This is a genomic window from Streptomyces sp. NPDC004610 (genome assembly GCF_040609715.1).
GTDB lineage: Bacteria > Actinomycetota > Actinomycetes > Streptomycetales > Streptomycetaceae > Streptomyces.
Genome location: NZ_JBEXLA010000038.1, coordinates 42,586 through 97,674, shown reverse-complemented (window position 1 = coordinate 97,674; position 55,089 = coordinate 42,586). Strand labels below are relative to the sequence as shown.

Annotated in this window: 56 protein-coding genes (1 of these 56 only partly in view); 28 read left to right on the top strand and 28 right to left on the bottom strand. The window is 72.7% G+C overall.

All coding sequences use genetic code 11. The features are described 5' to 3' along the window. Nucleotides 1-143, bottom strand: partial view of a dioxygenase gene (locus ABZX40_RS33375; protein ID WP_355742741.1) — the 5' portion only. The gene continues 772 nt to the left of window position 1, outside the view; 143 of the gene's 915 nt are visible here — the first part of the coding sequence; the start codon lies at nt 141-143; its stop codon lies off the left edge, out of view. A gap of 161 nt (nt 144-304) precedes the next feature. Between ABZX40_RS33375 and ABZX40_RS33370 the strand changes: the two genes are divergently transcribed. Together ABZX40_RS33370 and ABZX40_RS33365 are read left to right on the top strand one after the other, a co-directional pair. Continuing rightward, nucleotides 305-787, top strand: a complete 483-nt coding sequence (locus tag ABZX40_RS33370; RefSeq protein ID WP_355742744.1) for a MarR family transcriptional regulator — start codon at nt 305-307, stop codon at nt 785-787. Nucleotides 788-891: 104 nt separating this feature from the next. Further along, nucleotides 892-1,977: a maleylacetate reductase gene (locus ABZX40_RS33365; RefSeq protein WP_355742747.1), complete on the top strand. Its 1,086-nt coding sequence runs from the start codon at nt 892-894 to the stop codon at nt 1,975-1,977. A 40-nt stretch (nt 1,978-2,017) separates the two neighbouring features. Here the strand turns inward: ABZX40_RS33365 and ABZX40_RS33360 are convergent, their stop codons facing one another. The 3 genes from ABZX40_RS33360 to ABZX40_RS33350 all read right to left on the bottom strand — a co-directional run bounded on the left by ABZX40_RS33360 (nt 2,018) and on the right by ABZX40_RS33350 (nt 6,084). Further along, nucleotides 2,018-3,037: a Gfo/Idh/MocA family oxidoreductase gene (locus ABZX40_RS33360; protein ID WP_355742750.1), complete on the bottom strand. Its 1,020-nt coding sequence runs from the start codon at nt 3,035-3,037 to the stop codon at nt 2,018-2,020. Between the two features lie 66 nt (nt 3,038-3,103). Further along, nucleotides 3,104-4,198, bottom strand: coding sequence for a chemotaxis protein (locus tag ABZX40_RS33355; protein ID WP_355742753.1), 1,095 nt, complete (start codon nt 4,196-4,198; stop codon nt 3,104-3,106). Nucleotides 4,199-4,254: 56 nt separating this feature from the next. Beyond that, on the bottom strand, nt 4,255-6,084 hold the full coding sequence (locus tag ABZX40_RS33350) for an alpha/beta hydrolase (protein ID WP_355742756.1): 1,830 nt from the start codon (nt 6,082-6,084) through the stop codon (nt 4,255-4,257). Between the two features lie 319 nt (nt 6,085-6,403). Here ABZX40_RS33350 and ABZX40_RS33345 point away from each other — a divergent pair, with 319 nt between their 5' ends. Continuing rightward, entirely contained in the window at nt 6,404-7,159 is a 756-nt protein-coding gene (locus ABZX40_RS33345) for a chaplin (RefSeq protein WP_355742759.1), read from the top strand. Between the two features lie 484 nt (nt 7,160-7,643). Here the strand turns inward: ABZX40_RS33345 and ABZX40_RS33340 are convergent, their stop codons facing one another. After that, nucleotides 7,644-8,126, bottom strand: a complete 483-nt coding sequence (locus ABZX40_RS33340; RefSeq protein ID WP_355742762.1) for a nucleoside deaminase — start codon at nt 8,124-8,126, stop codon at nt 7,644-7,646. Nucleotides 8,127-8,336: 210 nt separating this feature from the next. On the opposite strand from ABZX40_RS33340, the gene ABZX40_RS33335 reads away from it, so the two are divergent. Then, the gene (locus tag ABZX40_RS33335; RefSeq protein WP_355742765.1) at nt 8,337-9,140 is read left to right on the top strand and encodes a GNAT family N-acetyltransferase; all 804 of its coding nucleotides are present in this window, start codon (nt 8,337-8,339) and stop codon (nt 9,138-9,140) included. 64 nt (nt 9,141-9,204) lie between these two features. On the opposite strand, the gene ABZX40_RS33330 is transcribed toward ABZX40_RS33335, so the two are convergent. Next, nucleotides 9,205-10,389 (bottom strand): Cmx/CmrA family chloramphenicol efflux MFS transporter, encoded by a 1,185-nt coding sequence (locus tag ABZX40_RS33330; protein WP_355742768.1) that lies wholly within the window; start codon nt 10,387-10,389, stop codon nt 9,205-9,207. A gap of 458 nt (nt 10,390-10,847) precedes the next feature. Continuing rightward, a complete protein-coding gene (locus ABZX40_RS33325; protein ID WP_355742771.1) occupies nt 10,848-11,405 on the bottom strand; it encodes a hypothetical protein in 558 nt (185 codons plus the stop codon). Nucleotides 11,406-11,470: 65 nt separating this feature from the next. On the opposite strand from ABZX40_RS33325, the gene ABZX40_RS33320 reads away from it, so the two are divergent. Next, on the top strand, nt 11,471-12,265 hold the full coding sequence (locus tag ABZX40_RS33320; protein WP_355742774.1) for a metalloregulator ArsR/SmtB family transcription factor: 795 nt from the start codon (nt 11,471-11,473) through the stop codon (nt 12,263-12,265). Nucleotides 12,266-12,398: 133 nt separating this feature from the next. On the opposite strand, the gene ABZX40_RS33315 is transcribed toward ABZX40_RS33320, so the two are convergent. Continuing rightward, the gene (locus tag ABZX40_RS33315; protein WP_355742777.1) at nt 12,399-12,845 is read right to left on the bottom strand and encodes an SPW repeat protein; all 447 of its coding nucleotides are present in this window, start codon (nt 12,843-12,845) and stop codon (nt 12,399-12,401) included. A gap of 1,087 nt (nt 12,846-13,932) precedes the next feature. Between ABZX40_RS33315 and ssuE the strand changes: the two genes are divergently transcribed. The 3 genes from ssuE (at nt 13,933) to ABZX40_RS33300 (ending at nt 16,123) form a co-directional block, all read left to right on the top strand. Further along, nucleotides 13,933-14,487 carry an NADPH-dependent FMN reductase gene (gene ssuE / locus ABZX40_RS33310; RefSeq protein WP_355742780.1) on the top strand — a complete coding sequence of 185 codons (555 nt, stop codon included), beginning with the start codon at nt 13,933-13,935 and terminating at the stop codon, nt 14,485-14,487. Nucleotides 14,488-14,634: 147 nt separating this feature from the next. Further along, nucleotides 14,635-15,777 carry an LLM class flavin-dependent oxidoreductase gene (locus ABZX40_RS33305; protein WP_355742783.1) on the top strand — a complete coding sequence of 381 codons (1,143 nt, stop codon included), beginning with the start codon at nt 14,635-14,637 and terminating at the stop codon, nt 15,775-15,777. A gap of 115 nt (nt 15,778-15,892) precedes the next feature. Next, entirely contained in the window at nt 15,893-16,123 is a 231-nt protein-coding gene (locus ABZX40_RS33300) for a hypothetical protein (protein ID WP_355742786.1), read from the top strand. A gap of 42 nt (nt 16,124-16,165) precedes the next feature. Here the strand turns inward: ABZX40_RS33300 and ABZX40_RS33295 are convergent, their stop codons facing one another. After that, nucleotides 16,166-17,239 carry an acyl-CoA dehydrogenase family protein gene (locus ABZX40_RS33295; RefSeq protein ID WP_355742789.1) on the bottom strand — a complete coding sequence of 358 codons (1,074 nt, stop codon included), beginning with the start codon at nt 17,237-17,239 and terminating at the stop codon, nt 16,166-16,168. A 116-nt stretch (nt 17,240-17,355) separates the two neighbouring features. Between ABZX40_RS33295 and ABZX40_RS33290 the strand changes: the two genes are divergently transcribed. After that, nucleotides 17,356-18,159, top strand: coding sequence for an SDR family NAD(P)-dependent oxidoreductase (locus tag ABZX40_RS33290; protein WP_355742792.1), 804 nt, complete (start codon nt 17,356-17,358; stop codon nt 18,157-18,159). 41 nt (nt 18,160-18,200) lie between these two features. Here the strand turns inward: ABZX40_RS33290 and ABZX40_RS33285 are convergent, their stop codons facing one another. Continuing rightward, nucleotides 18,201-18,572 (bottom strand): hypothetical protein, encoded by a 372-nt coding sequence (locus ABZX40_RS33285; protein ID WP_355742795.1) that lies wholly within the window; start codon nt 18,570-18,572, stop codon nt 18,201-18,203. A 501-nt stretch (nt 18,573-19,073) separates the two neighbouring features. On the opposite strand from ABZX40_RS33285, the gene ABZX40_RS33280 reads away from it, so the two are divergent. Together ABZX40_RS33280 and ABZX40_RS33275 are read left to right on the top strand one after the other, a co-directional pair. Beyond that, the gene (locus ABZX40_RS33280) at nt 19,074-20,060 is read left to right on the top strand and encodes an aminoglycoside phosphotransferase family protein (protein ID WP_355742798.1); all 987 of its coding nucleotides are present in this window, start codon (nt 19,074-19,076) and stop codon (nt 20,058-20,060) included. Beyond that, a complete protein-coding gene (locus tag ABZX40_RS33275) occupies nt 20,057-21,421 on the top strand; it encodes an MATE family efflux transporter (protein ID WP_355742801.1) in 1,365 nt (454 codons plus the stop codon). The genes ABZX40_RS33280 and ABZX40_RS33275 overlap by 4 nt, the downstream gene beginning before the upstream one ends. On the opposite strand, the gene ABZX40_RS33270 is transcribed toward ABZX40_RS33275, so the two are convergent. Further along, nucleotides 21,411-22,055: a hypothetical protein gene (locus tag ABZX40_RS33270; RefSeq protein ID WP_355742803.1), complete on the bottom strand. Its 645-nt coding sequence runs from the start codon at nt 22,053-22,055 to the stop codon at nt 21,411-21,413. The two genes, ABZX40_RS33275 and ABZX40_RS33270, sit on opposite strands and share 11 nt — an antisense overlap. Nucleotides 22,056-22,102: 47 nt before the next feature. After that, the gene (locus ABZX40_RS33265) at nt 22,103-23,038 is read right to left on the bottom strand and encodes a condensation domain-containing protein (protein ID WP_355742806.1); all 936 of its coding nucleotides are present in this window, start codon (nt 23,036-23,038) and stop codon (nt 22,103-22,105) included. A 251-nt stretch (nt 23,039-23,289) separates the two neighbouring features. Between ABZX40_RS33265 and ABZX40_RS33260 the strand changes: the two genes are divergently transcribed. Together ABZX40_RS33260 and ABZX40_RS33255 are read left to right on the top strand one after the other, a co-directional pair. After that, the gene (locus tag ABZX40_RS33260) at nt 23,290-24,174 is read left to right on the top strand and encodes a glycoside hydrolase family 19 protein (RefSeq protein WP_355742809.1); all 885 of its coding nucleotides are present in this window, start codon (nt 23,290-23,292) and stop codon (nt 24,172-24,174) included. A gap of 79 nt (nt 24,175-24,253) precedes the next feature. Next, complete coding sequence (locus tag ABZX40_RS33255) at nt 24,254-25,636, top strand: phospholipase (protein ID WP_355742812.1); 1,383 nt, start codon at nt 24,254-24,256, stop codon at nt 25,634-25,636. 39 nt (nt 25,637-25,675) lie between these two features. On the opposite strand, the gene ABZX40_RS33250 is transcribed toward ABZX40_RS33255, so the two are convergent. Continuing rightward, nucleotides 25,676-26,191 (bottom strand): quercetin 2,3-dioxygenase, encoded by a 516-nt coding sequence (locus ABZX40_RS33250; protein ID WP_355742815.1) that lies wholly within the window; start codon nt 26,189-26,191, stop codon nt 25,676-25,678. A 171-nt stretch (nt 26,192-26,362) separates the two neighbouring features. Between ABZX40_RS33250 and ABZX40_RS33245 the strand changes: the two genes are divergently transcribed. From ABZX40_RS33245 to ABZX40_RS33235, 3 genes are all read left to right on the top strand, one after another. Further along, nucleotides 26,363-26,959: a TetR/AcrR family transcriptional regulator gene (locus ABZX40_RS33245; protein ID WP_355742818.1), complete on the top strand. Its 597-nt coding sequence runs from the start codon at nt 26,363-26,365 to the stop codon at nt 26,957-26,959. A gap of 72 nt (nt 26,960-27,031) precedes the next feature. After that, the gene (locus ABZX40_RS33240) at nt 27,032-27,739 is read left to right on the top strand and encodes an RNA polymerase sigma factor (protein ID WP_355742821.1); all 708 of its coding nucleotides are present in this window, start codon (nt 27,032-27,034) and stop codon (nt 27,737-27,739) included. Continuing rightward, complete coding sequence (locus ABZX40_RS33235; protein WP_355742824.1) at nt 27,736-28,845, top strand: CU044_5270 family protein; 1,110 nt, start codon at nt 27,736-27,738, stop codon at nt 28,843-28,845. The genes ABZX40_RS33240 and ABZX40_RS33235 overlap by 4 nt, the downstream gene beginning before the upstream one ends. Before the next feature lie 337 nt (nt 28,846-29,182). Here the strand turns inward: ABZX40_RS33235 and ABZX40_RS33230 are convergent, their stop codons facing one another. Beyond that, nucleotides 29,183-29,644, bottom strand: a complete 462-nt coding sequence (locus ABZX40_RS33230) for a pyridoxamine 5'-phosphate oxidase family protein (RefSeq protein ID WP_355742827.1) — start codon at nt 29,642-29,644, stop codon at nt 29,183-29,185. 165 nt (nt 29,645-29,809) lie between these two features. On the opposite strand from ABZX40_RS33230, the gene ABZX40_RS33225 reads away from it, so the two are divergent. Then, a complete protein-coding gene (locus tag ABZX40_RS33225; RefSeq protein ID WP_355742830.1) occupies nt 29,810-30,214 on the top strand; it encodes a VOC family protein in 405 nt (134 codons plus the stop codon). A 108-nt stretch (nt 30,215-30,322) separates the two neighbouring features. Continuing rightward, complete coding sequence (locus tag ABZX40_RS33220; protein WP_355742833.1) at nt 30,323-31,396, top strand: adenosine deaminase; 1,074 nt, start codon at nt 30,323-30,325, stop codon at nt 31,394-31,396. Here the strand turns inward: ABZX40_RS33220 and ABZX40_RS33215 are convergent. Continuing rightward, nucleotides 31,384-31,893 (bottom strand): DinB family protein, encoded by a 510-nt coding sequence (locus ABZX40_RS33215; RefSeq protein ID WP_355742836.1) that lies wholly within the window; start codon nt 31,891-31,893, stop codon nt 31,384-31,386. The genes ABZX40_RS33220 and ABZX40_RS33215 overlap by 13 nt on opposite strands. A gap of 105 nt (nt 31,894-31,998) precedes the next feature. Beyond that, nucleotides 31,999-32,895, bottom strand: a complete 897-nt coding sequence (locus ABZX40_RS33210; RefSeq protein ID WP_355742839.1) for a LysR substrate-binding domain-containing protein — start codon at nt 32,893-32,895, stop codon at nt 31,999-32,001. 193 nt (nt 32,896-33,088) lie between these two features. On the opposite strand from ABZX40_RS33210, the gene mgrA reads away from it, so the two are divergent. Further along, nucleotides 33,089-34,081 carry an L-glyceraldehyde 3-phosphate reductase gene (mgrA, locus tag ABZX40_RS33205; RefSeq protein ID WP_355742842.1) on the top strand — a complete coding sequence of 331 codons (993 nt, stop codon included), beginning with the start codon at nt 33,089-33,091 and terminating at the stop codon, nt 34,079-34,081. 550 nt (nt 34,082-34,631) lie between these two features. After that, entirely contained in the window at nt 34,632-35,042 is a 411-nt protein-coding gene (locus ABZX40_RS33200) for a hypothetical protein (protein ID WP_355742845.1), read from the top strand. Nucleotides 35,043-35,085: 43 nt separating this feature from the next. Here ABZX40_RS33200 and ABZX40_RS33195 read toward each other — a convergent pair whose 3' ends face one another. Next, complete coding sequence (locus ABZX40_RS33195; protein WP_355742848.1) at nt 35,086-36,375, bottom strand: streptophobe family protein; 1,290 nt, start codon at nt 36,373-36,375, stop codon at nt 35,086-35,088. 256 nt (nt 36,376-36,631) lie between these two features. Here ABZX40_RS33195 and ABZX40_RS33190 point away from each other — a divergent pair, with 256 nt between their 5' ends. Next, entirely contained in the window at nt 36,632-37,087 is a 456-nt protein-coding gene (locus tag ABZX40_RS33190) for an ATP-binding protein (RefSeq protein WP_355742851.1), read from the top strand. Nucleotides 37,088-37,214: 127 nt separating this feature from the next. Here the strand turns inward: ABZX40_RS33190 and ABZX40_RS33185 are convergent, their stop codons facing one another. Continuing rightward, on the bottom strand, nt 37,215-38,102 hold the full coding sequence (locus ABZX40_RS33185; protein WP_355743083.1) for an RNA polymerase sigma factor SigF: 888 nt from the start codon (nt 38,100-38,102) through the stop codon (nt 37,215-37,217). A gap of 276 nt (nt 38,103-38,378) precedes the next feature. On the opposite strand from ABZX40_RS33185, the gene ABZX40_RS33180 reads away from it, so the two are divergent. Beyond that, a complete protein-coding gene (locus ABZX40_RS33180; protein ID WP_355742854.1) occupies nt 38,379-38,867 on the top strand; it encodes a helix-turn-helix transcriptional regulator in 489 nt (162 codons plus the stop codon). A 34-nt stretch (nt 38,868-38,901) separates the two neighbouring features. Here the strand turns inward: ABZX40_RS33180 and ABZX40_RS33175 are convergent, their stop codons facing one another. Further along, the gene (locus ABZX40_RS33175) at nt 38,902-39,504 is read right to left on the bottom strand and encodes an ATP-dependent Clp protease proteolytic subunit (protein ID WP_355743086.1); all 603 of its coding nucleotides are present in this window, start codon (nt 39,502-39,504) and stop codon (nt 38,902-38,904) included. A 5-nt stretch (nt 39,505-39,509) separates the two neighbouring features. Further along, entirely contained in the window at nt 39,510-40,163 is a 654-nt protein-coding gene (locus ABZX40_RS33170) for an ATP-dependent Clp protease proteolytic subunit (protein ID WP_355743089.1), read from the bottom strand. Between the two features lie 244 nt (nt 40,164-40,407). Between ABZX40_RS33170 and ABZX40_RS33165 the strand changes: the two genes are divergently transcribed. Beyond that, on the top strand, nt 40,408-40,890 hold the full coding sequence (locus ABZX40_RS33165) for a VOC family protein (RefSeq protein ID WP_355742857.1): 483 nt from the start codon (nt 40,408-40,410) through the stop codon (nt 40,888-40,890). A 26-nt stretch (nt 40,891-40,916) separates the two neighbouring features. Here ABZX40_RS33165 and ABZX40_RS33160 read toward each other — a convergent pair whose 3' ends face one another. Next, entirely contained in the window at nt 40,917-41,882 is a 966-nt protein-coding gene (locus tag ABZX40_RS33160; RefSeq protein ID WP_355742860.1) for an SGNH/GDSL hydrolase family protein, read from the bottom strand. Between the two features lie 202 nt (nt 41,883-42,084). On the opposite strand from ABZX40_RS33160, the gene ABZX40_RS33155 reads away from it, so the two are divergent. Next, complete coding sequence (locus ABZX40_RS33155; RefSeq protein WP_355742863.1) at nt 42,085-43,284, top strand: esterase-like activity of phytase family protein; 1,200 nt, start codon at nt 42,085-42,087, stop codon at nt 43,282-43,284. A gap of 10 nt (nt 43,285-43,294) precedes the next feature. Here the strand turns inward: ABZX40_RS33155 and ABZX40_RS33150 are convergent, their stop codons facing one another. Continuing rightward, complete coding sequence (locus ABZX40_RS33150) at nt 43,295-44,296, bottom strand: zinc-binding alcohol dehydrogenase family protein (protein ID WP_355743092.1); 1,002 nt, start codon at nt 44,294-44,296, stop codon at nt 43,295-43,297. Between the two features lie 157 nt (nt 44,297-44,453). Between ABZX40_RS33150 and ABZX40_RS33145 the strand changes: the two genes are divergently transcribed. From ABZX40_RS33145 to ABZX40_RS33135, 3 genes are all read left to right on the top strand, one after another. After that, nucleotides 44,454-45,254, top strand: a complete 801-nt coding sequence (locus tag ABZX40_RS33145) for a VOC family protein (protein WP_355742866.1) — start codon at nt 44,454-44,456, stop codon at nt 45,252-45,254. Between the two features lie 51 nt (nt 45,255-45,305). Next, nucleotides 45,306-45,992: a ribonuclease H gene (locus tag ABZX40_RS33140; protein WP_355742869.1), complete on the top strand. Its 687-nt coding sequence runs from the start codon at nt 45,306-45,308 to the stop codon at nt 45,990-45,992. A 121-nt stretch (nt 45,993-46,113) separates the two neighbouring features. Then, nucleotides 46,114-47,328: an FAD-dependent monooxygenase gene (locus ABZX40_RS33135; protein WP_355742871.1), complete on the top strand. Its 1,215-nt coding sequence runs from the start codon at nt 46,114-46,116 to the stop codon at nt 47,326-47,328. Between the two features lie 7 nt (nt 47,329-47,335). On the opposite strand, the gene ABZX40_RS33130 is transcribed toward ABZX40_RS33135, so the two are convergent. The 3 genes from ABZX40_RS33130 to ABZX40_RS33120 form a co-directional block, all read right to left on the bottom strand. Further along, nucleotides 47,336-47,995 (bottom strand): DUF2238 domain-containing protein, encoded by a 660-nt coding sequence (locus ABZX40_RS33130; protein WP_355742873.1) that lies wholly within the window; start codon nt 47,993-47,995, stop codon nt 47,336-47,338. Between the two features lie 75 nt (nt 47,996-48,070). Beyond that, nucleotides 48,071-49,210 (bottom strand): hypothetical protein, encoded by a 1,140-nt coding sequence (locus tag ABZX40_RS33125; RefSeq protein ID WP_355742875.1) that lies wholly within the window; start codon nt 49,208-49,210, stop codon nt 48,071-48,073. Between the two features lie 127 nt (nt 49,211-49,337). Then, nucleotides 49,338-50,924, bottom strand: coding sequence for a serine/threonine-protein kinase (locus tag ABZX40_RS33120; protein ID WP_355742878.1), 1,587 nt, complete (start codon nt 50,922-50,924; stop codon nt 49,338-49,340). A 367-nt stretch (nt 50,925-51,291) separates the two neighbouring features. Between ABZX40_RS33120 and ABZX40_RS33115 the strand changes: the two genes are divergently transcribed. Continuing rightward, nucleotides 51,292-51,699 (top strand): hypothetical protein, encoded by a 408-nt coding sequence (locus ABZX40_RS33115; RefSeq protein ID WP_355742881.1) that lies wholly within the window; start codon nt 51,292-51,294, stop codon nt 51,697-51,699. A gap of 48 nt (nt 51,700-51,747) precedes the next feature. On the opposite strand, the gene ABZX40_RS33110 is transcribed toward ABZX40_RS33115, so the two are convergent. From ABZX40_RS33110 to ABZX40_RS33100, 3 genes are read right to left on the bottom strand one after another with little or no spacing between them, the layout of a single operon-like run. Then, complete coding sequence (locus ABZX40_RS33110; protein ID WP_355743095.1) at nt 51,748-52,707, bottom strand: threonine/serine dehydratase; 960 nt, start codon at nt 52,705-52,707, stop codon at nt 51,748-51,750. 32 nt (nt 52,708-52,739) lie between these two features. After that, the gene (locus tag ABZX40_RS33105) at nt 52,740-53,420 is read right to left on the bottom strand and encodes an AIM24 family protein (protein WP_355742884.1); all 681 of its coding nucleotides are present in this window, start codon (nt 53,418-53,420) and stop codon (nt 52,740-52,742) included. A 60-nt stretch (nt 53,421-53,480) separates the two neighbouring features. Continuing rightward, nucleotides 53,481-54,818 carry a CAP domain-containing protein gene (locus ABZX40_RS33100; RefSeq protein ID WP_355742887.1) on the bottom strand — a complete coding sequence of 446 codons (1,338 nt, stop codon included), beginning with the start codon at nt 54,816-54,818 and terminating at the stop codon, nt 53,481-53,483. Nucleotides 54,819-55,089 lie beyond the last annotated feature (271 nt).

Below are 55,089 nucleotides of genomic sequence, written 5' to 3'. Positions count from 1 at the left end.
TGGTGGACCAGCCGCTCCAGGAGCAGCCGCAGCCGGGGCTGCGGACAGCCGCCGAAGCTCGCGACGACGGCCGCGGTGATCTCCTCGGGGGAGGTGACGTCCGCGGCGGGGCCGTCATGGGTGGGGGTCGAGTCCGGGGTCATCCCGCTCTCGCCTTCTCTCGTTCGCTCGTTCGCTCGTTCTTCTGTCTCCCGCCCGGTTCTTCCCCGGGTCGGTCCGTCCCGTTGTCTCTTCCCCCTCCGCGCCGCTTCCGCCCGCCGTCCTGTCATCGGATTCCTGACAACTTCTTGTTACCGTGCCTGATATGACGAGCAGTGATCCGGCTCCCCCCGGCACCCGGCGGAGCGTCCGGCGGCAGCAGCCCCGCGTCACCTATGTGATCGCCCGGCTGGAGCGCGCGATGCGCCGCCAGTTGGATGAGGCGGTCCGGCCCCACGGGGTGACGACCCCCCAGTACGCGGCGCTGGTCGAACTGGAGCTGCGCGCCGGGCAGTCCAACGCCCAGCTCGCCCGCCGCACCTTCATGACCCCGCAGTCGATGAGCGAGGTCGTCAAGGCCCTGGAGACCAAGGGGCTCGTCTCCCGCGAGGCGGACAGCTCGCACGGCCGGCTGATCCGGATCGACCTCACCCCCGAGGGCGAGCGGGTCCTGACCGCCTGCGACGAGGCGGTGGACACGGTCGAGGGGCAGATGCTGCGCGAGCTGACCCAGCGCGACCGCGAACAACTGCTCGCGGATCTGAAGAGCTGTGTGCGGATGCTGGGCGCGGGGTTCGCCGAAGGGTGAGGGCGGCTCGGTACTCCCGCCCTGCTCCCTGTCAGGCACCCTGAGCCGAGGATCCCGAGGGGGTTCCTCGCCTCCGTCCCTCCCGCACCACGAAGGAGTTCCCCATGGGTTCCGACGACGCCGGACGCGAGGCGATCGCGTTCGACCACCAGCCGCCGCCCACCCGGGTGAGCTTCGGGGCCGGCACCCTGGCCGCGCTGCCCCGGCTGACCGCCGACCTGGGTCTGCGCAGACCGCTGGTGCTGTCCACGCCGGGCCGCGCGGACCTCGCCGCGACCGCCGCCGCACTGCTCGGGGAGCGGTGCGCGGGCCGGTTCACCGAGGCGCGGATGCATGTGCCGGTCGCGGTCGCCGACCGGGCCCGCACGGTGGCCCGGGACCTCGCGGCCGACGGCTGTGTGGCGGTGGGCGGCGGCTCCACCACCGGACTGGCCAAGGCCCTCGCCCTGGACCCCGGCCTGCCCTACCTCGCCGTCCCCACCAGCTACGCCGGGTCCGAGATGACCCCGGTCTGGGGCCTGACCGACGCCGGACGCAAGACCACCGGCCGTGACCCCGCCGTCCTGCCCCGCACCGTCCTCTACGACCCCGACCTCACCCTCACCCTCCCCGCCCGCACCTCCGTCACCAGCGCCATGAACGCCGTCGCGCACGCCGTGGAGGCCCTCTACGCCCCCGACACCTCCCCCTTCGTCGCCCTGCTCGCCGAGGAGGGCGTACGGCGGCTGGTGGGCGCGCTGCCGGAGATCGTCCGGGAGCCCGGCGACCGGCGGGCCCGCGCGGACGCCCTGTACGGGGCCTGGCTGTGCGGCTCCTGTCTCGGCGTCACCACCATGTCCCTGCACCACAAGCTGTGTCATGTCCTCGGCGGCGCGCTCGACCTGCCGCACGCCGAGACCCACACCGTGGTCCTGCCCTATGTCCTCGCCTTCAACGAGGAGGCCGCGCGGGACCGGCTCGCCCCGCTGGGCCGGGCGCTGGACACCGGGCACCCGCCCACCGCCCTCCAGGAACTCGCCCGCTCGCTCGGCGCCCCCCGCTCCCTGGCCGACCTCGGCATGACCGCGGCCGACGTCGACCCCACCGCCGAACTGCTCCTCGCCCAGATCCCGTTCGCCAACCCGCGCCCCGTGACCCCGGACGACGTACGGGCACTGCTGCGGGCGGCGTACACGGGGGCGGATGTGTGAGCTCGGCGACGGGCGGCGCCAACCCTGTGGAGTGAGGGGATCAGGTCTGTTCGTACAGCGGCGGGCGCGGGGCCAGTTCGACCGTCGTGCGGGTGCCGCTCTCCAGCGCGCGGACGCCCGCCTCGGCGACGGCGGTCGCGGCATAGCCGTCCCAGGCGCTCGGGCCGGTGACCCGGCCGTCCCGGACGGCGTCCACCCAGGCGCGCAGCTCACGGTCGTAGGCGTCCGCGAACCGGACGACATAGTCCTGCGGGACGTCCTCGCGGGCCTCGGCCGCCCTGGTCACCCGTATGCCGTGGTCCTCGCCGATCCGGGCGCTGCCCCGCTCGCACACCGCCTCGCAGCGCACCTGGTAGCCGAAGCCGCAGTTGACGAAGATCTCCACGTCCACCAGCGCGCCGCCCGCCGTCTCGAACAGCAGGAACTGCGGGTCCTGGAGCCCGCCCGGCGCCTGTGAGGAGGGGCTCGGCCGCAGGGCCGTGACGGCGGTGATCTCCTGGCCGAGCAGCCAGCGCGCCGCGTCGATCTCGTGCGAGACGGAACTGCTGATCAGCATCGCCGAGGTGAAACCGGGCGGCGACGAGACATTGCGGTGGACGCAGTGCAGCATCAGCGGCCGGCCCAGCTCCCCGGCGTCCAGTACCGCCTTGAGCCGCGCGTACCCGGCGTCGTAGCGGCGCATGAAGCCGATCTGGAGCAGGCGCCGCCCGAGTGCCGCCTCCGCCGCGACGACCCGCAGGGCCCCCGCCGAGTCCGGTGCCATCGGTTTCTCGCACAGCACCGGCAGCCGCCGCTCCAGCGCCGCCAGCAGCGCCGTCTCGTGCAGGGTGTCCGGCGTGGCGATCACCACCGCGCCGACGCCCGGGGTGTCGAGGGCGGCCTCCGCTTCCGCGTGGAGGGCGACGCCGTCCAGTCCGGCCGTCGCCCGCTCGGCCCGGGACCGTTCGGGATCGGCCACGGCGACGACCCGGGCGCCCCCCACCCGCCGCCCGATCCGCCGGATGTGGTCGGCGCCCATGTGCCCGGCACCCAGCACGGCAACGCCCAGCAGCTCACCCACGTACGTACTCCCTCGCGGCCGACGATGACTTTCGGCCAGGGTAGATCGCCGGGCGGCCCGGGCGGCTCAGTAGCGCAGGACACCCGCGATGCCCCGGGCGTCGCCCAGGGTGCCGTCCGGGACGAAACGTACATCGGCGCCGGTCTCCAGGCACTTCTCCACGATCTCGTCCACGATGTCCTCACGGGAGTCGAGGTCACCGCCCTCGGCCGGGATCAGATGGTCGCCGTCGTCGCGGACGGTGACCCGGAAGTTCTCCTCCACCGCCAGCAGCCGGACCCTGGCCTCCCGGGCGTTCCGCCACACCTCGTCCACCCCGGCCGCGAACTCCTTGCGGCCCCGGGCGGCTTCGAGTTCCCCGGTCACCCGCTCGACCCCGCGCGCCGCCTCCCGCGCGACCGCCGGGCGCACCGCCTGCCACACCGCGTCCGGGGTGCCGTGCGCCAGCCCGCCGTGCGGAAGCTGCACCCCGCGCCGGGCCACCCCGGCGACCTCCTCGAACGCCGCCAGCGCGGCCGTCTCACCGGTGAGGAACAACGGCCGGGGACTGCTCCGCAGTACGGCGTCCATCGCGGTGCCGGCCTCGCGCAGAAAGGCGCGGGTGCGCTCGTCGCGGAAGGTGCTCGGCGTGTCGCCGATCCGCTCCTGGCGCTCGGGGTCGAAGTTCTCCGGCTCCCGGACGAGGGGGAAGGCGCCGAGGGCCGCCGCACGCACCCGGTCGGCCCCGCCGTTCCACAGGGTGACCCGGTCCGACGAGACCGACAGCACCCAGAACGGCCGCTCGGCGGCCTGCGCGGAGACCAGATTGCGGGTCAGGAAGGTGTCCGAGAGCACCACCCGCTCCGGCACGCTCCGGGCCAGCGACCACACCTGGTGCTCACCGGGCGCCGCGAAGATCACCAGTCCGTCCTCGGAGTGCGCGAGATCGACCTCGGTGAGCGCCTGGTCGAGCTGGCTCACCACCTCCGCCCGCCGCTCCTTGGTGACCGCCGGATCCGCCTCCAGCTGCTTCTTGGCCTCGGCCACCACATTGCGCAGCCGGACCGGGTCCTGGGCGTTGTCGGGCCCACGGCGATGGGTGGGGGTGAGGACGGAGACGGCCGGATAGGGGCGCGGGCGGCGCAGTTCGGCAAGGGTCGCGGGACTCAGTGCGTGCTCCATGACAGCACCATAGGGCCGATTCCCGGACGGGGCATGCGGTGCGTTCGGGGCATCGCTCACCGGCTCGGCTCGTCCCCGCAGGAACTCCCGCTCGGCGGCAGCGACCCGTACAGCAGGAAGTCCTCGACCTTGCCGCGCACACACTTCGAGGAGGCGTACCCGGTGTGCCCGTCGCCCTTGTTGTCCAGGACGACCGCCGCCGGACCGAGCCGCTTCGCCGTCTGCTCGGTCCAGCGGTACGGCGTCGCCGGATCGCCGCGCGTGCCGACCAGCAGCAGCTTCGCCGAACCGACGTCCTTGACCCGCTCGCGGATGAAATCCGTGCCCTGGGGGCGGCCGTGGCACAGCAGCACCTGGGTGAGCCGCTGGGTGCCGAACACCGGGGACGCCCGCTGGTACGCCGGGCGCAGCCGGGCCAGCTCCCGGGCGAGCCGTGCGGCGTCCGGCCGGTCGGGGTCGTCCGCGCAGTTCACGGCGGTCAGGGCGGCCGGGAGATTGTCGAACGGGATGTCGTCCTCGCCGACGGGCGTCTCGTGGGGAGCGGGGTTCGCGGGCGCGGGTGCGGTCGCCTTTCCGTTCCCGGCCTTCTCTCCGCCCCCGGTCTCCTTCCCGTCCCCGGCCTTCTCTCCGCCCCCGGTCTCCTTCCCGTCCCCGGTCTCCTTCCCGTCCCGGGTCGCCTTTCCGGTCCGGGTCTCCTTCCCGTTCCCGGTCTTCGTCGCGGACTCCCGGTCCTTCGGCCGGGGCCGGGGCGCGGTCGGCACCGCCACCCCGCCCGGCGTCGCCATTCCGCCCGTCGCGAAGCTCTCCACCCCCCGGGTGTCGCCGTCCTCCATCAGCGAGGCGAGCGCGCGCTCCAGCAGTGGCCACAACTCCTCGCTGTAGAGCGCCTGCCCGATCGCCCCCACCAGATCCTGACCGGAGAACGGCCCGCCGAACGTCGTCGGCACCGGATCCTCGTCCAGCGACCGCACCAGCCGTACGACGTCCTCGCGCGCGCGGCGCGGATCCTGGCCGAACGGACAGGCCACGTCACCGACGCACCAGTTCAGGAAGTCCTCCAGCGCGGTCTGCTGGCCCCGGGCGCCCGCGATGCCCTGCTCGGTGAGCGGTTCGGTGAGGGTGTCCACGCCGTCCAGGACCATCCGGCCCACCCGGTCCGGGAACTGCGCCGCGTACACCGAGCCCAGCCGGGTGCCGTACGAGAAGCCCAGGTAGTTGAGCTTTCTGTCGCCGACGGACTGGCGTATGACGTCCAGGTCGCGCGAGACGTCGACGGTGCCCATGTGGTGCTGGACCGGGCCGGAGTGCCGTGCGCACTCGGCCGCCGCCGCGCGGAGCTGCCGCAGCAGCGCCGCCGGGTCCGCCAGGGGGTCGGTGGACTCCTCCTCGGGGGCGCTCCCGGTGCCGTAGGCGGCGGTGCCGCAGCTGACGGGGGAGGAGCGGCCGACGCCACGCGGGTCGAAGCCGATGACGTCGTAGCCGTCGGTGAGGTTCATGAAGTCCTCGCCGCCGTAGGCGAGTTCGGTCACCCCGGCGCCGCCGGGGCCGCCGAAGTTGAGGACGAGCGAGCCCTGTCTGTCGCCGGTGGCGCGGTAGCGGGCGAGGGCCAGGTCCAGGGTTCCGGCGCCGGGTTCCGCGTAGTCCAGGGGCACGGTGACCGTGCCGCACTGGAGGTCCCGGGGGACCGCGTCGCCCTCGCAGCCGCCCCAGGTCACCTTCTGGCGGTAGAAGCGGGTGAGGTCGGGCTCGGCGGTGCGGCCCGCGCCGGGGGGCGTGGCGGCGGATGTGGCGTCGGACGTGGCGGTCGCGGGGAGCGCGGTGCCGACGAGCGCGAGACCGGTGGCCGCGGCGACGACCGCGGGGCGCACCAGCAGCCTGCTCAGCATCGATGCCTCCAAGGGCGGCCTGCGGCGGATGCCGCGCCGCGAACCGGGGAACGGGGCCTCGGCTCACCATAGGCGGCGGCCGACCGGGGCGCCCGTCGGCCACCCGGGGGCTGATCCCCCCCGCCCGGGGCGGGTGGGACCCGTGTGCGGTCTGTCGGGATGATCACGTGATGTGATCGATACACGGTTTTGCAACCAGTTCGATAACTCTGTCCACTCGATGGGGTGAAAGGGGGATTGGCCATAACTCGGATGGTTCGGCTGCGTTTTATCCGTTGCGGGCGAGTGCCCGTGACCAAGTCTGGAAGGCAGGGAACCTATGAAGCGGGTTACCCGGAACGGTGTGATCGCGGTCGCAGCCGCCTCCGGCGCGATGGCCGTGGCGTTTCCCGCGGGGGCCGCCTTCGCGGCCGGTGGCGCGGGTGCGGCCGGTGGCGCGACCGGTTCACCGGGGCTGATCTCCGGCAACACCATTCAGCTCCCGGTGGACGTCCCGGTCAATGTGTGCGGCAACACGGTGAACGTGGTAGGGCTCCTCAACCCGGCCGCGGGAAACACCTGCGCCAATGAGAGCGCGGGTGGCGGCGCCGGAGCGGGGAAGCCCGGCGGGGCGCCGGCGGGGGCGTCGGCGGAGGGCGGGGCCACGGGCTCACCCGGGGTCGTGTCCGGCAATGGAGTGCAGTTGCCGATCGATCTGCCGGTCAATGTCAGCGGCAACAGTGTGAATGTCGTCGGCCTCGGCAACCCCGCGATCGGCAACCAGTCGGTCAACGGGCCGGGCCCGCAGAAGCCGCCGGAGCGCCCGGAGCGCCCGGAGCGTCCGGTACGCCCCGAGCGGCCCGTCGGACCCGAGGGCCCCGCGGCGCCGGGACCGAAGCCGACACCGGCGCCCGAGACCCCGGCCCGGTCCACCCCGGCCCCGGCCGCACCCGCGCCGGCCCCGCCCGGCACCACGGCGTCACTGGCCCATACGGGTACGGATGCCACGCTGCCGGTCGCGCTCGGCGCGGGCGCGCTGGTGCTGGGCGGAGCGGCGCTCTACCGGCGGTACCGGCCGCAGGGCGCGCGGGGCTGACCTCGCCCTCTGACCGGAATCCTTCCGGTTCCTGGGCCCCGCCGGTACGGGTGACTGGCGGGGCCCGGGTGTGTGTCGGGGGCCGGGTGGCTGGGGAGGGGGGCTGGGTGACCGGGAGGGTCCGGGTGTGATTTGGGGGCCGGGTGACTGGGCGGGTCTGGGTGACTGGGAGGGTCCGGGTGTGATTCGGGGTCCGGGTGACTGGCGGGGCCCGGGTGTGTGTCGGGGGGATGGCGGTGGTCGGGGGTGTGGTGGTCGGTCCGGGGCTGTTTGGGGTGAAGGGGCGCGCGCCTGTCGGTATGGGGGCGCTCGCGGGGGCGGGTGGTGCTGGGGTGTTCGCGGGGCGGGTGGTGCTGGGGCGCTCGGGGGGTGGGTCGTGCGGGGCAGGTGGTGCGGGGCGGCAGGTGCCGGAGTGGGTGAGCCGGTCGGCCGCCCCCGGCAGTCGTCAGCCCGGCGGCAGCCGCCCCGCGTCCACGCCTCGGACTCAGCCGCGCGGCGGATGCGCCCGGCGGTGCAACTCCCTGATCTCCGCCTCCAGTTCCGGCACCGGGCCCTCCACCGCCACACCCGGAGCCACCTCCTGGACCGGCAGCGGGCGTACCGGCGCGGGCTCGACGCCCAGTTCCGTGAGCCAGGACACCAGTTGTGCCGAGGACGCCACGTACACGATGCGGCCCAGGCCCACCCATCCATGTGCCGCCGCGCACATCGGGCAGTGCTCGCCGGAGGTGTAGACCGTGGCCCCGGCGCGCTGCTCGGGCGTCAGATGCGCGGCCGACCAGCGGGCCAGCTCGAACTCGGGGTGGCGGGTGCGGTCACCCCCGGCGATCCGGTTGCGGTCCTCCGCCAGGACCGCCCCGTCCGCCCCGACCAGCACCGATCCGAAGGGCTCGTCCCCGGCCGCGAGTGCCTCTTCGGCCAGTTCCAGACACCGCCGCAGATACGGCAGCTCGGCTCTCTCGACCATGGCGTACGCCCTTCTCGTCATGCGCGGCGGCCCGGCGGGGAGTGCCCCGGCCGGTCATCGGCAGTGCTTTTTCGGTCCTCATCGGTCTCCGGTGACCGTGAGTGATCTTCCCGGGCAGCCTATGTCGCTCGGGGCGGCGCGGCCCAAGGGATATGTGAGGTTCGGTGAATTTCGTTGCCCTGAGCACGCTTCGGTGATGGAGTGTGGCCTATGGATCACTCCGGGGTACTCGCACTTTTCGACCGGGACATGCGCGAGGGTGCGCACCCCGACGGGCCCGACGCCACGATCGAGCGGGTGGGGCGGGTGGTCCGCCAGATCGCCCCGGCCCACGGCTGGAACGGTGTTCTCTGGTCCGACCTCGACGAGTCGACCGCGGACGCGGCCATCGCCCGGCAGATCACCGACTTCACCGCGCTCGGCCAGCGGTTCGAGTGGAAGGTCTACGGCCATGACCACCCCTTCGACCTGGGGCAGCGGCTCGTCGCCGCCGGGTTCACCCCGGAGCCGGAGGAGACGCTGATGATCGTCGAGGTCGCCGACCTCGATCTGAACGCCGAGGCGCCCGGCGGCATCCGGATCGTGCCGGTCACCGACGCGTCCGGCGTCGACCTGGCCGCCCAGGTGCACGAACAGGCGTTCGGCACGGACAGTTCCCGGCTGAGAGCGCGGATGCTGGCCCAGCTCAAGGCCGACCCGGAGGCCGTCGTGGCGGTGCTCGCCCTGGCCGGGGACGAGCCGGTCAGCGCGGCCCGGCTGGAACTGCTGCCGGGCCGGCGCTTCGCGGGCCTGTTCGGCGGTGGCACGGTGGAGTCCTGGCGGGGCAAGGGCATCTACCGCGCCCTGGTCGCCCACCGCGCCCGCGTCGCCGTCGCGAACGGCTACCGCTATCTCCAGGTCGACGCGCTCGCCCGGAGCCGCCCCATCCTGGAACGCCTCGGCTTCCAGCCGCTGACCACGACGACGCCGTATCTGTATGTGCCGGAAGGGGCGCCGTCGGCGGTGGAGGTGTAGGGGCCGGGCCGGGGGGACGGCGACGCGCCTCGGGGCGCGTCGCCGTGGGTTGCCCCGAGGCTCATCAAGGCAGGTCCATGGGGCGGCCGGTGACGGCCGAAGGACTCCGGCGCCGGGTCGCCCGGTCCGTGAGGAGCACCGCCCCCGCCCCCGCCGACAGGGCCACGCTCACCCACACCGCGAGCCGGGCGTCCCCTGATGCCTCGGTGGCCAGCCCGGCGAACAGCGGACCGGCGAAGGCGCCGACATTGAACGCCACCGTCGCGAACGACCCGGCGAGCACCGGAGCGTTCGTCGCGGTGCTCATCACCCGGTTGATCAGCGACGAGCCGACGCCGAACGACAGCGCCCCGAGCAGCACGGCGACCGGCAGGAGCGCCACGGCCGAGGTGCTGCTCAGCGCCAGGACGACCCACGCGGCGGGCAGCGCCAGCAGCGCGATCCGCAGGTCCCGGCGGAGGGTGCCGTCCCCGGTGCGGCCCGCCCAGGTGACCCCGGCGAACGAGCCGACCCCGAACGCCGCCAGCAGTCCGGGCACCACGCCCTCGGACAGCCCGGTCACCTCGGTGGCCAGCACCGCGAGATAGGCGAAGGTCGCGAAGGTGGCCCCGTTGACCAGCGCCCCCAGCGCCAGGGCGACCCGTACCGGCCGCGCCCGCAGCACTCGTGCTTCCGCGCGGACGGACACCGCGGACAGGTCCGCCGCGTCGGACGGGGCCGAGCGGAAGACCAGCGCCAGGGCGGGCAGGCACAGCAGCGCCACCGCCCAGAACGCCGCCCGCCACCCGGCGACCTCACCGAGCGCGGCTCCCACCGGGACCCCGACGACACAGGCCAGCGTCACCCCGGAGAGCAGGACGGCCGTCGCCCGCGCCTGGCGCTCCGGCGCCACCAGCGTGTGCGCGACCGACATGGCGACCGCGAGGAACCCGGCGTTGGCCACCGCCGCGATCACCCGGGTACCGAAGAGCACGGCGAAGTCGTCGGTGAGTGCCCCGACGACATGCACGGCGACGAACATCGCCAGGAACCCGGCGAGGGCCCGCCGCCGGGGCCGGCGCGCGCCCAGCGCGGCCATCACGGGGGCGCCGACGATCATGCCGACGGCGTAGGCGGAGGTGAGGCTCGCGGCGGCGCCGGTCGACACGTCCAGATCGGACGCGATGCCGGGCACCAGACCGGCGAGCATGAATTCGGATGTGCCCTGCGCGAACACGGCAAGGCTGAGGACTCTGATGAACAACGGCACGGAAGTCGGCTCCCACGGCAAAGGGCGAAAGGGGGACGGACGGGGGATGCCGTGAGCCGCGTCGCGGCCGGTCACCGGCAGACGGTGACACGGCCTCGACGGAGGTCGAGGTGCGCGGGGTCGGGATGACACGACGGGACGACGACCGGGCCCACGGATACGGGGTCCGGCCACGGGAGGCGGGGGCCGATCGCTCGCGTGAGCGAGCAACCGGCCGGGGCGTGTCGTCGTCGCCCGGTGGGCGGGAAGTCGACGAAACGCCCTACGGCTGAGAACCTGTCCGCCGCCGAGTGACCGGCGGCCTGGTTCTGTCCGACTCGGGAGGTGTCATGCCGGGGAGGGTAGCGGCGGGGCGCTCCCGCGATCAACCGGATTGGTCTCGCGGCCCTGGCCGTCGTCGACATCACCCAGGGCACGGCCGCCGCCATCGGCGGCGCGGGCGCCTTCGGCCGGCGGACTCAGCCCCGACCCGCCGTCACCCACCCCGTGACCCGGACGACTTCCTCCGCCAGGTCCGGCACCGACCGCCCGTCCGTCGCCACCCGTACCGTGTCCTCGGGGGCGTGCCGGTCCAGCAGCCGGGCCTTGCGCGCGCTGCCCGCCAGTTCCTGTGCCAGCTCCGAACCCAGTTCCCGCCCGGCCAGCCGCCCCGCGGTCGTCGCATCGGTGGCCGTGAGCAGCACTCGTACGATCCGTACCTCCGCGCCCATCGCGCGCCGGAACATGGCGGCCGTCTCGCCCAGCACGCTCAGGGTGTTGGTGTAGACGAGCCGGCGGTGGCCCAGTTCGGCGTAGGTGCCCCAGACCGCCGTCAGATTGCGCTCGGTGACCGTCGATCGATGGGGATCGCCCGGTGGCGCCGGATGCACCATGCCCAGGAAGTCGCCGTCGAGCACGGCGTGCGCGACCTCCGCCGCCCGCAGCCGGGCCGAGACCTCCCAGCCGACCGTGGTCTTCCCGACGCCGGCGCGCCCGCCGATGAGCAGTACCTCGGCCCCTGCCCGCGCTGGATCCATGCGGTACAGGGTGCCCGGAGCGGCCTCCGCTTGACATGCAAGTATTTGCCTGCATAACGTTGAGTGTGCGATCAGAGAGTGACTCCGCGAGGGACCAGGTCTTCAAGGCGCTGGCCGATGACACCCGCCGCAGACTGCTGGACCGGCTGCACGAGCAGAACGGGCAGACGCTCGGTGAGCTGTGCGCGCGGATCGAGATGACCCGTCAGTCGGTGACCCAGCATCTGGCCGTCCTGGAGGCCGCGAACCTGATCAGCACGGTGCGGCGGGGCAGGGAGAAGCTGCACTACCTCAATCCGGTGCCGCTCCATGAGATCCAGGAGCGGTGGATCGACAAGTTCGAGCGCCCGCGGCTGCGCGCGCTCGGTGCCCTGAAGCGACGAGCCGAGGAAGCCATGACCGACAAGCCCACGTACATCTATGTCACCTACATCGCGAGCACGCCCGAGAAGGTGTGGGACGCGCTCACCGACGCCGAACTGACCGCCGCCTTCTGGGGCCACAGCAATGTCTCGCCGGACTGGCGACCGGGGTCCCCCTGGGCGCACGTCCGCACCGATGGCTCCGGCGTCGAGGACATCGTCGGCACGGTCGTCGAGAGCGACCGGCCCACCCGGCTGGTCACCAGCTGGGCGGACCCGGCGAAGGCGGAACAGGCGGACGCCTTCTCCCGGGTCACCTACGACATCCGGCCGCACGGCGACATCGTCCGGCTGACCGTCACCCATGAGGACCTGCCCGACGAGGGCGAGCTGGCGGATGTCTCCCTCGGCTGGCCGCAGGTGCTGTCCAACCTGAAGTCGCTGCTGGAGACCGGGCGGGCGCTGCCGCAGGCGCCGTGGCTGATGCCGTCGTCGTGACCTGGTGGTTGTTTCGGTCTTCTGGTCCGACGGGGGGTGACACGGCCGGACAGAGGGGCGGAGGGTGACACGACTGGACCGGTCCGCGGCGCGTGCCGCGCGCGGACCGGCCGGGCCGTCCCGTCCCTTCCGTCTACGTCACTGGCTTGCGGGCCGTCCTGAAGGCCGCACCGGCACAGGCCAGGCCCAGGATCACGGCGAGGGCTCCGATGACGACGTTGTTCCAGATGACGCCCCTGTCGGGGTTCGTGCCGACGATCCACGGCGCGATGATCATCCACACGCCCATCGCGCACATCGCCCAGCTCAGGCCGTACATGCGTTCCGGGGCCCTGGTGAATCCGAGGGCCAGCAGGCCGATCGCTATCCCCATGATCAGATTGTGGGTGGCGAGGGCGGGCTGATTGGCCGAGTAGTGGACTATCCACGGGGACGCCGCACAGTACAGCCCCAGCAGGAACACTGGTCCGTCCATGAGCGCCACATCGCGACCGCCGAGCATGCGGGCGTAGCGATCCCGCATTTCGGAGACATCAGGGTGGCTTGATATGTCACCTCTGGTGTGCGAGACATTGGCCATGAGTCGTCTCCCTTGTGACTGGCAGGCATTACCGCTTCTGGTGCGGTGTGCGGTAAACGCCGCATAAGTTCATTGTGCTCCCATTTCGGACTTATGTGTAGCGCTCAGGGAGAGTGGCCGATCGGTGAGGCGGCTGCCGGGGGAGGGGTGGGTGCCGGGAGGGGGTACCGGCACGCGGGGGTGGGTGCGGCACCCGGGGCGGGTGCGGCGCCGGGGGTGAGTGCGGTGATCGCCCTCGTGATCGCCCTCGTGTCGCCCGCTCCGGCGGAGTGCCCGGACCCCTCTGGTCGGCGGACCGGCAGGGTCGGTCGTCGCCTCACGCGCCCGCTGGTCGGCGCGTTCCGGACGGGCTCACCGCCGTCGCCCTCAACGCGGCCCCGGACAGCCGCAGTTCCCGGACCTCGGCGAGACGCGGTGCGCCGCAATCCCACCCGCCGGTCCGCGCCGCCGTGGAATACGGCCCGCATTCCGGGCCGTTCGCGGGTTTCGGGCTCCCGGCGTTCATGGAATTCAATGGTCCGCGATACGAGACCGGTCAAGTTTACCTTGACGCCCGGACAGGCGGCTGCGACGATCGAGGACATGATGATGCGACTGGACCTCACGCGGCGGCGCCATGTCGATCTCGCGCGCGTCTTCAGCGCCTCCTGTTGCTCCGTGGCCTGATCACCGCCCCGATCCGCCGCGCACACGCTCTTCTCTCCACCCCTTTCCCATTCCCCTCCGCATTCCGCGCACCCGAAATACCGGGACCCGTCCGTGGATCAACGTGGATCAATTCGGCGTGTCCGAAAGGGAAGTCGGTGACAGGAGTCCCAATGGACCACCCAGCCCCCGCAATTCACCGCCCGCACCGAAATGGGCACAGGGACAGGCACGGGAACGGGCAAGGGAACAGGCAAGGGAACAGGCAAGGGAACGGGTACGCGCACGGGACGGGACGGAATCACGGAGGGGGCCCGCCCCGGCCCACCGGCCACGCCTGACCCCTCCCCTCCCCGCCGGCCCAGCGCTTCGAACGACTGCGACCGCTCAGCCGCCGCACCCCGGGCGCCCCCGCTCTTCCCGTATCCCGAAAGAGGACCGCATGGCCACCGTCCTGTCCGTCTCCGGCAGCCCCTCCGCCTCCTCCCGGACCAACCGGCTGCTGCGCCACCTCGATCAGCGCCTGACGGCTCAGGGCCACGAGGTCATCCCGCTCGACGTCCGCACCATCCCCGCGGAGGCACTGCTCGGCGCCGACTTCCGGCACCCGGCGATCGTGGCGGCCACCGAGTTGTTCGCCCGAGCGGACGGGGTCGTCGTCGGCACCCCCGTCTACAAGGCCGCGTACTCCGGGGTCCTCAAGGCGCTGCTCGATCTGCTGCCGCAGTACGCGCTGGCCGGCAAGACCGTGCTGCCGCTCGCCACCGGCGGGACCACCGCGCATGTGCTGGCCATCGACTACGCCCTGCGCCCCGTCCTCAGCTCCATGGGCGCGGGCCACATAGTGCAGGGCTGGTTCACCCTCGACAAGGACATCACCGTCCACGATGACGGCTCCCTCACCGTCGCCGACGCCGCCACCGAGGCGCTCACCCAGGTCGTCGACCAGTTCTCGCTCGCCCTCGGCAGCAGGCCACTGCTGGCCGCCGCGAGCTGACACCGCCTCGTACACAGGCAGGCTCTGCCTCGTCGCAGGCTCTGCCTTGTCACGGGCTCTGGCCTCGTGCACAGACCCTGCCTTGCCACGGTCCGCCCTGCCACGGTCCGTCCCGCCACGGTCCGCCCCGATCGGAGAGAACCCCCGGTGCCCCTCACGTTCCACTGGTTCCTGCCCACCAACGGCGACAGCCGGCATGTCGTCGGCGGCGGGCACGGCAGCCCGGCCACCGCCTCCGGCCGCGACCGGCCGCCCACCGTCGCCTACCTCAGCCAGATCGCCCGCGCCGCCGAGGATCTCGGCTTCGCCGCCGCCCTCACCCCGACCGGCGCCTGGTGCGAGGACGCCTGGCTCACCACCGCGATGGTCAGCCGGCACACCGAGCGGCTGAAGTTCCTGGTCGCCTTCCGCCCCGGCTTCGTCTCCCCGACCCTCGCCGCGCAGATGGCGTCCACCTTCCAGCGGCAGTCCGGCGGACGGCTCCTCCTCAATGTCGTCACCGGCGGCGAGACCCACGAGCAGCGGGCCTACGGCGACTTCCTCGACAAGGACGACCGCTACCGCCGAACCGGCGAATTCCTGGACGTCGTGCGGCAGTTGTGGGCGGGGAAGACGGTCGACCTGGACGGCGCGCATCTGCGGGTCGAGGACGCGCGGCTCGCCCGGGTGCCCGACCCGGTGCCCGAGGTGTACTTCGGCGGGTCCTCGCCGATCGCCGGGGAGATCGCCGCGAAGTATGTCGATGTCTACCTCACCTGGGGTGAGCCACCCGCCCAGGTCGCCGAGAAGATCGCCCGGATCCGGCGGCTCGCGGCCCGGGAGGGCCGTACCCTGCGCTTCGGCATCCGTCTCCATGTCATCACCCGGGACACCGCCGGACAGGCGTGGGCCGAGGCGGACCGGCTCCTCGCCGGATTCGACCCGGAGACCGTGCGCGCCGTGCAGAGCGGCCTCGCCCGCAGCGAGTCCGAGGGGCAGCGCCGGATGCTCGCCCTGCACGGCGGCTCCCGTGACGGCCTGGAGATCCACCCCAACCTCTGGGCGGGCATCGGCCTGGTCCGCGGCGGCGCGGGCACGGCCCTCGTCGGCAGCCACACCGAGGTCGCCGAGCGCATCCTGGAGTACCACGCCCTCGGCATCGACGAGTTCGTCCTCTCCGGCTATCCGCACCTGGAGGAGGCGTACTGGTTCGGCGAGGGCGTCCTGCCCCTGCTGGCGGCCCGGGGACTGTGGCGGCATCCGGCGGGGGAGCCGGCGGGGGTTGGGGCGCAGGTGCCGTTCGCCCGGTAGTCCTTGATGGGTCCGAGGGGCGGACCGTCCGCATGGAACGGATCGGGCGGGGCCGTGACGCCACGTCCGGCAGCGACATGGCGGGGGAAGGCCGGTGGGGCCGACGATGCCGGAGGTGCCGACACGACAGCAGCCATGGCGGGTCGTGGCCCTCGGCCGGACGCTGGGCCGTCCGCACGACCACCGGTTGCACGCGCCGACGGTGCCCGACTGGCGCAAGGCCCGCGTCATCAACCCCGCGCCGCGCCCCGGCTCCGGGAAGCGGCCGAGGCCCGGCTCGGCGGCCCGGACCTCACCCCCGGCGAGGCGGCCCGGCTCCGCCGCAGGGCCGTTGACGGCCCGTTGACGTCCCGTGCTCGACAGGGCTCGTACTGGACAAGGGCTCGCCCTAGACGTCCCCCGCCCCCAGATGCCCCAAGTGCGCCTCCCGTACCGGTGCTGTCTGGGCCTGGATCAGCAGGAACATGCCCTCCCGGTACAGCCGCTGGGCCGGGCTGTCGAGGCTGGTCGCCCGGCCGCCGCCCGCCACCACCGCGGCCGTGGTCGCCGCCCGCATCAGATCGTGCGCGCGGACCCGCAGCGTGAGCCGCTCCTCGATCCGTTCCCCCGGCTCCGCCGACTCGGCCAGCGCGTACGCCCGCTCCCGCACCCCGTCGATCCGCTCCCGCAGCGGCGCCACGGTGGCCCGCGCCTCCTCGTCCAGCAGATCCAGCGCGGCGTAGGCGATACCGAACACCGCCGGGGACGCGTTCGCGCTGCGCGGCAGGTCGACGGCGGCGAACGCCTCGCGCGGGGTGCGCAGCACCACCGCCTCCTCCGGCAGCCACAGACCGTCCAGTTCCACGGCGACGGTCCGCGCCGCCGTCAGCGCCGCCAGCCGCAGTGGCTCCGACGCCCGCATCCCGGGCTGCTCCCGGGCGTCCGCGAAGGCCAGCACCACCTCGGCGCCCGCGTCCCCCTCACTGATCCCCGCGAGCAGCATCACCTCGTTGAGCCCCCAGCCGGTGTACCAGGGCACGGTCCCGTCGAACCGCCAGCCGCCCCGCTCGGCCGTCGCCCGCACCGGCACCCGGGGATAGGCCCGGACATGCGCGTACGCGATTCCGGCCAGCAGCTCACCGGTCGCCAGCGGACGCAGCAGCCGCTCCCGCACCGGTGCGTCGGAACGGGCGAGCAGCCGGACCGGCGTGTGGTGCTGGGTCTGGACGAACCAGGTCGCACAGCAGGCGCCCGCCAGAATCTCCGCGATCTCCCTCGCCACCGCGTCCGGCGCCCCCGCCCCGCCGTACGCCACCGGCGCGCTCACCCCCAGCACCCCGGACTCCCGGATCGCCGCGAGATGACTCGGGGGCACTTCCGTCCGGTCCACCCGCTGGGCCTGCGGGGCGAGCAGGTCATGGGCGAGGCGCCGGGCGCGGTCGACCAGGGGGTGCGGGGGTGGGGGTGGGGGCGTGGTGGTCATGGGGGTGATTCTCCGCCCCGGAGCCTCTTCATCCGGTCCGGCCCGGCGGGTGCACGGCTGATCAATGGCCGATCTGTGCCGGTACATCCCCTGTGCGGGGGCGCTACGTTGGGGCCATGTCATTACCGCCGCCCTCCGCACAGGGCACCGCACTGATCACAGGCGCCTCCTCGGGCATCGGCGCGGCCCTCGCACGGGCCGTCGCGGCACGCGGCTACGGCACCGTCCTGGTCGGCCGTGATCCGGTCCGGCTCGGTGAGGTCGCCGAGGACGCGGCGCGGCACGGCGGGCGCGTCGAGACCGTCGAAGCCGATCTGGCCGAGCGGTCCGGCCGACGGCATCTCGCGGAGCGGGTCGAGCGGTCGGGGCTGACCGTCGACATCCTCGTCAACGCCGCCGGGGCCGCCACCCGGACCAGCATCGCAGAATGCGATGTCGAATCGGAACTCGCGCATATCGAACTCAATCTGACCAGTGTGGTGGAACTCTGCCGCCGTTATGTGGACGGCATGCTCGCACGGAAGTCCGGGGCCATTCTGAATGTGTCCTCGGTCGCCGCGTTCCGCCCCTTGCCGGGCCAGGGGACCTATGCCGCCTCGAAAGCGTTCGTGCTCTCCTTCTCCCGCACCCTGGCTCTCGAACTCCAGGATTCCCCGGTCACGGTGACCGCGCTGTGCCCCGGCCCGGTGCCCACCGCGTTCGCCCGTACCGCGGGATTCAGCGAGGAAGAGATCGCGACCATTCCCAAGGTCATGTGGGTGGACGCCGACAAGGTCGCGGCCACGGCGATCAGCGCCATGGAGCAGGGCGCCGAACTGTGCATCCCGGGCCGCCCGAATGTGATCGACGCCGCGATGTGCCTCCAGCAGTCCCGGGAGGAGGCGTCACAGGCGGTGAGCCGGGCCGTGCCGCGCTCCTGAAATCGAGCCGGGCCGGGCCGGACCGTGCCGCGCTGCTGAGGTCAGGTGTCCGCCGTCCGTTCCACCATCGCCGGAAATCCCTCCGTGACCAGCCGATCCGGATAGGACGGGATCATCTCGACGGCCGTCCGCAGCCGCTCGTGCATGACCGTCAGGGTCCGGTGATCGGGGGCGCGGAACCAGTCGGCGAATTCCATTCCGAAACCCAGGGCGCACCAGACGTCCCGGTTCGCCCGCTCCCAGTTCCCGAGCGGCTCGGTGAACAGCACCGGGGTCGCCGCGTTGAGGGAATCGATGAGCGTACCGGCGCCGGGTTTGCCGATAACGGCACGGCTGCGCCGGGTCAGTTCGAAGGCGTCGGGCCAGCGGTCGCGGGCGGTGAACGACGGGGCGTGGGTGCCGGGGTCGGCCACGAGCCGGGGGAATCCCGGGCTGGGCGGGGCTGAATTGATGGAAGAATCCCTGGTCGCCCCACTGATAGCAGTGCAGACAGCGGAGATTGCACCGGTAGGTGAGCTGAAGACTCACCTCGTCCGGTATCCCGGACGCGTACAGCGGATCCGCGTCCAGTTCCCGCAGGGTCCGGGATCTGATCGCCACGGTACGGCGGAGATCTCGGAACTCGCGGGATTCGAGAACGCGTGAGATCCGGGGATCGGATAATTCTCCTTCCAGACCGCTCCCGAGGGACGGCGGAAGAGCGCCCCCGCCCTTCTCCCGGCCCCGGCGATCGAAATCCGCTGACCTCGGCATGGTCGGATCGTGTGATGAGCAAGGGCACAGCACCTCCACTTCCCCGGTAACCGCTCATGGCTTCGAAACCGTCCCGCCGCCTTGATCGCGGTCCGGTGGGCGGGCCGTACAGTGTCATTGCGCCGAAAGCCGATGGGACGCGTCGAAATCAGGGAGTGGGCGTGGAGAGCATCACCAAGAACCGGCAGACCCCGGGAACCCTGCGGGCCATCGCGGCCCGCGCCTATGGAGCCGACCGGATCCCGGAAGGCGACGGCTGGATCCAGGAGTTGGAGCACGGCTGGTTCAACGTCGCCTACCGGCTGCGCCTGCGCGACGGCTACGAGGCCGTCCTGAAGATCGCGCCCCCGCCCGGCGTCGAGGTCATGACCTATGAGCGCGGCGCCATGGCCATCGAACTGGCGGCACTCGACCTGATCGGCAAGCACACCGCCGTCCCCGTCCCCCGGGTCGACTTCGCCGACCGCAGCCACGATCTGTGCGACGCCGACTGGTTCTGCATGGCGTTCATCGACGGCGACAATCTGCATGTCGCCGGACCCGGCCTGACCGCCGCGCGGCTGGCCGCGTACAAGGAGCAGGTCGGCGCCGCCAATCGGGAGATCAACGAGGTGCGCGGTCCCGCGTTCGGGCCGCTCGCCGGGCCGGGCGACGCCTCCTGGCGCCGGGTCTTCACCGGCATCGTCGAGGATGTCCTCACCGACGGCGAACGCCGCCGCGTCGACCTCGGCTGGGACTACGGCACCGTCCGCGAGGTGCTGGCCGAGCACGCCCCCGGCCTGGACGAGGTCCGTGAACCCCGCCTGGTGGAGTGGGACCTGTGGCACGGCAACGTCCTGGTCCGCGACGGCCGGATCGTCTCACTCATCGACCATGAGCGGGCCTTCTACGGCGACCCGCTGATCGAGAACGGCTTCACCGGCATCGTCCTCCCCGACGTCGGCGACCCGGCCCCCTTCCTGCGCGGCTACGGCCACCCCCCGCTGACCGCGACCGAGCTGACCCGCCGCCGCCTCTACGCCCTGCACCTCGTCCTCGTCATGGTCGTCGAGACCGTCTACCGGGGCCACACCGACACCGCCCAGTACGACGTGTCCCGCACCCGGCTGGACGAGATCATGGGGCAGCTCGGCCGCACCCGTAAGTGACGGACACCGCCCACCGCCTCGCGACCGGCCCGGTGGGCGGGCTGCTGTGGCGCACCTGCGCCCAGACCACCGCCTCCGTCGGCGTCTACGGTGTCTACGCCCTGACGAACGCCTGGTTCGTCGGCCAGGGTGTCGGCGACCGGGCGATGGCCGCCGTCAATCTCACCGCCCCGCTGCTGCTGTTCCTCGGCGCGGTCGCCACCACCGTCGGAGCGGGCGGCGCCTCCCTGGTCTCCCGCGCCCTCGGTGCCGGTGATCCGGCCGCCGCCGCCCGCGCCACCGGCAACGCCTTCACCCTCTTCTGGTGCACGGCGCTCACGACCACCGTCCTCGGTATCGCCTTCCTCGACCCCCTGCTCGCACTGCTGGGCGCGCGCGGCGCGCTGCACGGCGACGCCCGCGCCTACGCGCTGATCCTGCTCTGCGGCGCCCTGGTGTCCACCGGCTTCTCCAGCCTGGTGCGCGCGGAGGGCGCCATCGGCTTCTCCACCCTGCTGTGGGTGACGGCCGTCCTCGTGCAGATCGCCCTCGACCCGCTGCTGATCCTCGGCTTCGGCATGGGCGTCGAGGGCGCGGCCCTGGGCACGGTCGGCGGGCAGGCGGTGGGCACCGCGATGAGCCTGTGGTTCTTCTTCGCCCGCCCCGGCCGCCCGTACCGCCTCGGGCCCGGCGCGCTGCGCCCGCACGCCGCCACCCTGCGCGCCCTGCTCGGCCTCGGACTGCCGTCCTTCGTCGCCGGGATCGGTGTCACCCTGCTGGCGCTGCTGGTCAACACCACCCTCGCCGCCACCGGCGCCCTCACCGCGCTCGCCGCCTACGCGGTGTGCGCCCGCGTCCAGACCTTCGCGATGATGCCCCACACCGGCATGGGGCAAGGGCTCCAGCCCCTCGTGGGCTACAACGCCGGACGCGGTCTGACCGCCCGGGTCACCCGCGCCCGCACCCTCGCCCTGCGTGCCTGTCTGCTCTACGGCATCGCCGCCGCGGCCGTTCTCGCGCTGCTGGCCGGGCCGCTCACCGCCGCGTTCCTCAACGACCCCGCGACCGAGGGCGAGGCCGCCCACGCCCTGCGGATCATCGCCCTCGGACTGACCGTCGCCGGGGTCGCCCCGCTGACCGCCGGCTACTTCCAGGCCCTGGGTCATCCCGGCCCCGCCTATCTCCTCACCCTCGGCACCCTGTTCGTCGTCAAGGCGCCGCTGGTGGTCGTGCTGGGCCACACCTCGGGCACCGACGGCGTATGGATCGCCCTCAGCGCCGGTGAACTCCTCAGCGCGGGCGCGGCCCTGCTGCTGCTCCGCCGGACCGGGGCGAGGGCAGCCGCCTCGCCCGCGCTCCCGGAGCGGGCCGTCAGCCGCTGACCCGGCACATCCGCCGGGCCAGCATCCGCAGCGAGCGATGCCCGGCGAAGCCCCCGGGACCCAGACCGCGCCGGCCCCGCGCGGCGAGCGCGGCCACGATCCCCGGAATCGCCGTCAGCGACCCGCCGAGCCCGAGATAGCTCTCCTCGCCGTCGATCCGCACCGGCCCGGAATTCCCCGCCGCCCCGAGGACTTCGGCAAGGGCCTTCTCGGCGGGAGACGAAGGAAAGGGCCCGCCGACCCGTACCGCGGATTCCGGCTCCACCCGAATCCTGGCCGGAACGACCCCGCTCGGATAAAGGGCGAACAATTCCAGCAGCTCACGCCGGATACCGTCCGGCGACAAAGGCCCGTCCGCGACGACCCGAGCGGAGAGAAACCCCTCCCCCTCGCTCATGGAAACGCTCGCCTCCCGCACCCCGGGTAGTGCGGTCAGCAACTCCTCGATCACCCCCGGATCGACCCAGGAACCGTCCACCCGGGCAAGTCCTTCGTGCGGGAAGACCCGCGTTCCGATCAGAACGGGAAACTCCGAGAACCGCGGATCGGCCCCACCCGCCACCGCCCCGGCGAGATCGGCGAACAGATCCAGCAGCGTACGGAGATCGGCCGCGGCCGGGCCGCCTTCCTCCATGACCAGCTTCAGCCGCAGCCGCCCCGCTCCGCGCGAAGCGCGCAGGGTCACCTCACCGCCGAGGGCCAACCCGTCGCGGCCCGCGTCGAGTTCGGCGTACCGGCGTTGGCGAAGAGCGCGGAAAGGGCCACCGAGTACGGCACGCGGTGGCGTCGCGAAATCCCGTCGAGGGCGGCATCCAGGCCCTTGTCCTCCCGCACCTCCCCGATCGCCCGCCGCTCCCCGACCGGCACGGGTGAGAGCGGCCGGTGATACATCCGCACCGGCATCAGCCGGGCCGCTGCCCGCCAGCGCGCCAGGGCCGCGGAATGGGCGGATGCGTACCGGCCGGAGTTTTCGGTGAGGGCACAGTCGAGGGGGGAAATGTGAATGGGAGGAAAGTCTCCCGGAGGTAAATCGTCGGCACACCTGTCCCCGGGAGCCAAGCGCAAGGGAGCCAAGCCCTCAGAAGACCCACCCACCCCCGACGAATCAACCCCCCACCCCACCTCCGCCACGAACGCCCGCTCGAACTCCAGCATTCCGTGCGCGTCCGTCACCAGATGGTGGAAGCAGGTGAACACCCCCGGTACCCGACCGTCCTGGCAGACCAGTCCGAACCGCACCGGGCAGCCGTCCGCCAGGTCGAAGACATGACCGCGCGGCCGGTGCCACAGTGCCCGCCCCGCCTCCCGTATCTCGCTCTCCGCCGCCACCGTCACCCGCACCAGCCACCGGTCACGGAACTCCGGCAGTGCGGGGACGGGCACCTCGTGCTGCCGGGTGGTGAAGCGGGTGCGCAGCGCGGGATGGCGGGTCACCAGCCGGTGCAGGATCCGTTCCGCCCGGTCGACGGGGAGGGGCGGGCGGGGCTCGATCACCTGGCACAGGGTGAAGTGATGGCGGGCGGCGCGCGGGGTGGCGTGGTGCTCCCACCAGGAGACCTCCTGCCCCCAGGACAGCGGAGCCTGACGGGGCGTCCTTTCGCTCGCGCTCACGCTCATCGAGTGAGCCTAACTCCGTGCCCGGGGTCCATGGCCGCGTCCCTGACCTGCATCGACGTAATCTCCACATCCGGCAACTGGTCTAAACCCTTGACTGGTACAGACCAAGGCGGTTGAGTGTGCGTCCACAACCCCCCACCACGGCCGCCCCCGACCGCCGTGACCGGTATGACACCGGCATGTGCGCTCAAGGTCGGCTCTCCTCCCGCCTTGTTCCGGGTGCGGCCGTGTCCTGAAAAGGAGTTCACTCCGTGAAGAGGCGCCGCATCTCCGCAGTTCTCGCCGCCGTCGCCATCGCTGCCTCCGTACCGGTGTTCCTCCCGGCCACGCAGGCGGTCGCGGCTCCCTGTTCCAGCTACTCCAACTGGGTCGCCGGGCAGTCCTACGCCGCCGGAGCCATCGTCCGCTACACCGACGGGAAGGCGTACATCGCCGAGCACGCCAACCCGGGCTACGACCCGACCATCAGCACCTGGTACTGGGAGCCGTACGCGTGTGACACCGGCACCCCCAACGCCAGCTTCGTGGTCAGCGAGGCCCAGTTCAACCAGATGTTCCCGAGCCGCAACTCCTTCTACACCTACAGCGGGCTGGTCTCCGCGATGAGCGCCTTCCCGGCGTTCGCCAACACCGGCAGTGACACGGTCAAGAAGCAGGAGGCCGCGGCCTTCCTCGCCAACGTCAGCCATGAGACCGGCGGCCTGGTCCACATCGTGGAGCAGAACACCGCCAACTACCCCCACTACTGCGACACCAGCCAGCCCTACGGCTGCCCCGCCGGTCAGGCCGCCTACTACGGGCGCGGCCCGATCCAGCTGAGCTGGAACTTCAACTACAAGGCGGCCGGGGACGCGCTGGGCATCGATCTGCTCAACAACCCCTGGCAAGTCCAGAACAACGCGGCCGTCGCCTGGAAGACCGGCCTCTGGTACTGGAACACCCAGAGCGGTCCCGGCACCATGACCGGCCACAACGCGATGGTGAACGGCGCCGGCTTCGGCCAGACCATCCGCTCCATCAACGGCTCCCTGGAGTGCGACGGCCGCAACCCCGCGCAGGTCCAGAGCCGGGTCAACAACTACAACCGGTTCACTCAGATCCTCGGAGTCTCACCCGGGAGCAACTTGTACTGCTGACGCGGTCCGGCGGGGCGTGATGTCATGCACCTGACCGATGCTGCATCCGACCCTTCCGCCCCGGACGAAGGACCCCGTCATGCGCACCCCCCACACCCTGCTCGCCACGGCCGTCGTGCTCGCCGCGTCGGCCGTGGCCCCCGTTCCGGCCGGCGCGGCGGCCCAGGCCGCCCCCGCCCCCGTCCCCACGCCCGGCGCCTACTACGTACAGAGCGCCGTCACCGGTCTGAACGCCTCCGACGCGGGCGGAGCCGTCGAACAGCACAACCCCAAGGGCAACGAGGACCGCCAGCAGTGGACCCTGCGGGTGAGTGGCTCGGGGCATGTCCTGGAGAGCGCCGACACCGCCGGGTCCTGTCTCGGCAGGTCCGGCGACCAGGCCGGAACCGTCGCCTGCGGCAGCGGCGACGCCCTGTGGGAGATCACCTCCGCCGGAGCGGACCGGTACACCCTGAAGGCCCCCGGCACCGACCGCCATCTCACGGTCGCCGCCAAGCCCTCCGGAGCCAACTACCCGGCCCGGCTCACCCTCGGCGGCTCCGGCACCCTCGCCACCTGGTATCTCACCCCGGTCACCCCCGCGACCCGCCCCATGCCGCCCGAGAGCGAGCGCACCCTGGACCAGGTCACCTTCCTCACCGCGCACAACGCCTACGCCAATGGCGTCGACGGCGGTTTCGCCCCGCCCTTCGTCAATCTGTTCCCCAACCAGTCGCGCGGCATCGAGCAGCAACTCGCTGACGGGGTGCGGGGGTTCATGCTCGACATCCATCAGACCCCGGACGGCGCGATCCTCTGCCACAACAGCTGCACCCTGGTCAGCCGCCCGGTCGCGCTCTGGGTCGACCTCCAGCGGATCGTGGACTTCCTCAGGGCCCACCCCGACCAGATCGCCACCGTCTTCCTGGAGGACTATGTCGACCCGGGCGTCCTGCGCTCCGAACTCGCCCGGGTCAATGGCCTCTCCGACCTCCTCCATCGCCCCGACCTGACCGGCGTCCGGCAGAACGGCTGGCCCAGGGTCGCCGATCTGATCGCCGCGAACGACCGCCTGCTGATCTTCACCGACCACAGCCGCGCCGCCGATCAGTCCGCGGGACTGACCCGGGACAGCTTCGGGGTGATGTACCAGAGCGAGTGGACCGTGGAGAACCACTGGTCCATGGGCTCCGGCGTGGGCGCCTCCGACTGGTCCTGCTACAGCCGCTGGTACGGGCCGGGCACCAACATCCCCCTGACCCGTACCGAGGGTGCCTTCAAGCCGCTCTTCGTCATGAACCACTTCCGGGACACCACCATGTCCGGCACCGCCGGGACCGACAACACCAAGCTCACCGACCGCGCCCGCCGCTTCTGCGAGCCCGCCGCCCGCAAGAAGCCCACCTTCCTCGCCGTGGACCGCTACGACCTGGGCAACACCAAGGCGGCGGTCGACACCCTGAACACCTACGTCTACCCGTGACCCCGGCGCACCGGCCGTCTCCCGACTCCCGACTCCCGTCTACTCGGGGTCGGGGAGGTTCTCCGTGCCGTAGCGCTCCATCAGTTCGGCCGGGGGCGCGGCGACGCTGAGATCGCGGACGGGAGGTGCCACCCCGGGTTCGGCGGGGGTGGCACTGGCGAGGAGGAGTTCCTCTATGCCGCCCGGAGTGAAGAAGAAGATCATCTTGACGGCGTGGTGGCCGCGGTTGCGGAAGCGGTGCCGGGTGCCGCGCGGGACGAAGAAGAACCCGCCGGGCCCGGCGGTCACCGTCTCGTCCCCGTTGAGGAACTCCAGCTCGCCGGAGATGACATAGAACGTCTCGTCGTGATCGTTGTGGACATGCGGTCCCGGCCCCCCGTCCGGCGGCACCGTCGCCTCCAGGAACGTCAGCGACCCGTTCGTCTCCCGCGCACCGGCCTTGAGGGTGTAGGTGTCGGCGAACACCCAGGAGGTCTGCCCCTCCCCGGCGGGCACATAGACCGCGCCGCGCTGGGTGTAGCGGGGATCGGCCGCGTACGGATCGATCAGGCTCATGGCTCTCCTTGTCGCTGAGCATTACTGAGCATCTCTGAGCAGCACTGAGCAGCAGTATCCTAACGATCGCTAGGAAACTATTCCGGTCCCATGACGGGGTGTCAACCACGCCCTCGATAGGCTGCGCGCAGGCGCTCCCGCACGGGCGGGGGCAGAAGGGGAGGCGGGCTCATGCCGGGTGGCCGGCCGCGCGGCTACGACCCCGAGCGGGCGCTGGACGCGGCCATGCTGACCTTCTGGACCCAGGGCTACGAAGGCACCGCCCTGTCCGATCTGACCGCGGCCATGGGGATGAGCGCCCCCAGCGTCTACGCGGCGTTCGGCGACAAGGAGACCCTCTTCCGCAAGGCCGTCGAGCGCTATATGGCGGGACCCGGTTCCTATCTGGGGGCCGCCCTCGAACAGCCCACGGCCGAGGCGCTGGCGCACACCTTCCTGCACGGGGCGGTGGAGGCCGTCGCCGGTGAGGACACCCCGCCCGGCTGTCTGGTGGTGCAGGGCGCGCTGGTGGTGAACCCGCGCTCGGCGTCGGTGCGCGCGTATCTGACCGGGCTCCGCGAGGACGGGGTGACCGTCCTCGCCGACCGGCTCGACTCCTTCCCGGGCACCGCCGGTCTGCCGCCCGGCACCGACTCCCGGGCCCTCGCACGGCTCCTGGTCTCGGTCGTCCAGGGACTCGCCGTCCAGGCCGCCTCGGGTGTGCCGCGCGAGGCCCTGCACACCGTCGCCGACCAACTGCTGGCCTGCTGGCCGCGCCGGGCGGACTGAACCCGCCCCGGGCGAGGGGGTTGTGACCCAGGTCACGGGAAGCGGGTGAAGGGTGCCGGACAGTTGTCTGAGGTGAGTACTCAACTGCGTTCCCGGATCAGAGCCGGGGATCCGGCCGCGTACGCCGAGCTGTTCGACAGCTATGCCCGCGCGGTCTACAACCATGCCTTCCGGCTGACCGCCGACTGGTCGACCGCCGAGGACGTCATGGCTGCCACCTTCCTGGAGGCATGGCGGCTGCGGGAGAGAGTCGGACCCGAAGGGGGATCGCTGCGGCCCTGGCTGCTGGGCATCGCCACCAACACCGCGCGCAACCAGTTCCGCTCCAACCGCCGCTACCGCGCCGCCGCCGGTGCCGCCGCGGCGGCCGAACTGTCCCTGGCGGTACCCGACCACGCCGACGAGGTGGCCGGCCGCCTCGACGACCGCCGCCGCCTCGCGACCGTCCTCACCTCACTGGCCGCGCTGCGCCGCACCGAGCGCGAGGTCATCGCGCTCTGCCTCGGCGAGGGCCTGGACTACGAGTCCGCCGCCGAGGCGCTCGGCATCCCCGTCGGCACGGTCGCCTCCCGGCTCTCCCGGGCCCGCAAGAAGCTGCGCACCCTCGCCGAGGCCGAACTCGCCCGCCCCTTGGACACCGCCCCGCGCCCCGCGCCCCGGCCCCCGACGGACACCGCCCGCGAAAAAGTCCGCGGAACCTGGGAAGCCGTCCGCCCCGCCCGACAGACAAGAGGCGATCACGACCACGCGATCCGGCCCGCACAGGAAGGAAACCGATGAACGCGAACCCGTCCCGGCAGCGCCCTGCCGAGGAGGATGAGAGTGCCCAGCTCCTGTCCCGGACAGCGCGCGACCTGCCACCGGGCCGTCACCAGTTCCACAAGGAGCGTCTGATGGCCCAGATCCAGGACATGCGCCAGCGCGAGGAGAGCACGGGGGTGGCCGCCTCCGGCGTGAAGACCCGGCGGCTGCGGCTGCCGCGCCCCGCGATCACCCTGCCCGCGATGGCCGCCGCCGTGACCGGTGTGATCGTCGCCGCCACGGTGCTGAACAACGGTGGGGGCGGCGGCCTCGCCACCGGCCCGGCCCTGACCACCGACCTCGGCACCGTCACCTCCGACGGGGTGCCCCAGCTGCTCGACCGGATCTCGCTCGCCGCCGCCACCTCCGACGACGCCTCCCGGCCGCCCGTCGCCCCGGGGCAGTTCGTCTACGTCGAGTCCCAGGTCGCCGACACCTTCCTCAAGATCGAGGGTGACGACGCCAGCCTCGCCAGCTATGCCCTGCACACCCGCCAGATCTGGCAGTCCGCCGACGGCAGCGAGGGCTGGCTCATCGACCCCGCCGTCAACGACGGCCCCGAGGGCGAGACCCTGAGCCTGCCCGACGAGCAGGGCAACCCCCGCGTGCCCAACATCAACGGCCCCTCGTACGACTATCTCACCCAGCTCACCACCGACCCCGACCAGCTGCTCGCGAAGATCTACAAGGAGACCGAGGGGATGGGCAACTCGCCCGACCAGCAGGCGTTCTCCACCATCGGCGACCTGCTCGGCGAGAGCTACCCGCCGGCCGAGCTGTACTCGGCGCTGTTCAAGACCGCCGCGAAGATCCCCGGGGTCGTCGTGGTGAACGACGCCGAGGACGCGGCCGGGCGGGAGGGCATCGCGGTGGCCCGGCTGGACGAGACCAGCGGCGCCCGGGAGGAGTGGATCTTCGACCGGAAGACCTTTGTCTTCCTCGGTGAGCGCAGCGTCCAGGTGGAGGAGCGCGAGGAGGAGGGCGTCATCTTCGAGCCCGGCACGATCATGCACACCAGCGCGATCATCGACCGGGCCGTCGTCGACGGGATGAAGCAGACCCCGGGCGAGTCGTCACCGTCCTGACCTTCCGGCGCGCGGCGCCCGGGGGCATGGCCCACGCCCCGGGGCGCCTGCGTGCGTCCGCTTGGGTCGGGGTCTGCTCCCAGGGCACCCCCTCCGATCCGGCCCACCCCCAGGGCACCCCCTCCGATCCGACCCACCCCCGTGCACCGCTCAGATCCGGCTGGACCGTGCCCCGCCGCTCGGGGTGAGACCCCAGCCGCCGACACCAGACCGCGGCACAGCCGAGCGGCATCAGGCGAGCGGCAGCTCGGCCCCCGCTCGGACGGACGGCCGCTCCCCGCCCGCGCGCCGCCCCCGCTCCCCGCCCGCGCGCCGCCCCCGCTCGCCCCCCGCCGGCTCAGACCACCCACCGCCCGTCCCGCATGATGTGCCGCTGCGGCAACTCCCGTACCTCGTGCCAGGACTGGACCGCCCTGGGGCGCACCCGGTAGTACGCGTACACCGCGCGGTCCGCTCGCGGGTCCCAGCCCGTTTTGCGGTGGAAGGCTTCCGCCGCGGCGGCCGGTACCTTCTCGCGGGAGTGGACCTCCACATCTCCGTCGATCAGGACGACATCCCGGGTGTCACCGAACGCCAGCCGGGCCGCGCGGGTGCCGGTGGCGAGGTTGCGGCCGGTGGGATTGGTGGGGCGGGTCGCCAGCCAGACCGCGTCCTCGTGCCAGACGAACCACAGGGCGACCAGACACGGCACCCCTCCGGTGTCCGCCGACGCCACCCAGATGTCCATCTCGTTCTCCAGCCGCTCCAGCACATCCCGTTTGCGCTGTTCGCGGTCGCGCGGCACCTCCATGGTCGTCATGCCGGGCACGCTATCCGCCGGCCGCTCCCGGCGCCTCGGGCCAGGGGTGTAGGACTCCCGGCGGAGGGGCGCGGACGACCCGGGACGGAGGAGCACGCCCCCGGGTGGCGCACCCCGCGTTTTACGTATAACCTCTCCGGTCAACCGCACTCCCGGAAGGTCCCGATGCGACGCGTCGCCCTGGTCAGCCTTGTCGTCGACGACTACGACGAAGCCATCCGCTTCTACACCGAGGCCCTCGGTTTCCGTCTCGCCGAGGACGCGCCGCGCCCCGACGGCTCCCGCTGGGTCGTCGTCGAACCGAACCCCGAAGGCGCCGAAGGCACCGGCACCGCCCTGCTGCTCGCCCGCGCCAAGGGCGAGGCCCAGCGCGCCCGGATCGGCGACCAGACCGGCGGCCGGGTCGGGTTCTTCCTGCACACCGACGACTTCGCCCGCGACCACGCCCGGATGCTGGCCGCCGGGGTGACCTTCCTGGAGGACCCCCGGCACGAGCCGTACGGTTCGGTCGCCGTCTTCCAGGATCTGTACGGCAACCGGTGGGATCTGCTCCAGCCCGCCGCCCCGTAGGGCACCGCACCGCAGCCCGGCCTCTCCCGCTTCCCCGCTTCCCCGTTTTCCCCGCTCTCCCGTTCACGCCCCGCCCGCCGGGGCCGTCCAGAAATGAACCGACCCATCATGACCGCTACGCGCGTAGACACCCTTGACGACGCCACCCTCCGCAGACTCCCCAAGGCCGTGCTCCACGATCACCTCGACGGCGGACTGCGCCCCGCCACCGTCGTGGAACTGGCCGCGACCGTCGGGCACACCCTGCCCACCACCGACCCGGACGCCCTCGCCGCCTGGTACTACGAGGCCGCCAACTCCGGTGACCTGGTCCGCTACATCGCCACCTTCGAGCACACCCTCGCCGTGATGCAGACCCGGGAGGGACTGCTGCGCACCGCCGAGGAGTACGTCCTCGACCTCGCCGCCGACGGGGTCGTCTACGCCGAGGTGCGGTACGCGCCGGAGCTGATGCTGACCGGCGGGCTGACCCTGCCGGAGGTCGTGGAGACCGTCCAGGAGGGGCTCGCGGCGGGGATGGCCAAGGCCGCGGCGATGGGCACACCGGTCCGGGTCGGCACGCTGCTGTGCGGGATGCGGATGTTCGACCGGACGCGGGAGACCGCCGAGCTGGCGGTGGCGTTCCGGGACGCCGGGGTCGTCGGCTTCGACATCGCCGGCGCCGAGGACGGCTTCCCGCCCGCCGACCACCTCGCCGCCTTCGAGCATCTGCGCCGCGAGAGCGTGCCGTTCACCATCCACGCCGGTGAGGCGCACGGACTGCCCAGCATCCACCAGGCGCTCCAGGTGTGCGGCGCCCAGCGGATCGGGCACGGCGTGCGGATCATGGACGACATCGTGGACGGCAAGCTGGGGCGGCTCGCCGGGTGGGTCCGGGACCGCCGGATCGCCCTGGAGATGTGCCCGACCTCCAACCTCCAGACGGGCGCGGCCACCTCCATCGCCGAGCACCCGATCACCGTCCTGAAGGACCTGGGCTTCCGGGTCACCCTCAACACCGACAACCGACTGGTCTCCGGCACCACCATGTCCCGCGAGATGTCCCTGCTGGTGGACCAGGCGGGCTGGACCGTCGACGATCTGCGCACGGTCACCGTGAACGCGCTGAAGAGCGCCTTCCTCCCGTTCGACGAGCGCACGGCACTGATCGAGGACGTGGTGCTCCCGGGCTACGCCCGCTGAGGCAGCCCCCGGGCGTAGGCGGCCTGCCCGACATGCTGGAGATCGTCGGACAGCACGCTGACCAGCCGCACCCCGAGCGTGACCGGCGGCTCCCAGCGCTCGTCCACCACCCGCTCCAGATCCTTGGCGGCGACTCCGCGCAGCGCCCCGAGGGTCTGGGTGTGGACGGTGTCGTAGTAGCCGGTGAGAAGGCGGCCGTCGTCCACCCGTACCCTGCCGACCTCGGCCGGGGTGTGGCCGTAGCCCGTGTCGTGGCGGGGCAGGCCGAGCCCGAAGCGTTCCGGCCAGTCGTCGGTCAGCCAGATCTGGTCCAGCCCGAACGCGTCCGCGATGTGGTCGTCCTGCACCCGGGTGAGATGCCAGATCAGCCAGGTCACGGAATTGGCGCCGGGGGAGGGGCGGGCGTTGAGCCGCTCGGGGTCGAGGCCCTCCACCACGGTGTGGACCTCTTCCTGGATCCGGCCGAAGCCGTCGATGAGGATGTCCTTGGCATGCATGGCTTAACCATCGCGCACCTTCCCGCCGTCCGCCGTCCGCCGTCCGCCGTCCGCCGTCCGCCGTCCGCCGTCCGCCGTCCGCCGTCCGCCACGGCCGGTGGGCCCTTACGCGCGGTGCGCGCCGTCCCGCTCCAGCAGTCCCATCAGCGCGCGGGCCGCCGGGCTGGTGGCCTGGGCCGGGGGCAGCAGGGCGACCGTCTCGTAGAGCGTGTCCTCGGTGTCCTTCACGGGCAGCGCGGTGAGCGACTCGCGCTTGAGGCGGAAGTGGGCCGGGACGACCGCGATGCCGAGATTCTCGTCCACCATGTCGAGCAGGCCGTGCACATCGTTGACCTCCAGCGCCACCGTGCGGCGCACCCCCGCGGCGGCGAACGCGGCGTCCGTGGTGCGGCGCGGCCCCCAGTCCGGGTGGAAGTCCACGAACACCTCGCCGCCCAGCTCGCGCGGGGTCACTGCGGCGCCCGCCCGCGCCAGCCGGTGCCCGGGATGGCACAGCACCGTCATCGGCTCACTGGTCAGCGGCACCCGCCGCAACTGGTCCGGGTCCTCCGACGCCGACTGCACCACGAAGGCGAGATCCAGCCGCCCGGCCGCCACCTCCTCGGAGAGCGCGCCCGAGCCCGCCTGCCGCAGACAGATCTCCACATCCGGATGGCACCGCCGGAACGCCGCCAGCAGCCGCGCCACATGCACCCCGGCGATGCACTGCTCCGAGCCCAGCGTCAGCATCCCGCGCAGCACGCCCTGCACCGCGGCCACCGCCTCGTGCGCCGACCGGACCTGTGCGAGGATCCGCTCCGCCTCGTCCAGCAGCGCCCGCCCGGCCGGTGTCAGGGTCACCCGGCGGGTGGTGCGCACGAACAGCGGGGCGCGCAGCTCGCGCTCCAGCGCCCGGATGGAGGCCGACAGCCCCGACTGGGAGACCATCAGCCGCTCGGCGGCCCGGGTGAAGTGCTGGTCCTCGGCGACGGCGACGAAGTGCTGGAGATGGCGCAGTTCCATGATTGAGCAGCGTAGTCGCTCAATTCCATCTGATTCTTCTGTTGGACCGCTGTGCAGGAGGCGGGTCAGAGTGGGGGACGGTTCGCCCGGAAACCGAAGCGAACCGAAGCGAACCGAACCCCCGTGAGCCGCCCGGTCCGGCCGACCGTCCGGCCGACCAGCCGGCCGGACCCGCCAACCCCCTGGAGTCGCGTTGTACACCGCACACCCCGACCGTTACGCGGACCTGCCCTACCGGCGCACCGGACGCAGCGGCCTGAGCCTCCCGGCGCTCTCCCTCGGCCTGTGGCACAATTTCGGCCCCGACCGCCCCGCCGAGACCCAGCGGGCCATCCTGCGCCGCGCCTTCGACCTCGGTGTCACCCACTTCGACCTCGCCAACAACTACGGTCCACCGCCCGGCGCCGCCGAGTCCGCGCTCGGTGACGCCCTGCGCGCCGACTTCACCCCGTACCGCGACGAACTGGTGATCTCCACCAAGGCGGGCTATCTGATGTGGCCCGGCCCCTACGGCGAGTGGGGTTCGCGCAAGTACCTGCTGTCCTCGCTCGACCAGAGCCTCACGCGGATGGGCCTGGAGTACGTCGACATCTTCTACTCGCACCGCTACGACCCGGACACTCCGCTGGAGGAGACGATGGGCGCGCTGCACTCCGCCGTGCGGCAAGGCAAGGCGCTGTACGTGGGGGTGTCCAACTACTCCGCCGCCCAGACCCGGGAGGCCGCCCGGATCCTGCGCGAGCTGGGCACCCCGCTGCTGATCCACCAGCCGCGCTACTCCCTGCTGGACCGCCGCCCCGAGGACGAGGGCCTGCTCGACACGCTGGACGAGCTGGGCATCGGCTCCATCGCCTACTCCCCGCTGGAGCAGGGCCTGCTCACCGGCCGTTACCTCGACGGCGGTATCCCCGAGGGTTCCCGGGCCGCCGGTGCCAGTCCGTTCCTGACCGCGGACACCGTCGCCGAGCAACTGGAGCGGCTGCGCGCGCTGAACGAGATCGCCGGGAGCCGGGGCCAGACCCTCGCGCAGCTCGCTCTTGCCTGGGTGCTGCGGGGTGGCCGGGTCACCTCGGCGCTGATCGGCGCGAGCAGCGTCGCCCAGCTGGAGGACAGCGTGGGCGCCGCCCGCAACCTGGACTTCGACGCCGAGGAACTGGCACGGATCGACAAGATCGTCAAGGGCTGAGGGAAGGGCGGGGCGGGGCGGGCGCCGGGCGAGGATCGGCCGGGTGCCGGGTGCCGGGTGCCGGGTGCCGGGTGCCGGGCGAGGGACGGGGCGACGGGCAGGGCGGGCGACCGGTGAGGGTCGCTCCAGCGGGGGAGTGAGGGGGGACGGAGGGGGCGGGCACGCAAGGTGCGCGCCGGGGTACACCGGGCGCACGGGGCGCGCAAGGGTGCGTGCTCAGCCGTCGAGGGCGCGTACGGGTGCGTGCTCCTCCACCGATTTGCTTCCGTTCCGCCTCCTCCGATGTACCGTCGGCCTGTCCCTCTCCGCCCTCCCGGCCCGCCTCCGCAGCCGCTCGCACCCCGGCCCTCACCGGCGGCTTATGCGCCCGCCGTCGGCCAAACCTCACCGTTTCGGCCATCCGGCCCCGGGAATATGCCAAGAGACTGGCCGGAAAGTAATGGTGACAGTGTGTCAAGAGTGAACATACTCAACGTGAGGGGCAGTTCACCGCTCCGGAGCCGCACGAAAGCGAGGCAAGGCCGCACGCGATCAGCGGGGGAGTGGAAAGGTGCACGACGAATTCCTGTGCCATGTCACGGCGTACGGAGTGTGCGACGGCCGGCGGATCGGCGTTCCGCTCGGCACCTATCGCGCACCGACGCTGGCACTGGCGCTCTGGTGGCTGCGTGACCGGGCCTCCTGGATAGCGGAGCGGCTCGACCCGCTCCCCACCAGTTCGGCCTTCCCGCAGGGAGCCCTGGTCCCGGTCGCCGAGACCGTCCCGGACGTCCCCCGGCTGCTGCGCCGCTGGTGCGCGGACGCGGCCCAGCAGGAACTGGTGGCCGACCAGCTCGCGGTAGGGCGGCTGGTCCGGATCGCGGCCAACGACGACACCACCGAGTACGAGCTGCTGGCCGAGTCGGTCGACGCCCTGCGGATGCAGCGGACGGTCCCGGCGCTGGTGGTGCCGGTGGCTTGAGCCGACGCGGACGACCGCCCTGGACGCCGTTCGGCCCGAGCCGTCACGACCCCGCCCCGCCCCTGCCCCCCGCCAGGTCCCTCGCCCGGCGGGCCCCCGCGGTCAGCAGGCCGCCCACGCCGCCCGCCACCACTCCCCACAGCGCCGCCAGCCCCAGCGCCCGCCACACCTCCGGTCGCAGGAGCAGTTCCCCGGCGAGGTCTCCGCCCAGACTGCCGATGCCCAGGACGGACAGTCCGTAGTGGGCGCTGATCCGGCAGAGCAGACAGATCATCAGCACCGTCAGCACCAGGCCCACCGCCATCCCCACCGCCGTCCGTGCCGCGTGCCGCCACAGCGGGGTGCGGGCGGGGGAGCGGGCCCCCAGCACGCACGCCGCGCCCAGCACCAGTACCGCGTCCACCGCGACCAGCCACCACACCCGGCCGTCGTACTCCGTCAGCGTGCGCAGATTCAGCGTCGACACCTCCGGGCCGCGCAGCACCTGGTCCAGGAGCCGGGGCATGGGCAGCCCGAACGGGCCGTCCACCCGGCCGTGCCAGGTGGCCCCCAGCCCCAGCGTGAACACCAGCCACACCAGATTCGGCAGCCCCAGCAGCAGCACCGCGAAGGTGTCCGCCGCGTGCCCCCGCGAGGCCGCCACCACCAGCCCGATCACCGCCCCCACCCCCACCGTCCCCAGCAGCAGCCCCACCGTCGCGTACGCCACCGGCCCCGCCGACGCCCGCAGCCGCGCCGCCGGTCCCGGCAGCGGTGCCCGGCGCGCGACCAGCAGCGCCAGCACGAACACCCCCGCCAGCCACAGCAGCCCGAACAGCACCGTGAGCGGCACATCGGTGGTGAAACCGACCTCGGGGGAGATCCCGAACAACTCCGTCAGGTCACGCGCCGCGCCCTCGCCCAGCGGGATCCGGAACAGCTGCCGCGCCGCGAACGCCAGCCCGAGCAGAGCCGCCCCCCACAGCACCGCGATCCGCAGCGCCCAGCCCGCCAGGTCCGCAGCCGTCCCGTGCCGCAGCGGCCGGAGGAAGCCGCGGCCGATCACCAGGGCCCCGGCGAGCGTCACCGACAACGGCACGACCCTCAGACCCGCCTCCGTCCGCGCCAGCCCGCCCGCGTCCCCGCGCATCTCCACCGTGCCGCCCACCGCCGTGACCACCGTCGCCGCGACCACCCTCGGATACGCCGAGTCCGGCAGCTCCAGCGCCCCGGCCGCCCACAGTCCCAGCGCCGCCACCGTACCCATCGCCGCCAGCCCGGCCACCACCGTGAGCAGCGCGTCGGACCAGCCGTGCCGGGCGAGGGGCGGCGGGCCGGGAACGGGGGCGGTCATCCTGTCACGCTAAGCAGCCACCGCACCGGCCGCCCGCCGGGAGGTCCGTCCGCGCAGACGCCCCCCATCACCCCACTTGCACACAGTGCCCACACAGGAAACACCCGCCGCCTACACTGCTGCCGAGCCACCGCGATCTCCCCGGCGCCGCGACACACCGCGTCATGCTCTCCGCCCGGGGACTGCGCGGCCCGGCTCTGGGTACCAGCACTGGTGCAGCAGCGTCCGGCCACGCCGGCTTCCGAGAGAGAAACCCATGATCGAGCACCGGGACGGGGCAGTGATGCCGACTGGTTTCGACGTGCCCGTCGAACCGCTGCGGCGCGCGGCGCACTACACCGGGGAACCGGGGTGCATCGCCGAGGCGCGGGCGTTCGCCGGGCGCTTCCTGGAGCAGCTCAGAACCGAGTGGTGCGCCCGGATCGGCGCCCGCGCCGAGGACGAGGTCCTCCTCGTGGTCAGCGAACTCGTCACCAACGCCGACCGGCACAGCAACGGCCCGTACATCCTCGAACTGGAGGGCACCGACGCCGGGGTGACGGTCTACGTCTACGACAGCAGTGCCGCCCTGCCGCGCGCCTACCCGCGCGACCCGGAGCGCGTCGGCCGTCATGGTCTGGAGATCGTGCACGCCCTCACGGCCGAGGTGACGGTCGAGCGGGTGCCGGTGGGCAAGCGGGTACGGGCTGTCGTGCGCTTCGGGGGCGAGTAGACGGCCCTGCGCTCGGGGGACGGGTGAGGGGCCGTGTGCGTCGGGGCCGAGTGGCCGCTCAAACGAAGGGCGGGGGCGGAGCCGTAAGCCCCGCCCCCGCCCTCGTCGTCCTCGTGGGCGGCAGCCCTCAGGCGCAGCCCAGTTCCCCCAGCATCCCCTTGCGCAGCCGGACGATGATCCGCTTCAGCAGCCGCGACACATGCATCTGCGAGCAGCCCAGCGTCTCGCCGATCTCCGCCTGGGTGGCCTCCTCCACGAACCGCATATGGAGGATCCTCCGGTCGCGCTCGCCCAGCTCGGCCATCAGCGGGGCCAGTGAGTGGACGTCCTCCACCAGCCGCAGACCGTACTCCTCGACGCCGATGAAGTCCGCGAGCACGGCCTCGCCGTTGCCGGGGTCCTCCCCGGTGAGGGCCGCGTCGAGGGAGGAGGAGTTGTAGCCGTTGGACGCGAGCTGCGCCTCGACCACCTCGTCCGTGGAGATGTCCATCAGCGCCGCCAGCTCGGCCACCGTCGGCTCCCGGTCCAGATGACCGGCCAGCTCCTCGCGCGCCTTCGCCAGCTCGACCCGGGCCTCCTGGAGCCGGCGCGGCACATGCACCGCCCAGGTGGTGTCCCGGAAGAACCGCTTGATCTCGCCCACGATGTACGGCAGCGCGAAGGTGGTGAACTCGACCTCCCTGGACAGGTCGAACCGGTCGATCGCCTTGATCAGACCGATCATGCCGGTCTGGACGATGTCCTCCATGTCGTCGCCGCGCCCGCGGAACCGTCCGGCCGCGAACCTGACCAGCGAGATGTTCAGCTCGATCAGGGTGTTGCGGACGTACTGGTGCTCGTGCGTGCCCTCCTCCAGCTCCGCCAGCCGGGGGAAGAGCTGACGGGACAGCTCACGTGCGTCCAGTGGTGCCACGGTCCGCGGATCCACGGAGTCCGGCAGTATCCCCTCCCCCGCTCGGGTCCCGGCGGTGTCGTGCTCGACCTTTGCCTCCGACCTGATCACGGCGGTGTCCATTGCCTCTCCCACGAACATCAATGTCCGGTTTTTGTCGTCGGGTTGCTGCTTCGGTCCATGCGTCTTCGAAGCCTCGGCTACCCAGGGTTCGGCGGTACATGCAAAATGCCTCGGCATCCAACGCGCGCCTCCCGCACCGGACGTACGACCCGCACCGCCGGACGGGGGAGGACGGCCGCCCACCGGATCTCCCACCGGCCCTCCGTTCCATCGGATTTCCCGGAGAGCGGAATCCGGACCGCTTGCCTGGACGGCCGGGACTTCTAGGCTGGAGTGGTGAGCAACCCAGCGCACCGAGCGCCCGACGAAGCCCGAGTGATCCCGCTGCGCCCCGCCGCGCCCGTGTCCCCCGCTTCCCCCGTGTCCCCCGCGCCCGCCCCCGTACCCGTGCCGCCGCGCGGGGGACCGGCGCCCGCCGAGCCGCTCTGGCGGGACCTCATCGGCGATGTCCTGCGCCGTGAGCGGCTCGCGCAGGAGAGAACGCTCAAGGACGTCGCCGATCAGGCCCGGATCTCCATGCCGTACCTCTCCGAGGTGGAGCGGGGCCGCAAGGAGGCGTCGTCCGAGGTGCTCGCCGCCGCGGCCCGCGCCCTGGGCCTCGGGCTCGGCGATCTGCTGTCGCTGGCCCAGGGCGAACTGGTCCGGGTCACCGTCCGCACCGCCCGGACCCCGTCCCGCACCACCCTCGCCTCTCGCACCTCCCGCACCTCCGTCGCCTCCCCTTCCTCCCCCTCCTCCTACGACGGACTGTGCCTGGTCGCCTGACCCGACTCCGGCCCGCCGCGCGCCGCCCGGTGCCTCACGCGCCGGGCAGGCGTCGGCTCAGCACCTCGTCCGCCAGCCCGTACGCCACCGCCTCGTGCGCGGTGAACACCTTGTCGCGGTCCATGTCCGCGCGCAGGGTGGGGATGTCGTGCCCGGTGTGGCGGGCCAGCACCTCTTCCACCTGGCCGCGGATACGGACCATCTCCTTGGCCTGGAGCGCCAGATCGGACACCGTGCCGCGCCGACCGCCGCTCGCGGGCTGGCCGAGCAGCACCCGCGCGTGCTCCAGCACGAACCGCCGCCCCGGATCCCCGCCCGCCAGCAGCACGGCCGCCGTGGAGGCCGCCTGACCGACACAGAACGTGGAGATGGGGGCCTGTACGAAGGTCATGGTGTCGTAGATCGCCATGAGCGAGGTGTAGGAGCCGCCGGGGGAGTTGAGGTAGATCGCGACCTCCTGCTCGGGCGCCGCCGACTCCAGATGGAGCAGCTGGGCGATGACGACATTGGCCACGCCGTCGTCGATCTCGGTGCCCAGGAAGATGATCCGCTCCGACAGCAGCCGGCTGAACACATCGTAGGAGCGCTCGCCGTGCGGGGTCTTCTCGACCACGTTCGGAATGGTGTAGGAGCCCATGTCGGTCACAGTCCCATCCGTCGTCGTGCGGCGGCCGGGCGGATGTCGGCGAACGACTCCACGATCCGGTCCACCATGCCGTACTCCATCGCCTGTTCGGGGGTGAACCAGCGGTCGCGGTCGCCGTCGCGGGAGATGGTCTCGGGGCTCTGCCCGGTGTGCTCGGCGGTGATCCGCTCCATGGTCCGCTTGGTGAAGTCGAGGTTGTCCGCCTGGATCTCGATGTCCGCCGTGGTGCCGCCGATCCCGGCGGACGGCTGGTGCATCATGATCCGCGCGTTGGGCAGCGAGAACCGCTTGCCGGGGGTGCCCACACAGAGCAGGAACTGCCCCATGCTGGCCGCGAAGCCCATGGCGAGGGTCGCCACGTCGTTGGGGATCAGCCGCATGGTGTCGTAGATGGCCAGGCCCGCGTGGACCGAGCCGCCGGGGCTGTGGATGAAGAGGCTGATGTCGGTGTGCGGGTCCTCCGCCGAGAGGATCATCAGCTGGGCGCAGACCCGGTTGGCGGAGACCTCGTCGACCTGGGTGCCGAGCAGCACGATCCGCTGGCCGAGCAACTGGGCGGCGAGTTGGTCGTCGAACCGGGTGGGCTGGGTGTCACCCTCCTCGGCCCGGGGCGTCCGGTCCGGCCCGAGCCGGGCGGTGAGCGGGGACAGTGGCGGCATGGTGGCTCCTCGTAGTCGTAGTCGTAGTCGTCATAGGCCGGCGGGATCTCCGCATCGGTGGGACCTCCCGGCGTTCGGGAGATGTCCGTGCCCCCACTGTCGGCCGCCGAAGGGTCCCGCCGGGGGTTTGTCGGCCCGTGGCAGATTCGCCGACGGCAGAGCGGCCGGGACCGATGAGTTCCGGGCCGCCCGCCGGTCGGTACCGATGACCGAAAGACCGGACGGGAAGGTACTCATGAGCACCGACGGATTCACCACATGTCTCTGGTTCGACGGCCGGGCCGAGGACGCCGCCCACTCCTACGTGTCGATCTTCAAGAACGCCTCGCTCGGCGGGATCACCCGCTACGGCGAGGGCGCCCCCTTCCCCGCCGGGACCGTGCTGACGGTCGACTTCACACTCAACGGCCAGCGGTTCGTCGCGCTCAACGGCGGGCCCCAGTACTCCTTCACCGAGGCGATCTCCTTCCAGATCCCGTGCGCCGACCAGGACGAGATCGACCACTACTGGACCGCGCTCACCGAGGACGGCGGGGAGCCCGGCCCCTGCGGCTGGCTCAAGGACCGGTTCGGGGTCTCCTGGCAGGTGATCCCCGAGCGGCTGCCCGCGATGCTGAGTGACCCGGACACCGAGCGGGCGGCCCGGGTCGGCCAGGCCCTCATGCAGATGGGCAAGCTGGACCTCGCCGGGCTGGAGCGGGCGTTCGACGGGACGTGACACCCGGGGCCTCGGGCCCCGTCCGTTCAGCGGGCCGTCCCCACCGCACGGGTGATCTCCTGCGCCATCCGCAGGATGCCGGGTGAGCGCACCGGGCACGGCCTGGGCGTCGAGGTGGTGGGCGCCAGACAGAAGTGCAGATAGTCGTCGTCCCGGTGCAGGGCCGTGAGGCCCTTCGCCGGTTCCGTGCAGTAGGTGGGGTGGGCCCGCTCGTAGTCGGTGCAGGGGAGTTGCCCGACCCAGGTGTACCGGTCGCCCGCGCGGCTCACCACCCGGCCCGCGTCGGCGAGGGCGTCACCGGTGGCGGCGGCCTGCTCGCGGTAGAGGCCGTTGACGAGTTCGACCCGTTCGGGGGTGATCGGGTCCGGTCCCTGGAGCACCCAGACGATCCGGGGCCGCCGCTCACCGCCAGCCGCCGCGATCTGCTCGGTGAGCCGGGCCGCGTCGGCGGCGTACCGGTCGAGATAGCGCTCGCGGGAGGCGTCGTAGGTGATGCCGTCCATGCACGGGGTGTAGCCCCAGGCGTTGCCCCAGAACTGGAGCACCACCACATCCGGCCGCTCCCGGCGCACCAGCGCCGCCGCCTTGTCCGCGTCCGGGACGAGGGACCGCGCTCCGGTGCCCTCCAGGTAGTCGCACAGGGTGGTGCCCGAGTAGGGGGCGCTGGTGTAGGCGGCGCCCAGGGTCCGGCGCAGTTCCTCGCCCAGGACGGTCTGGTTCTCCATGGCGAGGGAGTCGCCGAGGTAGACGACGGAGAGGTCCCGGGTGGGAGGCGGGGTGGGGGAGGGCGCCGCGTCCTGGTGGGTGGTGCCGGTCGCCTTCGGGGCGGGCGGCGGCACCGAGGGGGACGGGGAGGGCGCCGCGTTCTGGTGGGTGGTGCCCGTCGCTCTCGGGGCGGGCGGCGGCACCGGCAGCGGCTCGGACTCCGGGTCCCCGCAGGCACCCAGCAGCAGCATCACGCCCAGGGCGCCCCCGAGCCACCGACCCCGCATCCCGTCCCCGCCCACCGTTCGTCATGCGCCGTTGGTCATGCATGCGCCGTTCGCCGTTCGGCGCCGAAAGATCCTCAGGCAAGCACAGCGCCTTGCCCGGCGGAAGACATCCACGGGACAAAAATCCCTGGACCGCACACAGGCGCGGGCTCGTCGCCCGGAGTTGGGCCGGTGGTCATCCGGTGTCCCTACGGTGCGCGCCATGAGAAGACCTTCGATCATGCTCGGCGCCGTAGTCCTCACCCTCGCCCTGGCCTCCCCCGCCGCCGCCAAGGGCCCGCACCAGGGCGGCGACTTCGGCCGCGCCACCCTCACCGGCTTCGCCTCCCTGCCGGCCGAGACCTACGTCCCCGGCAGCGAGCCCTCCGGCGCCCTCATCGGCACGGGCCCGTTCAACGGCATCGCCGCCCCCTTCCAGGACCAGCCCGTCCAGGGCTTCAGCGGCATAGTCAACCGCCACGACGGCACCTACGACGTCCTGTCCGACAACGGCTACGGCAACAAGGCCAACAGCGCCGACTATCTGCTGCGCGTGCACCGGATCAAGCCCGGCACCCGCACCGGCGAGGTCAAGGTGCTCGGCGGCTTCCACCTCACCGACCCGCACCGCAAGGTGCCCTTCGCCCTGACCCGCGCCGACCGGGTCCTCACCGGCGCCGACTTCGACGTCGAGTCGATCACCCGGGCCGCCGACGGCACCTACTGGATCGGCGACGAGTTCGGCCCCTGGCTGCTGCACTTCTCGGCCACCGGCACACTCCTGGAGGCGCCCGTCGCCCTGCCCGGCGTCAAGGCGCCGGAGAACCCGGACCTCGGCGGCGATCGGCCCAACCTCGGCAGCAGCAAGGGCTTCGAGGGTCTCGCCCGCTCGGTCGACGGCCGCAGCCTCTACCCGCTGCTGGAGGGCACGGTCACCGGCGACACCCCGGGCGACCTGCGGTTCAGCCAGTTCGATCTGCGCAGCCGCGCCTACACCGGGAAGACCTTCGTCTACCGGCTGGAGTCCCCGGCCCACGCCATCGGCGATGCCATCGCGGTCGACAGGAACCGCTTCCTGGTCATCGAGCGGGACGGCGGACAGGGCGACGACGCCCGGTTCAAGCGGCTGTACCTCGCCGACACCCGTGACCGGAACAAGGACGGGGCGCTGGACAAGACGCTGGTCGCCGATCTGCTGGACATCGCCAACCCCGGCAGGCTCGGCGGATTCGGTGAGACGTTCCGCTTTCCGTTCACCACCATCGAGGACGTCGTCCTGCTCGACGACCGCACGGTGGCCGTCCTCAACGACAACAACTTCCCGTTCTCCTCGGGCCGGACCCCGGGCAAGGCCGACAACAACGAGTTCATCACCCTCCGCCTGGACGAGCGCCTCCACGCCGATCCGCGCGCCTTCCGCTGACGGCCGCCGATCACTCGCCGACCAGCACCGCCGCTCCGTCGAAGGCCCCCGCCTTCAGATCCCGCAGCGCCCGGAGCGCGTCCGGCAGCCCATAGGTGTGCGTCGTCGCCCGTACCCCGTGGCGGGCGGCGAGCGCCAGGAACTCCCGGGCGTCCGCGCGGGTGTTGGAGGTGACGCTGCGGATCTGCTTCTCGTAGAAGAGGTCCGTCTCGTAGCGCAGCGGCGGGATGTCGCTGAGGTGGATGCCCGCGACCGACAGGACCCCGCCCCGGTCCAGGGCCCGGAGCGCCACCGGGACCAGATCGCCGACCGGCGCGAACAGGACGGCGCTGTCCAGCGGCTCCGGCGGCGCCGTGTCCAGGTCCTGGGCCGAGGACGCGCCGAGGTCGAGGGCGAGTGCGCGGGCCGCCGCGCCCCGGGTCACCACATGGACCCGGGCGCCCTGGGCCAGTGCGATCTGGGCGCACAGATGGGCGCTGCCGCCGAAGCCGTACAGCCCCAGGCGACCGCCCTCGGGCAGGGCGGCCCGCTTCAGGGCGCGGTAGCCGATGATGCCGGCGCACAGCAGCGGGGCCGCCGCCACCGCGTCCAGGGCGTCGGGGAGACGGTGGGCGAAGGGCGCGGGGACGGTGGTGTACCCGGCGTATCCGCCGTCCGCGTCCCAGCCGGTGTAGCGGGAGGCCGGGCAGAGGTTCTCGGCGCCCCGGCGGCACTGGGCGCAGACGCCGTCGGTGTGCCGCAGCCAGGCGACGCCCACCCGGTCCCCGACCGTGAAGTCCCGGGCCGCCGGGCCCAGCGCCACCACCTCGCCGACCACCTCGTGACCGGGGGTGACACCGGGGCGGTGGAACGGCAGATCGCCCTCGGTGACATGCAGATCGGTCCGGCACACCCCGCACGCCCGGACCCGGACCAGCAGCTCGTCACCGGCCGGCTCCGGCACCGGCCGCTCCAGCAGGCGCAGCGGCTCGCCCTCCACCGGTCCCGGGGCCGTCACCGACCAGGCCCGCATCGTCGCGTCCGCCATCGCACACTCCCTGCCGGGCCACCCCGGGCGGCGACCCACCCCCTTATTTTGGAACACAATTTCGATTTCGGCGCGCGTCGGGCGCCCCGAGTGACTAGCGTGAAGTACCGGGACAATTCCGACGAGTGGAGGGAGCACCGTCATGACCGTTCAACCCCAGGGGACACCCGTCTGGGCCGACGCCATGTTCACCGACATCGAGGGGGCGAAGAACTTCTACGCGGAGGTCCTCGGCTGGACCTACGGCGAGGCCGGTAGCGAGTTCGGCAACTACACCCAGGCATTCGCGGACGGCAGGTCGGCCGCCGCCGTCATGCCGCCGATGCCCGGCCAGGACGGCGTCTCGCAGTGGTGTCTGTACCTCGCCTCGCCGGACATCGCGGCCACCGCCGCCGCGATCCGGGCCAACGGCGGACAGGTGCTGATGGAACCCATGCAGGTCGCCGACTTCGGGTCGATGTGCCTTGCGAGCGACCCCGGCGGAGTCGTCTTCGGCGTCTGGCAGGCCGGAACGCACCAGGGCTTCGAGGCGCCGAGCGACCAGCACGGCGCCTACTGCTGGGCCGAGGTCTTCACCCGCGACCCCGACAAGTCCGACGCGTTCTTCCCGGCCGTCTTCCCCTACACCGCCCAGCAGATGGACGACGCGGAGATGGACTTCCGGATCTACAGCGTCCAGGGCGAGCCGGTCCTCGGCCGGATGCGGATGACCGACGACTTCCCGCCCGAGGTGCCGCCGTACATCAATGTCTACTTCAACACCACCGACTGCGACGACACCGTGGCCAGGGCCGTCAAGCTCGGCGGGACCGTACGGTTCGGGCCGGTCGACAGCCCCTTCGGCCGGTTCGCCGCGCTCAGCGACCCCTACGGCGCGAACTTCTCGGTGCTGGACACCACCCGGCTGACCGGCGAGGTCCCGGGGATGGCCGACGTCTCCTAGGAGACCCGGACCCCGGGCGGACGCCCGTGGCGGTCATGGCATGATCGGCGCATGCGTGAACGAGTGGTGGCCGCGTGCGACGGGGCTTCGAAGGGAAACCCCGGACCGGCGGCCTGGGCATGGGTGGTCGCGGACGCTACGGAGGCCCCGAGCCGCTGGGAGGCCGGGCCGCTCGGCCGGGCCACCAACAATGTCGCCGAACTCACCGCCCTGGAGCGGCTGCTCACCGCCGTCGACCCCGGGGTGGCGCTGGAGATCCGGATGGACTCCCAGTACGCCATGAAGGCCGTCACCACCTGGCTGCCCGGCTGGAAGCGCAACGGCTGGAAGACCTCCTCGGGCAAGCCGGTCGCCAACCAGGACCTGGTGGTGCGGATCGACGAACTCCTCGACGGCCGCAGCGTCGAGTTCCGCTACGTCCCCGCCCACCAGGTCGACGGCGACCCGCTCAACGACTTCGCCGACCGCGCCGCCAGCCAGGCCGCCATCGTCCAGGAAGCCGCCGGCAGCGACCTCGGCTCCCCGGAGCCCCCGCCCTCCCCGGACACCCCGAAGGCCGGTGCCCCGCGCCGCAAGCCCGCCGCCCGCAAGAACGGCGCAGACGGCGGCGCCGCCCGCACCCTCAAGGCGAAGTACCCCGGCCGCTGCCCGGTCTGCGGCCGTGCCTACGCCGCCGGCGAGACCATCGCCAAGGACGACCAGGGCTGGGGCCACCCGGAGTGCCGCACCACCTCCTGACCCCCCTTTCACCGGTACGGCCGTCCCGCTCGTGGCGTGGCCCGAGCGCCCCGGAGTGACGCCCTCCGACTGCTACTCTGCGTTGTCAATCGACCGCTTTGAGTGACTTCCAGGGGTGTCCGTGAAGGTCGTCTGCGTCGGCGGCGGGCCCGCCGGCCTGTATCTGTCGATCCTGCTGAAGCGGCAGGACCCCACCCATGACATCACCGTCCACGAGCGCGATCCGGAGGGCTCCACCTACGGCTGGGGCGTGACCTACTGGCGCGGGCTCCTCGACCGGCTGCACGCCCACGACCCCGAGTCCGCCCTCGCCGTCGACGCCGGATCGGTGCGCTGGAGCGACGGGATCGCCCAGGTGCGCGGCCTCACCACCCGGCACAGCGGCGACCAGGGCTTCGGCATCGGCCGCCACCGGCTCCTGGAGATCCTCGCCGCCCGCGCCCGCGAGATGGGCGTCCAGGTCGAGTACCAGCGCGAAGTCACCCCCGACCGGCTGCCCGACGCCGATCTGGTGGTGGCCGCCGACGGGGTCCGCAGCGCCCTGCGCACCCGGCACGCGGACGCCTTCGGCACCGAGGTCCGCTCCGGCCGCAACCACTACATCTGGCTCGGCACCACCAAGGTCTTCGACTCCTTCACCTTCGCCTTCGTGGAGACCCCCCACGGCTGGATCTGGTGCTACGGCTACGGCTTCGGCGCCGACCGCTCCACCTGCGTGGTGGAGTGCGCGCCCGGGACCTGGACCGGCCTCGGCCTCGACCGGGCGGGCGAGGAGGAGGGACTCGAACTGCTGGAGAAACTCTTCGTGGACGTCCTCGACGGCCACCGGCTCATCGGCCGCACCTCGGCCGACGGCGCCCCCCAGTGGCTCAACTTCCGCACCCTCACCAACCGCACCTGGCACCACGGCAACGTCGTCCTGCTCGGCGACGCCGCCCACACCACCCACTACTCCATCGGCGCCGGCACCACCCTCGCCCTGGAGGACGCCATGTCCCTGGCCGGCGCCCTGCGCGACCAGCGCGACCTGCCCCGCGCCCTCGCCGCCTACGAACGGGACCGCAAGCAGGCCCTGCTGCCGGTGCAGAGCGCCGCCCGCTACAGCGCCCAGTGGTACGAGAACCTGCCCCGCTACATCGGCCTGCCCCCCGAGCAGATGTTCGCCCTGCTCGGCCAGCGCCACTCACCCCTGCTGCCCCATGTCCCGCCGCAGCTCTACTACCGGCTCGACCGGGCGGCCGGGCGGGTGGAGACCCTGCGCCGCGTCAAGCGCTGGCTGGGTCCGAGGATCGCCCGCACGGTCCAGGGCCGGTCCTCGACGACCGGGCGCCAGTAGGGAAGGGCTAGGACTGGCCGCGCTCCAGCGCGGCCAGTCGCCGGTCGTGCACCCGGCTCAGCAGCGCCAGCGCGACCACCGCGCCGATCAGCGCGCAGAACATGTCCCACTGGGTGTCCCACACATCCCCCTGCGTCGCCAGGAACGCGTCCGCCGCCTCCCCGCCGATCACCGCCGCCGCCCACTCCAGCATCTCGAACACCGCGCTGAACGCGAGACACGCGCACACCACCAGCGGCGCCAGCCAGCGACTGCCCCGCAACGGCGAGGTACGGACCAGGAGTTCCCGCACCAGGATCGCCGGGACGAACCCCTGCATCAGATGGCCGAAACGGTCGTACGGATTGCGCTCCAGGGCGAAGGTGTCGCGCACCCAGTCCCCGATCGGGACCTCCGCGTAGGTGTAGTGCCCGCCGAGGGCGAGGACCAGCGCATGCGCGGTGAGCAGGACGAGCAGCAGCCCGGTCAGCGGGAACCGCCGCCGCGTCAGCACGACCAGCGGCAGCCCCAGGAACACCCAGAACGTCTCCAGGAACCAGGTCGCCCGGTCCGCCGGAGCCCAGGCGGACACGGCGAGCCCGGCCACCACCACCCCGGCCAGCACCGCGGGCAGCCGGGTGCGGCGCGGACCGGGGCGGGTGACGGGCAGTACGGGCGCGGCGGACATACGGGGCTCCTCGGCTGGACCTCGGTCGACGGGCCCTCATCGTGGAGCCGCCCGCCCGCCGCGGCATGAGTACGGCTACTCAGCCCGCCCTGGGCCCTGAGGCCCCGCGCTCTCCCCGTGGGCCCCGCGCAGCGCGGTCAGACAGGAGGAGATGGCCTGCTGGAGATCCTCCAGCCGGGACACCATGTCGTCCTCGTAGAAGTCCTGGGCGTCGTCGAAGGTCAGCTCCTCGAACGCCTTCGTCGCCTTCTGGAGGCTGCTGTAGAACTTCGTCCGGCGCTCGCTCACCCGCAGTTCGGGATCGGCCTGCACGGTCTCGGCGACCATGTTCTTCATCGTGTCGTACGCCTCGGTGGCCCACTCGCCGGAGTCCTCGTGCTCCTCCAGCTCGTCGATCAGCGACAGATGCCGCTCCGCCTCGTGCCGTACGCCGACCGGGGCGTCCACCGTCTGCCCGGCGGGGGTCTTGATCTGCCCCGACTCGGCGATCTGACGGACATAGCCGATCCGGTCGGCGGCGCGGCTCTCGGTCGCCACCGCCTTCTTCAGATCGTCCGTGCGCACCACATCGCGGGCCAGCTCGGCCTGGAGGTCCGGGTCCTCGCGCACCCGGTCCAGCAGGGCCCGGCGGGCGGCCTGCGCGGTGGACGGATCGGCGAGGATCGCGGCCCGCAGCGCGGTCGGGTTCTCGGCGACCTCCAGCGCCTTGGTCGGACGGATGCCCTCCGCCTCGGCGGCCTCGGCGATGGCGGTGCCGCGCTCGGAGGCGGCGCTGTTGCGGGAGGTGTAGTACGCCGACCAGATGTCGGCGTCCGGCAACTCCACGTCCTGGCCCGGCTCCAGCGCCTCGAACTGCGGCACCATGCCGTCATCGGCGGCCCGGTCCCACGCCCGGTAGTAGCGCATGACCCGCTCCGGCGAGCAGTCCGCCAGCCCGGCGAACTCCTTCGCCGACACCTTCACCGAGCCCGCCGGTACCTCGTCCACGCCCTGCCCGCCGGGCCGTACGCTCCGCGCCACCAGCAGCGCGAACGCCCAGCCGCCGGTACGGGCGTAGACCCCGAACTCCCGGGCGTCACGGGCGACGAGGTCGGAGAGACCGGAGGGGCCGGAGAGGTCGGTGGGGACAGCGGGCTCGGTGAGGGAGGGTGCGGGTGCGGGCGCGGGGTCGGACGGGGCGGTCGTCGCCTCGGACGGCTCGGTCGCTAGGGTCACGGAGAACACTCCTGTGGGGCGGTGAACAGTGCTGCGGATGTACAGACAGGCAGCCTATATGCACCCATTGGCCATGGTTTGCACAACCTGGTGACTCCGCTCCGCCCGCCTGGCCGGAACCCGGTGTTCAGTCCACCGGCGGGCGGAAGGTCCGCAACAGGGTCTCCAGCGCCGCCCGGTTGGCCCGGTCGTCCCAGTCCGCCGCCGGGGTGGTCCAGCGCAGCGAGTAGCCGAGCCCGTCGCCCGCCGAGACACCCCGCCCGAAGGTCCGCACCCGGGTGCCGTCCACCTCGGCCAGCCACTCGATGTCCGCCGCCGTACGGCCCCGGTACGTCGTCGGCTCGATCTCGCCGATCCGTTCGTAGCCGTCGGTCCGCTCCAGGCCGGGTTCCACGTCGTCCCGCCAGACGGCGACCGGGTCGGGGCCGACGCGCTCGCTGTACGTCACCGCCAGGGTGCGCGGATCGCCCTCGGCTCCGAGCGTCACCCGATAGGCCAGGTCGGACACCTTGTCGGTCTCCAGGGCGGTCCACCCCTGCGGCAGGGCGACGGAGAAGCCCTCGGGGGAGGTGAACGTCCGGAACCCGGAGGGAAGTCCGGACCGGGTGGGCGAGGGGGATGGGGGCGAGGGGGATGGGGGCGTGGGGGATGGGGGCGTGGGTGGTGCGGAGGCCGATGGGCGGGGTGGGGCCGCCTCGGGTGCCGTCGTCGCCGGGCCCTCGTCGCCGGACGGCGAGGGCCGGGTCGCCGCCATCACGGCGACCGCCACCGCCACCAGCGCCAGCGCCGTACCGAACACCAGCGTCCGGCTGCCCCAGCGCGAACCGGCGTGCACGGCGGTGGCGTACGCGTGGTGCAGCCGGGGGCGCGGGCCGGGGGTGAGCGCGGTGTCCGGGTCGGCGCCGAGCACCCGGACCAGGGCGTCCCGGGTCACCGGGCGGGTGAGCCGTTCCCGGGAGTTCTTGCGCAGCAGGCCGGTGATGACCTGGGCGAGGGGGCCCGCCCGCAGCGGGGCGCGCAGGGGGAGCCGGTCGACGCCCCGCAGCGTGGCCTCGGGCCGGTCCCGGTCCCGGAACGGCGGCCGTCCCTCGACCATCGTGTAGAGCAGCGCGCCCAGCGCCCACAGATCCGCGGCCGGACCGATCCGCTCGTCACGCGCCTGCTCCGGCGAGGCGTACGAGGGCGCGGTGAGCCGGGGCGCGAGGGTGGCGCCCGCGAGGCCGAACCCATGGAGGACGACGGGGCCCCGGTCCGGTACGAAGACCTGGCCGGGGCTCAGTTCGCCGTGGGTGATGCCCTCGCCGTGCGCGGCGTCCAGGACGTCGAGCAGTTCCAGGCCGAGCCGGGCCGCGCGGAGATGGGTGAACGGCCCCTCGTCGGCGAGGAGCCGGGACAGCGGGGTGCCGCCGGTCCACTCGGTGACCGTCCACAGGGTGCCCTCCTCGGCGAAGGCGTCGATCACCGCCGGCACCCGGCCCGGACGCAGTTCGCCCATCGCGTCCGCCGTGCGGATGATCCGCCCGGTCGCGCGGTACGCGGTGCCGTCACCGCTGCCGGGCGGCAGTCCGACACGGGTCAGGAGACAGGGGCGCCCGGCCTCACTGTCCTCGCCGCACCAGGCGACGCGGTTCGTCTCCCGGTGCACCGCGTCGAGCAGCCGGTAGCGCCCGGCGATCAGCTCCTGTGCGAAGACACGCGCCTCGGCCATGGTCATCCCTCGCTGCACCCCGCTCCCACGTTTCCCAGTGGTACGCGCCCGGTGACACCGGGTGTTCAACGGGGAGGGGAACTGGCGCAGATCTTTCGGGGCGTGGCTGAAGGGGGCGGGGGCGTGGGGCTGCGGGCGTGGGGCTGGCGGGATCCGGGGCTGGAGGGGAGCGGGGTTGGAGGGGGGATCCAGTGCTGAAGGGGCCCGGGGTTGGAGGGGGCCAGTGCTGAAGAGGCCCGGGGCTGGAGGGATGCAGTGCTGAAGGGGCCCGAGGCTGGAGGGGTCCACCAGTGCTGAAGAGGCCCGGGACTGCCGCAAGGGCCCTGCGTGCCCCGGCCGCCCGGTGCCGGGCGCGGCTCGGGAGAATGGCCGCGTGACCGTCTTTCGTTGCGTCAACTGTCAGCAGCCCGTCACCGGTGACGTGATCCGGCGAGAGCCGCTGAGCGGCCCCGAGTCGCCACCGGACGGCGCGGTCCGTCCGCCTCGGATGGCTCCGGGTACCTTCACGGCCGGCTCCGACGGCACTCTCCTGATCCTGCACCCGGACGACGTTCCCGGGACGGCGCGTCACCCCGAGCCGGGACGTTCCGTCGGCTGCTGCGGGCCCTCCGGCCTGGACGGGCCCAACCTCGTCTGCGCCGGATGCGGCGTCGAGCTGGCGACGAGGGTGTCCGACTGCTGGACCGACAACCTCGTGGCGCTGATGGCCGCCGCGGTGACCGAAGGGCGCGGGGCGGACGCCGGAAGGGACGGTCGTCCTCCGGCGCCCGAGTCGTCCTGAGCGGCCCGCCGGGGACGGACCGGTCGGCGGGCCGCGCGGGCGCCCGCGTCAGAGCAGACCGAAGCGGGTCGTCCAGGTCGCCAGCTCCGCCGGGGCCGTGTTGCCGCCGCAGACCACCAGGCCCAGGCGGGTGTCCGGGCCGGTGCGCTCCAGGATCCGGCGGGCCGCCGGGAGGAGGCAGCCCGCCGCCGGTTCCACCCACAGCTTTGCGTGTTCGGCGAACTCCAGGCAGCCGCGTACGGCGTCCCGGTCCGGCACCACCAGGACCTCGGTGACCAGCTCCGCCACATGGTCGTAGGTGAGCTGGGAGACCGACGGGGCGGAGAGCGTGGTGACGATCGACGACGGGGTGATGGAGACCGGGCCGCCCGCCTTCAGGGCCTCCGACATGGACTGCGCGCCCTCCGTCTCCACACCCCAGACCCGCAGCCCGGGGCGCCGGGCCCGCAGTGCCGCCGCGACCCCGGCGATCAGGCCGCCGCCCCCGATGCTCACCAGGACATCGGTCAGCTCCCCGGCGTCGTCCGCGAACTCCAGGCCGACCGTGCCCTGGGCCGCGATCACGATCGGGTCGTCGAAGGGGTGGACCAGGGTGAGTCCCTCGTCCCGCAACTGGGCGACCAGGTCGAACGCCGCGGCCATCCCGTCCGTCAGCCGTACCGACGCGCCCGCGTCGCGGGCCAGCTCCACCGACCGGGCGGGCGCCGACCGGGGCATGACCACCGTCGCCTTCACCTCCAGCGCGGCGGCCATCACCGCCAGCGCGATGCCGTGATTGCCGCCGCTCACCGCCACCACCCCGGCCGCCCGCTCGGCCTCGGTCAGCGAAAGGAGCCTGGCCGTGGCGCCGCGCGACTTGAACGAACCGGTGCGCTGCAACAGTTCCAGCTTGGCGGTCACCTCCACACCGAGCAGGGTGGACAGCCCCGGGCTCGGCACGGTCGGGGTGCGCACCACATGCCCGGCGATCCGTCCGGCCGCCGCTTTGATCTCCGGGATCCCGATCAAGGTACTCAAGGTCATCGATCCTTCCGCCGCGCTCAGTGCTGCTGCGGCTTGGTCGCGGGCGCCTCGCTCGGCCGGACGACGACATGGCCCTGACCCTGGAGCATCAGCTGCACCGCCTCGCCCGAGCCGCCGCGCAGCATCGAACCCACCGACTGCGAGCGGTGCAGGGACGTCTGGAGCCCCGCCGTCCAGCCCACCACCGCGTCCGTGTCCACATACACCGGCCACTGCGGGGCGACCGGGATCACCAGGGGAGTGCCCTCGCACACCAGCCCCAGCCGCCCGTACCCGGTGAAGACACTGTTGAACAGGCCGCCGCCGGTGATGCCGGAGCCCTTCACGGTGGCGATCCGGTAGGAGAGCGTCGGGTCGAAACAGAGGACGTTGCGGCCGTTCACCGTGAATTCATCACCCTGCTCGACCTCCACGATGAAGCAGTTCTGCGCCTCCTGCGCGAACCATGCCTCGCCCTGGCCCCGCACCGACATCAGCGGCAGCCCTTCACCGGTGACCGCCCGCTTGAGCATGCCGCCGACCCCGCCCTGGCCCTTCCGCTCGAACTGGAGACCGCCCCGGTGGGCGACCATGGCGCCCTGCCGGGCCAGCATCTCGCCGTTGACCGTGTACCGGATGCATTTGGCGTTCTCGATCGTCATCCCGGGCGCGGAGGCCGGCTGGACCATGTACTCGTTGGAAAAGAGGTCACCCTTCATGGGGGCATCGTGTCCCGAATGCGGGCGTTCCGGCAACGCGCCCCCGACCGGCCCGGCGCTTCACGCCCCGAACAGCTGGGTCCAGTACGTGCCCGACCGGCCGCCGCCCGCGAAACCTATGCCGATATGGGTGAAATCGGGCTTGAGGATATTGGCGCGGTGGCCGGGGCTGTTCATCCAGCCCGTGACCACCTCGGACGCCGAGCGCTGACCGCAGGCGATGTTCTCCCCGATGGAGCGGTGCCGGGAGCCCGCGGCGGCGGCCCGGTCCCAGGGCTTGCTGCCGTCCGGCGCGGTGTGGGAGTAGAAGTCCCGGGCCACCATGTCGGCGCTGTGTGCCTGCGCCGCCGCCGCGAGCACCCCGTCCGGCGCCAGCGGACGCAGCCCCGCGCGGACCCGCTCCCGGTTGGTCAGCTCCGTCACCTCCGCCGCCGTACGGGCCAGGTCGGCGGGGGTGAACGGACGGGCCCACAGCGCCGTCCAGTACATGTCACCGCTGCGGCGCTCCGTCGCGTAGCCCAGCCCGGCGTGGGTGAACACCGCGTCGTACAGCGTCCGCCGGGGCTGCTCGCCGCGCTGGAGGTAGGTCACGAACTCGCCCGGCGTGCGCGGCCCCGAGACCAGGTGCTCGCCGATCGTGACATAGGCGAACCCGGCGCCGATCACCCGCTGGTACACCGCGACCCCGTCCCCGCCCTCGACGCCTAGCCGCCCGGCCGACGCCATCGCGGCGGCGTGCGCCCGCGCGGCCGACGACAGCCGGACATCCAGGGCGACCGGGGGCGCTCCGGCCTGGGCGCGGGCCGCGTTGACCAGCCCGAGGTAGCCGTCCGGGTCGGCGGGCACCGGGGGCCGGTCGGGTGGGGGAGGGGCGCCGGGGGTGCGCTGGGCCGGTATGAACGGCTGCGGCGGCGCCGGTTCCTCCGCCACCTCCACGCCGAAGTCCCGGGCGAGTCCGGCGAGTCCGTCGCCGTACCCCTGCCCCAGGGCCCGGAGTTTCCAAGCGTCACCGCGTCGGTAGATCTCGGCGAGCAGCAGCACCGTCTCCTGCCGGGGCGGGGGCGGGGTGAACCGGGCCAGGGGGCGTCCGCCGGGGCCGGTGACCCGGAGGGTGGGGGTGGGCAGCCGCCCCAGGGGCATACCGGTCTCGGCGGCGGTCACCGCCACCGTGACCCGGGTGGCGCCGGGGCGCAGCGCGGCCGGGTCGACGGTCAGGGTGTCCCCGGCGAGGCGGGCGCCGGGCGCGGCGGGCTGGTTGAAGAACACGAAGTCGGCGTCCCCGCGGACCTTGCCGTCGTCCCCCGTGACCAGCGCGGAGACATCGAACGGGCCGGACACCCGCAGGACCAGCGGACCGGCGGGCAGGGCCACGTTCCCCCCAGGCACCAGGTCGCTCATGCCACCGCCCTCACACCTCGCCCGACCGGTTCACGAACCGGATCTTTCCCGGACAACGGCCCGCGCAAAGCCCGGGTTCCCGGGAGAAGCCGCCGCTTGCGGTCCCCGGGAGCCGCCGCTTGCGGTCCCCGGAGGCCACCGCCCGCCCGCCGTCGCCGGGCGAAGCCGCCGAGGCCCCGGCTTCCCGGGGAAGGCGCCGCCGCCTCCGGCTCCCCCGGGGGAGGCGCCGATCGCCCGGCTTCGGGGCGAGGGTGTCGGTGCCGCGGGCCTC

What these genes read in the sequence shown, in the direction of transcription:
- ABZX40_RS33370 (WP_355742744.1), top strand. Translation starts at nt 305, where the DNA reads ATGACGAGCAGTGATCCGGCTCCCCCCGGCACCCGGCGGAGCGTCCGG.
- ABZX40_RS33365 (WP_355742747.1), top strand. Translation starts at nt 892, where the DNA reads ATGGGTTCCGACGACGCCGGACGCGAGGCGATCGCGTTCGACCACCAG.
- ABZX40_RS33355 (WP_355742753.1), bottom strand. Translation starts at nt 4,198, where the DNA reads ATGGAGCACGCACTGAGTCCCGCGACCCTTGCCGAACTGCGCCGCCCG.
- ABZX40_RS33350 (WP_355742756.1), bottom strand. Translation starts at nt 6,084, where the DNA reads ATGCTGAGCAGGCTGCTGGTGCGCCCCGCGGTCGTCGCCGCGGCCACC.
- ABZX40_RS33345 (WP_355742759.1), top strand. Translation starts at nt 6,404, where the DNA reads ATGAAGCGGGTTACCCGGAACGGTGTGATCGCGGTCGCAGCCGCCTCC.
- ABZX40_RS33340 (WP_355742762.1), bottom strand. Translation starts at nt 8,126, where the DNA reads ATGGTCGAGAGAGCCGAGCTGCCGTATCTGCGGCGGTGTCTGGAACTG.
- ABZX40_RS33335 (WP_355742765.1), top strand. Translation starts at nt 8,337, where the DNA reads ATGGATCACTCCGGGGTACTCGCACTTTTCGACCGGGACATGCGCGAG.
- ABZX40_RS33325 (WP_355742771.1), bottom strand. Translation starts at nt 11,405, where the DNA reads ATGGATCCAGCGCGGGCAGGGGCCGAGGTACTGCTCATCGGCGGGCGC.
- ABZX40_RS33315 (WP_355742777.1), bottom strand. Translation starts at nt 12,845, where the DNA reads ATGGCCAATGTCTCGCACACCAGAGGTGACATATCAAGCCACCCTGAT.
- ssuE (WP_355742780.1), top strand. Translation starts at nt 13,933, where the DNA reads ATGGCCACCGTCCTGTCCGTCTCCGGCAGCCCCTCCGCCTCCTCCCGG.
- ABZX40_RS33295 (WP_355742789.1), bottom strand. Translation starts at nt 17,239, where the DNA reads ATGACCACCACGCCCCCACCCCCACCCCCGCACCCCCTGGTCGACCGC.
- ABZX40_RS33290 (WP_355742792.1), top strand. Translation starts at nt 17,356, where the DNA reads ATGTCATTACCGCCGCCCTCCGCACAGGGCACCGCACTGATCACAGGC.
- ABZX40_RS33270 (WP_355742803.1), bottom strand. Translation starts at nt 22,055, where the DNA reads ATGGAGGAAGGCGGCCCGGCCGCGGCCGATCTCCGTACGCTGCTGGAT.
- ABZX40_RS33265 (WP_355742806.1), bottom strand. Translation starts at nt 23,038, where the DNA reads ATGAGCGTGAGCGCGAGCGAAAGGACGCCCCGTCAGGCTCCGCTGTCC.
- ABZX40_RS33255 (WP_355742812.1), top strand. Translation starts at nt 24,254, where the DNA reads ATGCGCACCCCCCACACCCTGCTCGCCACGGCCGTCGTGCTCGCCGCG.
- ABZX40_RS33250 (WP_355742815.1), bottom strand. Translation starts at nt 26,191, where the DNA reads ATGAGCCTGATCGATCCGTACGCGGCCGATCCCCGCTACACCCAGCGC.
- ABZX40_RS33245 (WP_355742818.1), top strand. Translation starts at nt 26,363, where the DNA reads ATGCCGGGTGGCCGGCCGCGCGGCTACGACCCCGAGCGGGCGCTGGAC.
- ABZX40_RS33235 (WP_355742824.1), top strand. Translation starts at nt 27,736, where the DNA reads ATGAACGCGAACCCGTCCCGGCAGCGCCCTGCCGAGGAGGATGAGAGT.
- ABZX40_RS33230 (WP_355742827.1), bottom strand. Translation starts at nt 29,644, where the DNA reads ATGACGACCATGGAGGTGCCGCGCGACCGCGAACAGCGCAAACGGGAT.
- ABZX40_RS33225 (WP_355742830.1), top strand. Translation starts at nt 29,810, where the DNA reads ATGCGACGCGTCGCCCTGGTCAGCCTTGTCGTCGACGACTACGACGAA.
- ABZX40_RS33220 (WP_355742833.1), top strand. Translation starts at nt 30,323, where the DNA reads ATGACCGCTACGCGCGTAGACACCCTTGACGACGCCACCCTCCGCAGA.
- ABZX40_RS33215 (WP_355742836.1), bottom strand. Translation starts at nt 31,893, where the DNA reads ATGCATGCCAAGGACATCCTCATCGACGGCTTCGGCCGGATCCAGGAA.
- ABZX40_RS33210 (WP_355742839.1), bottom strand. Translation starts at nt 32,895, where the DNA reads ATGGAACTGCGCCATCTCCAGCACTTCGTCGCCGTCGCCGAGGACCAG.
- ABZX40_RS33195 (WP_355742848.1), bottom strand. Translation starts at nt 36,375, where the DNA reads ATGACCGCCCCCGTTCCCGGCCCGCCGCCCCTCGCCCGGCACGGCTGG.
- ABZX40_RS33190 (WP_355742851.1), top strand. Translation starts at nt 36,632, where the DNA reads ATGATCGAGCACCGGGACGGGGCAGTGATGCCGACTGGTTTCGACGTG.
- ABZX40_RS33185 (WP_355743083.1), bottom strand. Translation starts at nt 38,102, where the DNA reads ATGGACACCGCCGTGATCAGGTCGGAGGCAAAGGTCGAGCACGACACC.
- ABZX40_RS33175 (WP_355743086.1), bottom strand. Translation starts at nt 39,504, where the DNA reads ATGGGCTCCTACACCATTCCGAACGTGGTCGAGAAGACCCCGCACGGC.
- ABZX40_RS33165 (WP_355742857.1), top strand. Translation starts at nt 40,408, where the DNA reads ATGAGCACCGACGGATTCACCACATGTCTCTGGTTCGACGGCCGGGCC.
- ABZX40_RS33160 (WP_355742860.1), bottom strand. Translation starts at nt 41,882, where the DNA reads ATGCGGGGTCGGTGGCTCGGGGGCGCCCTGGGCGTGATGCTGCTGCTG.
- ABZX40_RS33155 (WP_355742863.1), top strand. Translation starts at nt 42,085, where the DNA reads ATGAGAAGACCTTCGATCATGCTCGGCGCCGTAGTCCTCACCCTCGCC.
- ABZX40_RS33150 (WP_355743092.1), bottom strand. Translation starts at nt 44,296, where the DNA reads ATGCGGGCCTGGTCGGTGACGGCCCCGGGACCGGTGGAGGGCGAGCCG.
- ABZX40_RS33145 (WP_355742866.1), top strand. Translation starts at nt 44,454, where the DNA reads ATGACCGTTCAACCCCAGGGGACACCCGTCTGGGCCGACGCCATGTTC.
- ABZX40_RS33140 (WP_355742869.1), top strand. Translation starts at nt 45,306, where the DNA reads ATGCGTGAACGAGTGGTGGCCGCGTGCGACGGGGCTTCGAAGGGAAAC.
- ABZX40_RS33130 (WP_355742873.1), bottom strand. Translation starts at nt 47,995, where the DNA reads ATGTCCGCCGCGCCCGTACTGCCCGTCACCCGCCCCGGTCCGCGCCGC.
- ABZX40_RS33120 (WP_355742878.1), bottom strand. Translation starts at nt 50,924, where the DNA reads ATGACCATGGCCGAGGCGCGTGTCTTCGCACAGGAGCTGATCGCCGGG.
- ABZX40_RS33105 (WP_355742884.1), bottom strand. Translation starts at nt 53,420, where the DNA reads ATGAAGGGTGACCTCTTTTCCAACGAGTACATGGTCCAGCCGGCCTCC.
- ABZX40_RS33100 (WP_355742887.1), bottom strand. Translation starts at nt 54,818, where the DNA reads ATGAGCGACCTGGTGCCTGGGGGGAACGTGGCCCTGCCCGCCGGTCCG.